General features: G+C 72.5%; 37 protein-coding genes and 1 pseudogene (1 of these 38 running past the window's edge). 24 read left to right on the top strand and 14 right to left on the bottom strand.

The annotated features are described in order from the left end of the window. The 9 genes from AB0937_RS26625 to AB0937_RS26585 form a co-directional block, all read left to right on the top strand. Positions 1 to 3,018, top strand: partial view of an FtsK/SpoIIIE domain-containing protein gene (locus AB0937_RS26625; RefSeq protein WP_366714790.1) — the 3' portion only. It extends 996 nt beyond the left edge of the window; only the last 3,018 of its 4,014 coding nucleotides appear in the window; its start codon lies off the left edge, out of view; its stop codon occupies positions 3,016 to 3,018. Positions 3,019 to 3,193: 175 nt separating this feature from the next. Continuing rightward, entirely contained in the window at positions 3,194 to 4,606 is a 1,413-nt protein-coding gene (locus tag AB0937_RS26620) for an ABC transporter substrate-binding protein (protein ID WP_366714788.1), read from the top strand. A gap of 67 nt (positions 4,607 to 4,673) precedes the next feature. Continuing rightward, positions 4,674 to 5,957: a sugar ABC transporter permease gene (locus AB0937_RS26615; protein WP_366714948.1), complete on the top strand. Its 1,284-nt coding sequence runs from the start codon at positions 4,674 to 4,676 to the stop codon at positions 5,955 to 5,957. After that, entirely contained in the window at positions 5,954 to 6,814 is an 861-nt protein-coding gene (locus tag AB0937_RS26610) for a carbohydrate ABC transporter permease (protein ID WP_366714786.1), read from the top strand. Before AB0937_RS26615 ends, AB0937_RS26610 begins: the two co-directional genes overlap by 4 nt. Positions 6,815 to 6,956: 142 nt before the next feature. After that, a complete protein-coding gene (locus AB0937_RS26605) occupies positions 6,957 to 9,218 on the top strand; it encodes a bifunctional glycosyltransferase family 2 protein/CDP-glycerol:glycerophosphate glycerophosphotransferase (protein ID WP_366714784.1) in 2,262 nt (753 codons plus the stop codon). 180 nt (positions 9,219 to 9,398) lie between these two features. Continuing rightward, positions 9,399 to 11,597, top strand: a complete 2,199-nt coding sequence (locus AB0937_RS26600) for a CDP-glycerol glycerophosphotransferase family protein (protein WP_366714782.1) — start codon at positions 9,399 to 9,401, stop codon at positions 11,595 to 11,597. 8 nt (positions 11,598 to 11,605) lie between these two features. Beyond that, positions 11,606 to 13,846, top strand: coding sequence for a CDP-glycerol glycerophosphotransferase family protein (locus AB0937_RS26595; RefSeq protein ID WP_366714780.1), 2,241 nt, complete (start codon positions 11,606 to 11,608; stop codon positions 13,844 to 13,846). Further along, a complete protein-coding gene (locus tag AB0937_RS26590; RefSeq protein ID WP_366714778.1) occupies positions 13,843 to 15,648 on the top strand; it encodes a hypothetical protein in 1,806 nt (601 codons plus the stop codon). Before AB0937_RS26595 ends, AB0937_RS26590 begins: the two co-directional genes overlap by 4 nt. A 103-nt stretch (positions 15,649 to 15,751) precedes the next feature. Then, entirely contained in the window at positions 15,752 to 17,332 is a 1,581-nt protein-coding gene (locus AB0937_RS26585; protein ID WP_366714776.1) for a hypothetical protein, read from the top strand. Here the strand turns inward: AB0937_RS26585 and AB0937_RS26580 are convergent. Continuing rightward, positions 17,322 to 17,735 (bottom strand): organic hydroperoxide resistance protein, encoded by a 414-nt coding sequence (locus AB0937_RS26580; protein WP_366714775.1) that lies wholly within the window; start codon positions 17,733 to 17,735, stop codon positions 17,322 to 17,324. The two genes, AB0937_RS26585 and AB0937_RS26580, sit on opposite strands and share 11 nt — an antisense overlap. A 122-nt stretch (positions 17,736 to 17,857) precedes the next feature. Here AB0937_RS26580 and AB0937_RS26575 point away from each other — a divergent pair, with 122 nt between their 5' ends. Continuing rightward, positions 17,858 to 18,379 carry a MarR family transcriptional regulator gene (locus AB0937_RS26575; protein WP_366714773.1) on the top strand — a complete coding sequence of 174 codons (522 nt, stop codon included), beginning with the start codon at positions 17,858 to 17,860 and terminating at the stop codon, positions 18,377 to 18,379. A gap of 902 nt (positions 18,380 to 19,281) precedes the next feature. Here AB0937_RS26575 and AB0937_RS26570 read toward each other — a convergent pair. Then, positions 19,282 to 19,665 (bottom strand): annotated as a pseudogene (locus AB0937_RS26570) (glycosyltransferase family 39 protein); the annotation flags it as partial. Between the two features lie 314 nt (positions 19,666 to 19,979). Between AB0937_RS26570 and AB0937_RS26565 the strand changes: the two are divergent. Both AB0937_RS26565 and galE read left to right on the top strand, forming a co-directional pair. Next, a complete protein-coding gene (locus AB0937_RS26565; protein WP_366714771.1) occupies positions 19,980 to 21,650 on the top strand; it encodes a glycosyltransferase family 2 protein in 1,671 nt (556 codons plus the stop codon). Between the two features lie 86 nt (positions 21,651 to 21,736). After that, positions 21,737 to 22,717, top strand: a complete 981-nt coding sequence (gene galE / locus AB0937_RS26560; RefSeq protein ID WP_366714770.1) for a UDP-glucose 4-epimerase GalE — start codon at positions 21,737 to 21,739, stop codon at positions 22,715 to 22,717. Between the two features lie 25 nt (positions 22,718 to 22,742). Here galE and AB0937_RS26555 read toward each other — a convergent pair whose 3' ends face one another. Continuing rightward, positions 22,743 to 23,369: a TetR/AcrR family transcriptional regulator gene (locus tag AB0937_RS26555; RefSeq protein WP_366714768.1), complete on the bottom strand. Its 627-nt coding sequence runs from the start codon at positions 23,367 to 23,369 to the stop codon at positions 22,743 to 22,745. 181 nt (positions 23,370 to 23,550) lie between these two features. On the opposite strand from AB0937_RS26555, the gene AB0937_RS26550 reads away from it, so the two are divergent. The 4 genes from AB0937_RS26550 (at position 23,551) to AB0937_RS26535 (ending at position 29,206) form a co-directional block, all read left to right on the top strand. Beyond that, a complete protein-coding gene (locus AB0937_RS26550) occupies positions 23,551 to 24,465 on the top strand; it encodes an ABC transporter permease (protein WP_366714766.1) in 915 nt (304 codons plus the stop codon). Further along, a complete protein-coding gene (locus AB0937_RS26545) occupies positions 24,458 to 25,288 on the top strand; it encodes an ABC transporter ATP-binding protein (protein WP_366714764.1) in 831 nt (276 codons plus the stop codon). Before AB0937_RS26550 ends, AB0937_RS26545 begins: the two co-directional genes overlap by 8 nt. A 79-nt stretch (positions 25,289 to 25,367) precedes the next feature. After that, entirely contained in the window at positions 25,368 to 27,563 is a 2,196-nt protein-coding gene (locus AB0937_RS26540; RefSeq protein WP_366714762.1) for a CDP-glycerol glycerophosphotransferase family protein, read from the top strand. Beyond that, positions 27,560 to 29,206 (top strand): glycosyltransferase family 2 protein, encoded by a 1,647-nt coding sequence (locus AB0937_RS26535; RefSeq protein ID WP_366714760.1) that lies wholly within the window; start codon positions 27,560 to 27,562, stop codon positions 29,204 to 29,206. Before AB0937_RS26540 ends, AB0937_RS26535 begins: the two co-directional genes overlap by 4 nt. Before the next feature lie 304 nt (positions 29,207 to 29,510). Here AB0937_RS26535 and AB0937_RS26530 read toward each other — a convergent pair whose 3' ends face one another. From AB0937_RS26530 to AB0937_RS26520, 3 genes are all read right to left on the bottom strand, one after another. Further along, positions 29,511 to 34,463 (bottom strand): NAD-glutamate dehydrogenase, encoded by a 4,953-nt coding sequence (locus AB0937_RS26530; protein WP_366714758.1) that lies wholly within the window; start codon positions 34,461 to 34,463, stop codon positions 29,511 to 29,513. Between the two features lie 456 nt (positions 34,464 to 34,919). Beyond that, positions 34,920 to 35,585, bottom strand: a complete 666-nt coding sequence (locus AB0937_RS26525) for an HAD family hydrolase (RefSeq protein WP_366714756.1) — start codon at positions 35,583 to 35,585, stop codon at positions 34,920 to 34,922. 68 nt (positions 35,586 to 35,653) lie between these two features. Beyond that, a complete protein-coding gene (locus tag AB0937_RS26520; protein ID WP_366714754.1) occupies positions 35,654 to 36,169 on the bottom strand; it encodes a hypothetical protein in 516 nt (171 codons plus the stop codon). Between the two features lie 569 nt (positions 36,170 to 36,738). On the opposite strand from AB0937_RS26520, the gene AB0937_RS26515 reads away from it, so the two are divergent. Continuing rightward, positions 36,739 to 37,404 (top strand): Rv3235 family protein, encoded by a 666-nt coding sequence (locus AB0937_RS26515; protein WP_366714945.1) that lies wholly within the window; start codon positions 36,739 to 36,741, stop codon positions 37,402 to 37,404. A gap of 115 nt (positions 37,405 to 37,519) precedes the next feature. On the opposite strand, the gene secA is transcribed toward AB0937_RS26515, so the two are convergent. Further along, entirely contained in the window at positions 37,520 to 40,366 is a 2,847-nt protein-coding gene (gene secA / locus AB0937_RS26510) for a preprotein translocase subunit SecA (RefSeq protein WP_366714752.1), read from the bottom strand. A 280-nt stretch (positions 40,367 to 40,646) separates the two neighbouring features. On the opposite strand from secA, the gene AB0937_RS26505 reads away from it, so the two are divergent. Further along, positions 40,647 to 41,213: a GNAT family N-acetyltransferase gene (locus AB0937_RS26505; protein ID WP_366714750.1), complete on the top strand. Its 567-nt coding sequence runs from the start codon at positions 40,647 to 40,649 to the stop codon at positions 41,211 to 41,213. A gap of 68 nt (positions 41,214 to 41,281) precedes the next feature. After that, a complete protein-coding gene (locus AB0937_RS26500; RefSeq protein WP_366714748.1) occupies positions 41,282 to 42,454 on the top strand; it encodes a crosslink repair DNA glycosylase YcaQ family protein in 1,173 nt (390 codons plus the stop codon). Between the two features lie 8 nt (positions 42,455 to 42,462). On the opposite strand, the gene AB0937_RS26495 is transcribed toward AB0937_RS26500, so the two are convergent. The 7 genes from AB0937_RS26495 to mtnA form a co-directional block, all read right to left on the bottom strand. Further along, entirely contained in the window at positions 42,463 to 43,209 is a 747-nt protein-coding gene (locus AB0937_RS26495) for a response regulator transcription factor (protein ID WP_053669789.1), read from the bottom strand. A 207-nt stretch (positions 43,210 to 43,416) separates the two neighbouring features. Further along, positions 43,417 to 44,112 carry a ribosome-associated translation inhibitor RaiA gene (gene raiA / locus AB0937_RS26490; protein WP_366714745.1) on the bottom strand — a complete coding sequence of 232 codons (696 nt, stop codon included), beginning with the start codon at positions 44,110 to 44,112 and terminating at the stop codon, positions 43,417 to 43,419. Positions 44,113 to 44,423: 311 nt separating this feature from the next. Next, positions 44,424 to 45,347, bottom strand: coding sequence for a ComF family protein (locus AB0937_RS26485; protein ID WP_366714743.1), 924 nt, complete (start codon positions 45,345 to 45,347; stop codon positions 44,424 to 44,426). Between the two features lie 395 nt (positions 45,348 to 45,742). Further along, positions 45,743 to 47,572 carry an LpqB family beta-propeller domain-containing protein gene (locus tag AB0937_RS26480; RefSeq protein ID WP_366714741.1) on the bottom strand — a complete coding sequence of 610 codons (1,830 nt, stop codon included), beginning with the start codon at positions 47,570 to 47,572 and terminating at the stop codon, positions 45,743 to 45,745. Beyond that, on the bottom strand, positions 47,562 to 49,751 hold the full coding sequence (gene mtrB, locus AB0937_RS26475) for an MtrAB system histidine kinase MtrB (protein WP_366714738.1): 2,190 nt from the start codon (positions 49,749 to 49,751) through the stop codon (positions 47,562 to 47,564). The genes AB0937_RS26480 and mtrB overlap by 11 nt, the downstream gene beginning before the upstream one ends. Position 49,752: 1 nt before the next feature. After that, entirely contained in the window at positions 49,753 to 50,442 is a 690-nt protein-coding gene (gene mtrA / locus AB0937_RS26470; protein ID WP_009188938.1) for a two-component system response regulator MtrA, read from the bottom strand. A gap of 210 nt (positions 50,443 to 50,652) precedes the next feature. Next, positions 50,653 to 51,801 carry an S-methyl-5-thioribose-1-phosphate isomerase gene (mtnA, locus tag AB0937_RS26465; protein WP_366714735.1) on the bottom strand — a complete coding sequence of 383 codons (1,149 nt, stop codon included), beginning with the start codon at positions 51,799 to 51,801 and terminating at the stop codon, positions 50,653 to 50,655. 140 nt (positions 51,802 to 51,941) lie between these two features. On the opposite strand from mtnA, the gene AB0937_RS26460 reads away from it, so the two are divergent. From AB0937_RS26460 to AB0937_RS26440, 5 genes are read left to right on the top strand one after another with little or no spacing between them, the layout of a single operon-like run. Next, a complete protein-coding gene (locus AB0937_RS26460) occupies positions 51,942 to 53,264 on the top strand; it encodes a glycerophosphoryl diester phosphodiesterase membrane domain-containing protein (protein ID WP_366714733.1) in 1,323 nt (440 codons plus the stop codon). Positions 53,265 to 53,268: 4 nt separating this feature from the next. Then, positions 53,269 to 54,036 (top strand): DUF4129 domain-containing protein, encoded by a 768-nt coding sequence (locus AB0937_RS26455; protein ID WP_366714731.1) that lies wholly within the window; start codon positions 53,269 to 53,271, stop codon positions 54,034 to 54,036. Continuing rightward, positions 54,033 to 55,229: a DUF4350 domain-containing protein gene (locus tag AB0937_RS26450; RefSeq protein WP_366714729.1), complete on the top strand. Its 1,197-nt coding sequence runs from the start codon at positions 54,033 to 54,035 to the stop codon at positions 55,227 to 55,229. Before AB0937_RS26455 ends, AB0937_RS26450 begins: the two co-directional genes overlap by 4 nt. Next, a complete protein-coding gene (locus AB0937_RS26445) occupies positions 55,229 to 56,218 on the top strand; it encodes a MoxR family ATPase (protein ID WP_234850865.1) in 990 nt (329 codons plus the stop codon). The genes AB0937_RS26450 and AB0937_RS26445 overlap by 1 nt, the downstream gene beginning before the upstream one ends. Then, a complete protein-coding gene (locus AB0937_RS26440) occupies positions 56,218 to 57,528 on the top strand; it encodes a DUF58 domain-containing protein (RefSeq protein WP_366714727.1) in 1,311 nt (436 codons plus the stop codon). The genes AB0937_RS26445 and AB0937_RS26440 overlap by 1 nt, the downstream gene beginning before the upstream one ends. Positions 57,529 to 57,671 lie beyond the last annotated feature (143 nt).

The following is a 57,671-nucleotide window of genomic DNA, read 5'->3' as shown; positions in this document are numbered from 1 at the left end:
GGGTCGCAGGAGCGGGGCCAGGCCGGCGAAGCGCTCGCCGCGAGCAGCGGAGGCGCGGCCCCCTCGGGAGACCGCCGGAGCGACATGCCGTCCCCGGGAGCCGGGGGCGAACACCCCTCGGCGGGGAGCCGGAAACAGGTGCGCTCCCCCGGTGATGCGGGCACGGCCCGTGCGGGAGACCGCCGGAGCGAGGTGCCGTCCCCCGGTCCCGGAGGCGCGGCCCACGCAGGGGACGGGTGGAGTGATGTGCCGACCGGCGGCACCGGAGGTGAGACGCGTCGCCAGACGGTCGCCGGGGCCGCGCAGAGGTCCGCGGAGGCGCACGGAGCGCGCACCGGTTCACCGGAGGACCCCCTCCGGACCGCCCGGCGGCACGACGCCGCTCCGGCCGACCCCGCACGGCAGCGCGATGCGGGCCGGCCGGCGGGCGGCGCCGGGGACACGCACGCGGGTCGTTCCGCGGCCGGGGCGTCCGGCGAAGCGGTCCCGGACCGCATCGCACCGGCGTACGGCGCCGGCGCCACGGACGGAGGCGATCACCGCCCCTGGAACCCGGACACCGGCACCGACGACGCGGCCCTCGCCGACCAGCGTGCCGGTCGCGGCCGCAAGGGCACTCCCCTGCGCGGCACCGACATGCCTCCGCAGACCCGCAGGCGTGGCGGGCTCGGTGCGTGGGCCCGGCGGCTCACCGGAGGGCGTGGCGAGCAGGCGACGGAACCACGCGAGGCGTACGAGGACGAATCGGCCGCCGTGGCGGCCGCAGAGCACCACCCGGTCGTCGTGCCGGCCGTGCCGGAGACCTGGCCGGACCCGGCCACGCTGCTGCTCACCGCACTGGGGCCCGGCCCCCGGCTGTGGGAGCGCGGCCCCGGCCACCCGGAGGCTCTCGCCATACGCCTCGGTACGGCCGACCGGGCGGCGCCGGACGGCTCGGGTCTGCTGCCGGCCGTCCCCGTGACGGCCGGGCTGCGCGAGGTCGGCGCCCTGGGACTGGCCGGGCCGCGGGCGCGGCTGACCGGGCTGGCCCGGGGCGTCCTGGCCCAGCTCGCCGCGCTGCACTCCCCCGACCTGCTGGAGATCGTCCTGATCGCCGCGGACCGCTCCCGTCCCCTGGAGGAGCGCACCGCCGAGTGGTCCTGGCTGGGCTGGCTGCCGCACGTGCGCCCGGGGCACGGCCAGGACTGCCGGCTGCTCCTGGCGCACGACCGGGAGCAGGCCGCCGCCCGCGTCGACGAGCTGACCCGCCGTCTGGAGGACCAGCTGGCGGACGCGGGGCTCGGCGGTCCGCCGCCGAGTGCCTCGGTGAGCGGCGGCTCACAGCCGACCGGCGCCGTGCCCCGGAGCCGGACCGTCCCGGGCCCCCGCCGACCCTCCTGGGCCCTGGCCGACGACGCCGGCACCGACACGGCCGGCGGTTTCCCGGGTCCGTACACCGTCGTGGTCGTCGACGGCGATCCCGGCGGTGCCGACCTGCGCGGGGCCCTCGGGCGGCTGGCGCTGGAGGGTCCCCGCGCCGGGATCCACGTGGTCTGCCTGGCCGAGACGTCCGCCGCCTCCCCGGCCTCGCCGGTGACGGACACGTACGAGGCGGCCTGCTCGGTGGCGCCGACCTTCCGGCAGTGCGGCGCGGTCGCGCTGCTCAGCGGGGACGTGGCGACGGCCCTGCGGCTGATGCGGGTGGCCCGGGCCGGCGGTGACGGCTCGTCGGCCGGGCCCGTCGGGCACGGCACCGTCGCCACCGTCGACGCCGTCTCCACGGCCTGGGCGGAGCGGTTCGCCCGGGCGCTGGCGCCGCTGCGGACGGACGGCCCGGCGAGCGAGCGCCAGCCGCGGGTCTCCGCGCCGCTGCCGCAGGCGGCCCGCCTGCTGGACGAACTGGGGCTGGCCCGCGCCACCCCGGCGTCGCTGATGGCGCGCTGGGCGGACGCGGCCGACGACGCCGAGGCGCTGGGCGGACGCGTGCGCGCGGTGCTGGGCGCCGGGCCGCGCGGCCCGGTCGGCGTGGACCTCGCGGCCCAGGGGCCGCACCTGCTGATCGAGGGCCCGCCGGGCAGCGGCCGTACGGAGCTGCTGCGGTCGGTCGTCGCATCCCTGGCCGCCGCCGAGCGGCCGGATCGCCTCGGCATCGTGCTGGTCGACGGCCGGGGCGGCCCGGGCGCGGGCGGCGGCCAGGGCGAGGGACTGCGGGTGTGTACGGACGTCCCGCACGTCACCACCCTTCTCATGGCGCACGACCCGGTCCGGATGCGGGAGTTCGCGCAGTCCCTGAGCGCCGAGCTGAAGCGGCGCGCCGAGTTGCTCGGGCGGTCCGGCTTCGCCGAGTGGCACACCGGCCGCGAGCTGTCGGGCCGTATGGTCGCGCAGCGCACGGCGACGGCCCGGGGCGGCGCCCGGACCGAGGCGACGTCCGCCGCGGGGTCCGGCGACCTCGAATCCCCGTCGAGTTCCACCATGCGGCTGCGGCCGGGAGCGGCCCGGCGGCAGACGGAGGCGGCCGCACCGCCGCTGCCCCGGCTCGTCGTGGTCGTGGACGACCTGGACGCGCTGGTCTCCCCCGCGCTCGGCTCGACCGGGCGGCCCGCGGCCGGGTCGGTGATGCGCGCCCTGGAGGCCGTGGCCCGTGAGGGTGAGCGGCTCGGCGTGCATCTGGTCGCGGCCACCGGCCCGTGCGCCCGTACGGCGGAGACCGAACCGGCGCGCCGGGCCACGCTGCGTGTGGCGCTGGACGCCCCGGCCCCGGGTCCGGAGGAGCCCGCGCCCGGCCGGGGGCGGCTGACCGGGGCTGACGGGCGGGTCACCCCGTTCCAGGGCGGCCGGGTCACCGGCCGGATACCCCGGACGGCGACGCTGCGTCCCACGGTCGTACCCCTGGAATGGCACCGCATGGGTGACCCTCCGGCCCGGCGCCCGGTGCGGGAACTCGGAAACGGCCCGACCGACCTGGCACTGTTGGCCAGTGCGCTGGAAAGGGCGGCACGGGAGGTCGTGGCTGCGAAGGTGCCGTCGCTCCTGTGAGCGGGGAGGGCCTTCGGCCTCCGCCGCGTCGTGGGGCCGCGTCCCTGGTCACGAGGGAGTCACGATCCCCCGCTTGACAGCCGACGCCATCTTGCCGCCCCCATACACCCGGGCGTAGACCAGATCGCACGGGAGCGCGCTCGACGTTCGACGAGGAACGAAGAACGGGGCAGTCATGCGCATGACGAGCAGCACCATCCGGACACGCTGGTCGCCCGAGCGGGACACGGCGACCCCCCAGGGCCGCAGAGCCGTCAAGGCCGCGGCCGCCGTAGCGGCGGGAGCCCTCGCGCTCTCGCTCTCCGCCTGTGGAAGCAGCGACAACGACAGCGGTGGAAGCACGGGCGACACCACGGCATCAGCAAACAACGTCACCCTTCCGAAGCTGGACGGGACGAGCCTCGAGGTCGCAGCCGTGTGGAGCGGCACCGAACAGGCCAACTTCAAGAAGGTCCTGCAGGAGTTCGAGAAGCGCACGGGCGCCGAGGTCACGTTCGTGCCCGCACAGGACCCGATCATCAACTTCATCGGTTCGAAGGTGGCCGGCGGGCAGCCGCCGGACATCGTGATGCTGCCGCAGCCCGGCGCCATCAAGCAGGCCGTCGACAAGGGCTGGGCCAAACCGCTGGGCTCCGACACCGTCAAGGAGCTCGGCGAGAACTACTCGCAGGGCTGGCAGGACATCGGCAAGGTGAACGGCAAGCCGTACGGCGTCTACTACAAGGCCGCCAACAAGTCGCTGATCTGGTACAACAACCAGGTCTTCGAGAACGCGGGGGCCAGTGAGCCCGAGACCTGGCCGGATCTGCTCAACACCGCGCAGACGGTCTTCGACTCCGGCGTCACCCCGTTCTCCATCGGCGCGGCCGAGGGCTGGACGCTGACCGACTGGTTCGAGAACGTCTACCTCTCCCAGGCCGGCCCGGAGAAGTACGACCAGCTGGCCAAGCACGAGATCAAGTGGACGGACCCGTCCGTGAAGGACGCGCTGACCACCCTCGCGCAGGTCTGGGGCAAGCCCGACTGGATCGCCGGCGGGGCGAGCGGGGCCTTGCAGACCGACTTCCCGGCCTCCGTCACGCAGGTCTTCACCGGCGGGGACCAGCCCAAGGCGGCCATGGTCGCGGCGGGTGACTTCGCGCAGGTCAACATCCCGTCGAGCATGAAGATCGGGACGGACGCGAAGGTGTTCCCGTTCCCGGCCGTGGGTGACCAGGGTCCGGTTGTCTCGGGCGGTGACGCGGCCGTGATCCTGGAGGACTCGAAGGGGTCGCAGGCCCTGGCCACCTGGCTCGCCTCCCCGGACGCGGCGTCGATCCAGGCCAAGCTGGGCGGCTACCTCTCGCCCAACAAGAACGTGCCGAACTCCGACTATCCGAACGCGGTGCAGCAGAAGATCGCCAAGGCGCTCATCGACGCCGGTGACGACTTCCGCTTCGACATGTCCGACCAGGCCCCGCAGGCCTTCGGCGGTACGCCCGGCAAGGGCGAGTGGAAGATCCTCCAGGACTTCCTGAAGAACCCGAAGGACGTCGCGGGGACGCAGGCGAAGCTGGAGGCCGAAGCGGCCGCGGCCTACGGGAACTGACGTCGTGTCGTCGGTCCCGGCGGCAGGGAGCACCAAGCCCCCTGCCGCTCCCAAGTCGCGCAAGAGTGTGACCGGCACCCGCAGGACCGTCGCGGCGCTGTTCCTGCTGCCCGCGTTCGTCCTGCTCGGCGCGCTCGTGGTGTACCCGATCGGGTACTCGGTCGTGCGCAGCTTCTACGACCAGTCCGGTGACGGCTTCGCCGGAATAGACAACTACAAGGCCCTCTTCACCGACGAGGGCATCCGCACCGCGCTGAAGAACAACATCATCTGGGTGGTGTTCGCGCCGACGGTCGCGACGGCGCTCGGCCTGATCTTCGCGGTGCTGACCGAACGGGTGCGCTGGGGTACGGCGTTCAAGCTGGTCGTCTTCATGCCGATGGCGATCTCGATGCTGGCGGCGGGCATCATCTTCCGCCTGGTGTACGACCAGGACCCGGACAAGGGCGTCGCGAACGCGGTGTGGGTGGGCGTGCACGACACGTTCGCCCAGGCGTCGGCGTTCCCGAAGGCCCACCCGGGCCGCGACTCGCCGCTGAAGCCGGCCGGCGGGGGCGCGTTCATCACCACGTCGCCCGTCCGCACGGGCGAGGCGGTCTCGCTGCCCCTGGTGGGTGTGGCGCCGGATCAGATGCCCGACGGAGCGAAGGCCGCGGCGGCGCCGGAGCCCGAGCCGGACAAGGTCACGGGCACGACCTGGCAGGACTTCACGCGGGGCAAGGGCGTGGGCAAACTCAACGGTGTCGACCCGGGCGAACTCGGCTACGCCGGGATGAGGATCGAGGCCGTGAAGGACGGCAGGGTCGTCGCGTCGACGACGGCTGCGGGCGACGGCACCTTCACCCTGCCCGCCTCGGCCGACGGGGCCCAGCTCCGGCTCCCGGCGAGCAACTTCAAGGAGCCGTACAACGGCCTGGACTGGCTCGGCCCGTCCCTGGTCACCCCGGCCATCATCGGCTCGTACATCTGGATGTGGGCGGGCTTCGCGATGGTGCTGATCGCGGCCGGGCTGGCGAGCGTGCCCCGGGAGCTGCTGGAGGCGGCCCGGGTCGACGGCGCGAGCGAGTGGCAGGTGTTCAGACGGGTCACGGTGCCGCTGCTGGCGCCGGTCCTCGCGGTCGTCGCCGTCACCCTGATGATCAACGTGCTGAAGATCTTCGACCTGGTCTTCATCATCGCCCCCGGCTCCTCCCAGGACGACGCGAACGTCCTCGCCCTGGAGCTGTACCGCAAGGGGTTCTCCGAGGACCAGCCGGGCATCGCCAGCGCCATCTCGGTGTTCCTGCTGCTGCTCGTGATCCCGGTGATGTGGTTCAACGTACGCAGGCTCAGGCGGGAGGTGCGGCGATGAAGGCCAAGCAGTCGCTGGGTTCGCGGCTCGCCGAGGGGGTCGGCGGCGGGCTGCTGCGAGTGTTCCTCATCGTCGTCGCGCTGTTCTGGCTGGTACCGACCATCGGGCTGCTGCTGTCCAGTCTCCGCGCGCCGGAGGACATCGCGGCGAGCGGCTGGTGGAACGTGTTCACCGAGCCCTCCCAGATCACCTTCGACAGCTACCGGAAGCTGCTGGAGAACGAAGACATCACCAGCAGCCTGCTGAACACGGTGTGGATCACCGTCCCGGCGACCCTGCTGGTGGTGATCATCGGCTCGCTGGCCGGCTACGCCTTCGCCTGGATGGAGTTCCCGGGCCGGGACTGGTGGTTCCTGGGCGTGGTCGGCCTGTTGGTCGTGCCCGTGCAGGTGGCGCTGATCCCGATCGCCGAACTCTTCGGCAAGATCGGCGTCTTCGGCTCGGTGCTCGGCGTGGTGCTCTTCCACGTCGGTTTCGGACTGCCGTTCGCGGTGTTCCTGCTGCGGAACTTCTTCGCGGAGATCCCGCGCGAGCTGCTGGAGGCGGCACGCCTGGACGGGGCGGGTGAACTGCGCCTGTTCTTCCGTGTCGTGATGCCGCTCGGCGCCCCGGCGATCGCGGCGCTCGGCATCTTCCAGTTCCTGTGGGTGTGGAACGACCTGCTGGTCGCGCTGATCTTCTCGGACTCCGGGAGCCAGCCCATCACGGTCGCACTGCAGACGCAGGTACGGCAGTTCGGCAACAACATCGACGTGCTGGCACCCGGTGCGTTCATCTCGATGGTGGTCCCGCTGGCCGTCTTCTTCGCGTTCCAGCGGCAGTTCGTGTCCGGCGTGATGGCCGGCGCGGTCAAATAGCTTTCAGAGCAAGGCAGTTGGAGGGGTGGGCCGGGGGCGGTCCGCCCCTTCCGCGTTCCCCCGTATGCCGTAGCCGCCGTAACCAAGTCGGCCCATCGGCCGTTCCCGGGCCGAACGCCCGCGCCGACCGATGGATGGCCTCTTGCCCAGGTTCAGTGTCATTGTCCCCGCGTACCAGGTTCAGGCGTACCTGCACGAGTGCCTCGAATCGGTGCTCTCCCAGTCCTGTCGCGATCTGGAGCTGATCGTCGTCGACGACTGCTCGCCGGACGGGTGCGGTGCGATCATCGACGAGTTCGCCGCCCGTGACACGCGCGTCCGCCACGTCCACCTGCCGGAGAACGTCGGTCTGGGCCGCGCGAGAAACGCCGGCGTGGCGCACGCGAGCGGCGACTACCTGCTGTTCCTCGACGGCGACGACACTCTCACGTCCGACGCGCTGCGCTCGATCGCCGACCGGCTGAAGGAGACGGGCGAGCCGGACGTGCTGGTCTTCGACTACGCGCGCACCTTCTGGACCGGGGAGGCGATCCGCAACCAGGCGGCCCTGCAGCTCACCGAGCAGGGCCCGGCGCCGTTCCGCCTGGAGGACCGGCCGGCGCTGCTGCGGCTGCTGATGGTCGCCTGGAACAAGGCCTACCGGCGGGAGTTCGTCGAGGAGGGGGGCTTCGTCTTCCCGCCCGGCGTCTACGAGGACACGCCGTGGACGTACCCGGTGCTGATGACCGCCGAGTCGATCGCGACCCTCGACCGGGTCTGCGTGCACTACCGGCAGCGGCGGCAGGGCAGCATTCTGCGCACCACCAGCGAGCGGCACTTCGACGTCTTCGAGCAGTACGACCGGGTGTTCGCGTTCGTCGACGAGCGTCCCGAACTGGCCCGGTGGCGGCCGGTGTTGTTCCGCCGCATGGTGCACCACCTGGCCATCGTGTACTCCCGGCCGGACCGGCTGCCCCGGGGCTCGCGCGCCGACTTCATGCGCCGGGCCCGCGCCCACTACCGGCGCTACCGCACCCCCGGCGTCCCCGCCTCCCTGCGCTGCCGGATCCACCACGTCCTGATCCGCTTCGGCCTGCACCGCACCTACCGCACCCTCCAGCTGGCGTCGGCGGTGCACCGCGCCGCCGCCCGGGGCGCCGGGAAGCTGCTGCGGGGCCTGCGGTCGGCCGCCCTCAGGACCCACTACCGCGTCCAGCGCTGCCTGCCGCTGCGCGCCGACCGCGCCGCCTTCGCCGCCTACGACGGCCGCGGCCACGGCTGCAACCCCGGCGCGCTGGAGGCGGCCTTCCGTGACCTCGCGCCGCACATCCGCACGGCGTGGATCGCCCGCCGCGAGCACCACCACACGATCCCGCCCGGCCCGCGCCGCGTCGTCCCCGGGACGGCCGCCTACTGGACGGCGCTCGCCCGCTCCCGCTACCTGGTCACCAACACCGGCTTCGACGACCGGCTGGCCAAGCGCCGGGGCCAGGTCCTGATCCAGACCGGGCACGGCACTCCGCTCGGGCACATCGGCCTCGACCTCCAGGAGCGCCCCGCGGCGGCCCGCGGCCGGGACTTCGCACGGCTGCTGAAGGACGTCGACCGCTGGGACTACGTGCTGTCCGCCAACCGCCACACCACCCTGACCCACGAGCGCGTCCACCCCGGCCGCTACACCACGCTGGAGTACGGCTACCCCCGCAACGACGTCTTCCGGACCGCGACCCCGGCGGACGTGGCCCGGCTGCGCGCCTCGCTCGGCATCCCCCGGGGCGCGGTGGCGATCCTGTACGCGCCGACCCACCGCGACTACCGCCGCTCCCAGCGCCACGCCCTCGACCTCCAGCGGATCGTGCGCCGCCTCGGCCCGCGCTTCGTCGTCCTGGCCCGCGCCCACCACTCCTACGACGCCCCGCTGACCACCACCTGCGGCCGGGTCGTCGACGTCTCCGGCCACCCGAGCGTGGAGTCGCTCTGCCTGGCGTCGGACGCCCTGGTCACGGACTACTCGTCGCTGATGTTCGACTACGCCAACCTGGACCGGCCGATCGTGGTCCACGCCGACGACTGGGAGGCGTACGACGCGGCCCGGGGCACCTACTTCGATCTGCTCGCCTTCCCGCCGGGCGCGGTCGCCCGCGGCGAGGACGAGCTGATCGACATCTTCGCCACCGGCCACTGGCGCGGCTCCCGCTCGGCCCAGCTGCGGGCGGCGTTCCGCGAGCGGTTCTGCACCTACGACGACGGCCGGGCCGCCGAGCGGGTGGTGCGCAGGGTCGTCCTCGGGGAGTCGGAGCTGCCGCCGGTCGTGCCGCTCGGCGAGCGCCGCCCGGTGCCGTCGGCGGCGGCCTCGCTGACGCGTGAGCCGCTCACCACGGTGCCGTTGCCGGCCGGTCCGCCCGTCGTCACCGACCGCCTCTGACCGCGGTTCGCACCCCGGGGAGTCCGCATGCCCTCCAGCCCGTCGCGGCCGACGCCCAGCAGACCGCCCTCGTGGCGTCCGTCCGGGCGTCCGGGACGCCCGCGCGCCGGATGAGACGGCCCGCCTCCACCACCTCGTGAAGACCGCCCCGGGCAGACCGCCCTCGACAGAAAGAGCAGAATGCCCCGCTTCAGCATCGTCGTCCCGTCCCATGGCGTCGCGGGCCGGCTGTCCCTGGCGCTGGACTCGGTCCTCGCCCAGTCGTTCGGCGACTTCGAGCTGATCCCGGTGTGCGACGCGCCCGACGCGCCGGCGGCGGACGTCGTCGCCGGGTACGCCGAGCGGGACTCCCGGGTGACGCCGGTGCACTCGCCGCCGTCGGACGGTCTGGCCGGGGCCCGCAACACCGCGCTGAAGGCGGCGGTCGGCGGCTACGTGCTGTTCCTCGACGGCGACGACGTCCTGGTCCCGGGGGCGCTGGCGGCGCTGGACGCCCGGCTGGGCGAGACGGGAGACGTGGACGTGCTGTACTTCGAACACGAGCGCACTCCCTGGTGGGAGGGCGAGCCGACCAACCCGGCCGCTCCCCTGCTGGCCAGGACACCGGACGGGGCCTTCGCCCCGGGCCGGGCCCCGCGGCTGACGGGCGTGGCACTCCCCGCGTGGAGCGCGCTCTACCGGCGGGCCTTCCTCACCGGGCAGAACCTCGCCTTCCCCGGGGAGCACTACACGGACATCGGTTTCGGCGGGCTGGTCGCCCTGCGGGCGGAGCGGGTGGCGGCGCTGCGCACGGTCGTCGTCCGGCATCTGCTGCGCCGGCAGGGCAACCGGCTGGGACTGCCCGGCGAGCACCACACCGAGTTGCTCGACCAGTGCGAACTGGTGCTGGCGCGGGCCGCGGAGCAGAACCTGGCGGCGGACCGGCTGAAGCCGCTGTTCGAGCAGCTCTTCGCCGCCGTGCTGAAGACGGCCGCCCACCCCCGGCGGCTGACGTCCGGGCGCCGGGCGTTCTTCCGGCGGGCGAGCGTGCTCTACCGGCGGCACCGCCCCGCCGGGTACCGGGCGCCCGGTGGCAGCCTCGGCGTCCAGCACCGGCTGCTCGCCTCCGGGTCGTACCCGGCGTTCCGTGCCCTGCGCGCCGCCAACCGGACGGCGTCGCGGGCCGCCGCGCTGCTCCCCCGCCCGCGCGGACTGCGCACCCGGCTGCGGTACGCGGTGGGCCTGCGCCTGCCGCTCGACGAGAACCTCGTCGTGTACTGCGCCTACTGGGGTCGCGGCTACGCCTGCAACCCGGCCGCGATCCACGCCAAGGCCCGCGAGCTGGCGCCGCACCTGCGCGCGGTGTTCCTGGTGGAGCCGGACGCGGTGGGCAGCGTGCCGCCGGACGTGGAACACGCGGTGCTCGGGAGCCGGAAGTACTGGGAGGTGCTGGCCCGTGCCAAGTACCTGGTCAACAACGCCAACTTCGCCGACGCCGTGGTCAAGCGGCCCGGCAGCGTGCACCTGCAGACCCAGCACGGCACGCCGCTGAAGACGATGGGCGCCGACCAGGCGACCTACCCCGTGGTGGCCGCGGCGACCGGCAGCTTCGCCAGGCTGCTGGCCCGGGTGGACCGCTGGGACTACAACCTCACCTCCAACCGGCACTCCACCGAGATGTGGGAGCGGGCGTTCCCCAGCGCGCACGAGACCCTCGAGTACGGCTATCCGCGCAACGACGTCTACTGCACGGCGTCCGCCGAGGACGTGGCCCGCGTCCGCAAGGAACTGGGCGTCCCCGACGGCAAGAAGGCCCTGCTCTACGCGCCCACGCACCGCGACTACGCCACCGGCTTCGAGACGGGTCTGGACCTGGCGGAGTTCTGCGAGGCGATCGGCGACGACTACGTGGTGCTGCTGCGCGCCCACTACTTCTACGACCAGGGGGCGAGCAGGGGCGGCGGGCGGATCATCGACGTCACGGGGCACCGCTCGTCGGAGGACGTGTGCCTGGCCGCGGACGCGCTGATCACGGACTACTCGTCGATCATGTTCGACTACGCCAATCTGGACCGGCCGATCGTCGTGTACGCCGACGACTGGGACGTCTACCGGGAGACCCGGGGCGTCTACTTCGACCTGATGGAGCTCCCGCCCGGCCGGGTCGCCCGGACGCCCGAGGAGCTGGCGGCCGTCTTCCGCGACGGTTCCTGGGCGGACGGGTCCGCCGCGTCCCTGCGGGCCGCGTTCCGGGAGCGCTTCTGCCAGTTCGACGACGGGCGGGCCGCCGAGCGCGTCGTGCGCCGGGTGCTGCTGGGGGAGCCGCCCGAGTCGATCCCGCACGTGGTGCCGCTCGCGGAGCGCGTCCCGGCCCCCGCCGCCACCCTCACAAGGAGCTGACCGAAGAAGTGCCCCGCTTCAGCATCATCGTCCCCGTCTACAAGGTGCAGGGCTTCCTGCGCGAGTGTCTCGACTCGGTGCTCGGCCAGTCCCACGGCGACTTCGAGGTGATCGCCGTCGACGACCGCTCGCCCGACGGCAGCGGGGCGATCCTCGACGAGTACGCCGCCCGCGACGACCGGGTGCGGGTGCTGCACCTGTCCGAGAACGTGGGCCTCGGCCGGGCCCGCAACGCGGGCCTCGCGCAGGCGGCCGGCGACTACGTGCTGTTCCTGGACAGCGACGACCACTACACGCCGGGCCTGCTGGCCGCCGTCGCCGCCCGGCTGGCGCTGACCGGCGACCCGGACATCCTGGTCTTCGACCACGTGCGTACCCACTGGTGGGGCCGGGGCGGGCGCAGCGAGGCGGCGGACCTGCTGGCCGCGGCGGGCCTGGAGACGTTCGGCATCCGGGAGAGCCCGCAGTACCTGAACCTGTTCCTGGTCGCCTGGAACAAGGCCTACCGGCGGTCGTTCGTCCAGGAGCACGGCCTGCGGTACGCGGCGGGGCTGTACGAGGACGCGCCGGTCACCTACCGGTCGATGGTGCTGGCCGAGCGCATCGCCTGCCTGGACCGGATCGGTGTGGAGTACCGGCAGCGCCGGCAGGGCGCGATCACCAGGACGCCCGGGCGGCGGCACTTCGACATCTTCCCGCAGTACGAGGGCCTGTTCGCGTTCCTGGAGCAGCGTCCCGACCTCGGCTGGGCGCGGCCGCTGCTGCTGGAACGGGCGCTGGACCACATGCTGTTCGTGCTGGCCCGCGAGGAGCGGGTGCGGCCCGCCGACCGGGGCGACTTCTACCGGGAGATCCGCTCCTTCCACCGCCGTCACCTCCCCGAGGGCGGCTTTCCGCTGCCGGGCGGCTGGCGCGGCGTCGAGATGCGGCTGCTGGCCTCGTCGCCCTACGCGTCGTACGCGGCGGCGCGCGGGCTGCGGGACCTGCGGGCCGCCGCACTGGGCAGGCGGCGGAGGGTGGTCGGGAAGGCGTCGGAGACGGCCCGGCGCGCCTGGTACGCGACCCAGTCGAAGCGCCCCCTCGATCCGCACCTGGCCGTCTACTCGGCGACCCACCACCGGGGCGTGAGCGGTGATCCGGCCGCGATCCACGCGAAGGCGTGCGAGATCGCCCCGCACATCCGGGGCGTGTGGGTGGTGCGGGAGGACGCGGTGGACGCGCTGCCGCCCGGCATCGACCATGTGACGCCGGGCTCGCGGCGCTACCACGAGGTCATGGCCCGGGCCACGTACTGGGTGAACAACGTCAACTGGCCCGGCACCCTGGCCAAGCGCCCCGGCAGCGTGCACATCCACACCCACCAGGGCACCCCGCTCAAGTACATGGGCGCCGACCTGCTGGCCAAGCCGGGGGCCCGGCACGGGTTCGACGTGCCGCAGATGCTGCGCCGCGCCGACCGCTGGGACTACAGCCTGGTCGCGGGGCGGCACGCGGAGCGGGCGTGGGAGCGGGCCTATCCGTGCCGCTTCACCTCGCTGCGGACCGGCAGCCCGCGCAACGACGTGCTGGTCGGCGCCGGTCCGGAGCGGGGCCGCGAGGTGCGCGAGCGGCTCGGCGTCCCGGCCGGTGACACGGTCGTGCTGTACGCGCCGACCCGCCGCGACTACCGGCGGGGCGGCCATGTCGACCGGTTCGACCTCGCCCGCTTCGCCGAGGACCTGGGCCCCGGGCACACGCTGGTCGTCCGGCTGCACCCGTCGCTCGCGGCGGGCGTCGCACGCGGCCTCGGCCTGTCCGACCTGCACCGGCGGGGCGTGCTGGTGGACGCGACGGACGAACCGCACGTCGAGGACGTGATGCTCGCCTCCGACGTGCTGGTCACCGACTACTCGGCCCTGATGTTCGACTACGCCCTGCTGGACCGGCCGATCGTGGTCCACGCCGACGACTGGGGCGCGTTCGCGGCCAGCCGGGGCGCCTACTTCGACATCACGGCCGACGCGCCGGGCCATGTGTCGCGCTCGTACCGGGAGCTGGCCTGGCTGTTCGCGTCCGGCACCTGGCAGGACGCGGAGGCGGCGCGGCTGCGCTCCGGTTTCCGTGAGCGGTACTGCGAGTTCGAGGACGGGCGGGCCGCCGAGCGGGTCGTCCGGCTGCTGATGCTCGGCGAGCGGGGCGGGGCGCTGCTGCCGGCGGCCCGCCGGACCGAGGGTGTCCGCATCCGACCCGAGGCGCTGATCGAGAGATGAGAACTCCCGCGACCCCCGAGGCCGTTTCCTCCCTGCCCGGTCAGCGGGCCACCTCGGCCCGGCCGGGCGCCGGCGCCGAGCGGCTGCTGCCGGTGCGGTGGTGGCACGCCGCCCTGGTCGCCGTGCCCACCGCGGCCCTGTTCGTCCTGGGCTACCGGCGCCGCTGGATCTGCGACGACGGGCTCATCTACCTGCGTCCGGTCCGGCAGATCCTGGCGGGCAACGGGCCGGTGTTCAACGTCGGGGAGCGGGCGGAGAGTTCGACGGGCACCCTCTGGCAGTGGCTGCTCGCGCTGACCACCTGGGTCACCGGCGAGGACCCGGCGTTCCTCGCGGTCGGACTGGGGCTGCTGCTGAGCACCGCCGGGTTCGCGTTCGCCCTGCTCGCCACGTGCCGACTGCACCGGGGCGCCGGGCTGCTGCTCCCGGCGGGGGTGTTCGTGCTGCTGGCGGTGCCGCCGTTCTGGTCGTACATGACGTCGGGTCTGGAGAGCGGCCTCGGCGTCTTCTGGACCGGCCTGTCGTGGTGGCTGCTGGTGCGGACGAGGCGTGGCCAGGAGGGCCGTGAGACGTACGCTGCGGCCTTCGTGTTCGGGCTGGGTGCGCTGGTGAGGCCCGATCTGGCGGTGGTCACGGTGTGCTTCCTGGCAGCGCAGTGGTGGGTGCTGCGTCCCTCCCGGCGGGGCGCGGCGGCGACGCTGGCCTCGGCGGGCGCGGTGCCGCTGGCGTACGAGGTCTTCCGGGCGGGTTACTACGGGATCCTGGTGCCGCTGCCCGCCATCGCCAAGGAGGCGAGCGCCAGCGACTGGAGCCGGGGCGCCGGGTACGTGCAGGAGACGCTCGGGCCGTACTGGCTGTGGCCCGTCGTGCCGGTGCTCGGGACGCTCGCCGTCCTGCTGGTGCGGCGCGCCCGCCGGGAGCAGCGCGGCCGTGTCCCGGGGCGGGCCTCGCTCGCGGTCCTGCCGGCGCCGCTCGCCGCGGGTGTGCTGCTGGCCGGGTACGTGGTGCGCGTGGGCGGCGACTACATGCACGCCCGCATGATCCTGCCGGCCCTGCTCCTGCTGCTCCTGCCGGTGCTGGTCGTGCCCGCGACCAAGGTCACCGGTGTCGCGGGCACGCTGCTGGTGGTGTGGCTGTGCGCGGCGGTCAGCCCACTGCGGGCGCCGTTCGACGTGCGCAGCACACCCGGGTCGTTCAACGTGCGCAGTTCCGACGTGGAGAGCCTCGGCGACCACAACCCGGTGCGCACCGCCACCTGGGTGTCCGGCTGGCCCGCCCTGCCCGAGGGGCGCGCCATGCTGGCCCGGGCACAGCGTGCGGACGGGCCGACGCTGCTCTACTTCGACGCCGGGCGGCGGCTGCACGCCACGCCGATGCGCCCGGACGCCCCGTACCGGGTGGTGATCGTGGGCCGTCATCTCGGAGTGACGGGAGCGGCAGCGCCGCTGGACGCCTACGTCAACGACGCCTGGGGTCTGGCCAGTCCGGTCGGCGCGCATCTGGCGCTGGAGCGGTGGAGCTGGCCCGGGCACGAGAAGTTCCTGCGCAACTACTGGATCTTCGCCGAGTGGGCGGCGGAGCACCCGCCGCAGCGCGACCTGCTGCGGGCCGGGGCCTCGCGGGAGGCGGTCGCGGCGGCCCGGGCGGCGCTGGGCTGCGGCGAACTGGCCGAGCTGCGGGAGTCGGTGCGCGCGCCGCTCACCGCCGGGCGGTTCTGGCGGAACCTCACCGGGTCGGTCGAGCGGACGCGGTTCCGGTTCGCGCGCTGGCCGGTGGCGGCGCAGCGGGCGCTGTGCGAGTGACGGCCGGCAGGTGGGGGCGTTCACCCGATGAAGTGATCCGGGGTCAGGGCATGCGGAGGGGCGGGAACATTCGGCGCATGCCCCAGACCCCTTCCGCCCTCCGGTGAGCGCCCCGGCTCTCGCCCGGCGGGCTGTGCGCGGCGCGACGGCGCTGCGCGGCGGCCGTGCCGGACGGCTCACCCCGTACCAGTTCTACGGCGCCCTGTTCTGGCTGGTGATGACGCTGGCCTACTGGCGGGTCCCGCTGTGCTGCGACGCCGGGCAGCACGCGGCGGTCGTGGAGCGACTCAAGGCCGACTTGCTCCACCCGGCCCACACCATGGCCGACCTGCCGGGTGAGGGCAGCCCCTACTACGGCCCGTACGCCGTCGCCCAGGGCCTGCTGGCGCGGCTGACGGGGCTGTCCGGCTGGGAGGTCGTGAAGCTCGCCGGACCGGTGCACCTGGTGGTGCTGCTGACGGGCCTCGGCCGGTTCGTCAGGTCCCTCACCCCGCGCCCCTGGGCGCCGGTGTGGGCGCTGCTGTTCATGACACTGCTGTGGGGCAGCACGCGGATCCTGTGGAGCGGCTACCTCGGGCTGATGCCGATGACGACGAACCTGGGCTACCCGTCCGCGCTCGCCATCGGCCTGACGTTCTGGGCGTGGGCCTGGACGGGCCGGCGCGCGGGGGACGACGCCCCCGCTGTGCGCTTCGTCGGTCCGAGCGGGCTCGGCGGCTGGTGGGGGTACGCCGGGATCGGCGTGCTGTACGCGCTGGTCCTGCTCACCCATCCCGTCACGGCGGCCTCGGCGCTGACCGGGGCGGTGGCGCTCGTGGCGGCCCGGCAGCGCGGGTGGCGCCGCCCGGTCGTGGCGCGCTGGGCGCTGGCGGGGTCGGCCTGCGCGGCCGTCGCCGTGGCGTGGCCGTACTACGACGTGCTGACGCTGGTGGGCGACACCGGCATGGACGCGATGCACCGTCAGCTGTACGAGAGGATGCTCGCCAACTCCTGGCTCGCGCTCGTCGGCCTGCCCGCGCTGTGGGTGCGGGCCCGCAGGTCGGTGCGTGATCCGCTGGTGTGGATGTTCCTGCTGGAGTGCCTGCTGGTGGCGTACGGCTGGGCGAGCGGGCACTACACGTATGCCCGGGCCCTGTGGGCCGTGCTGGTGCCGCTGCAGTTCGCCCTGGCGGTGGAGCTGGCGGCGCCCCGGCCCTGGCGGCGGGCCCGGCGGGTGCTGGGCGGGGCGGCGGCGGCCGGGGTGTGCGTCGGGTTCGTCACCGTGCACGCCGGGGCGGTGGTGCCGCGCTCGGTGGACCCGGTGGGGTTCGCGCAGCCGACGCGCTGGCCGTCGTACGACTGGGCGGCCCGGCACATCGGGCCCGGCGAGGTGGTGATCACCGACGGGTACCTCGCCTCCCACGCCATCGCCGGGTACGGGCCGAACCTCGCCGCGCCCATCTGGCCCGACCCCGCCCTGGACGAGCGGGAGCGCAAGCGCCGGGCGGCCGACGTCCGCGCGTATCTGGCCCCCGGTTCGACCCGCGCCGAGCGGTCCGCCCTCGTCCGCCGCTACCACGTGCGCTGGCTGCTGCTGACGCGCTGGCACCCGGTGCCCGAGGAGGCCGTGGTGGTGGCGTGGAGCAGACGGACGGGGGAGGTGCTGGCGCGGGTCGGGGGTGGCGGCCGGGTGGTCACTCGATGACGAGGTCGACCTCGATGTTGCCGCGGGTGGCGTTGGAGTACGGGCAGACCTGGTGGGCCTGCTCGACGAGCTTGCGGCCGGTCGCCTCGTCCACGCTGTCGGGCAGTTCCACGCGGAGGATGACGGCGAGGCCGAAGCCCTCGCCCTGCTTGCCTATGGAGACCTCGGCGGTCACGGCGGCGTCGCTGACGTCGACCTTGGCCCCGCGGCCGACGAGGCCGAGGGCGCTGCCGAAGCAGGCGGCGTAACCGGCGGCGAAGAGCTGCTCGGGGTTGGTGCCCTGGCCGTTGCCGCCCATCGCCTGGGGCACGCCCAGGGCGAGGTCCAGCACGCCGTCGGAGCTGACGGCGCGGCCGTCGCGGCCGTGGGTGGCGGTGGCGACAGCGGTGTAGAGCGCGTCCATGGAAAACCTTCCCTCTCACGTCAACGTTCGGCGGCCCGCTTCCGGGCCGCCCGACATCCAGAATTAGAGCACACAATTCAGTTGTGTGCAATTGAATGATGGGCGCGAGCTATCCTGGGAGCATGAACACGCCGGACGACGACTGGCTCCGCTTGGACCAGCAGATCTGCTTCTCCCTGCACGCGGCCTCCCGCGCCTTCAACGGCGTCTACCGCGGGATCCTCAAGGACCTCGGTCTCACCTACCCGCAGTACCTGGTGATGCTGGTGCTGTGGGAGCACGACGAGCTGCCCGTGAAGAAGCTCGGCGAGCACCTGCGTCTCGACTCCGGCACGTTGTCGCCACTGCTCAAGCGACTGGAGGCGGCCGGTCTGGTGCGCCGGGAGCGCAGTGCGCGCGACGAGCGGTCGGTGGAGGTGCGGCTGACCGAGGAGGGCGTCGCGCTGCGCGCGCGGGCGCTTCAGGTGCCGCGCCGGATCGCGTCCTCGACCGGCTTCGGCGCCGAGGAGATCCGCACCCTGCGCGCCCGCCTCGACGAGCTCACCACGGCACTGGACGCGGCCGCGGCTCTCGCGGAAGGGCAGGGCGGCCCGTCCGCCGCCGAGCAGCCGTCCGGCGCGTCTCCGGGCCGGCGCCGGGCGTAGAGGCGCAGGAGTACGTCGTCGCGGACTCGTTCCCGCTGGACGTACTCCGCGCGGACGGTGAACTCCTCGGCCAGGACGGCGAGCTTGGTCCGCTCCACCGGGTCGGACGGAGGCCGGCGCGGGTCCAGTGCGTGCGCCTCGGCGACGACCCAGACGCGGTCCACCGAGGCCAGTCGCCGCCGCAGCTCACCGGGGGTCGCCTCACGGCCCCACAGCGTCCCGGAGCGGGGCACGGAACCCCGCAGCGCGATGTCCCGAACCCGCTGGAACCCCTTCGGGTAGGCCAGCGCGGCGAGCCTGCCGACCGACGGCACGAACAGCACCGGGTCGCCGGGGCGCATCTGGCGGACGGCCAGCGCGGAGACCATGGCGAGGTTGTCCGGGCGGTGGGCGGCGGAGCGGTCCTGGCGGAGCACGGGCAGCTGGACCAGGAACGTGACGGTGAGCACGAGGACACCGGTGAGGCCCACCAGGACGCGCGGCTGCCGGCCGCGGACCCGCAGCCGCCGCCCGTCGAACCGCACCCGCCCCAGCACCGCGGCGATCCGTGCGGCCCCCGCCGCGACCAGCAGGGACGCGCCCGCCAGCGCGTAGAGCACGTAACGGTCGTGGTAGAGCGGCCGGACCTGCGACACCGTCATCAGGATCCCCGGCGGCACGAGCAGCAGCGGCCCGGCGACCGCGGCCGTGCGCCGCTCCCGCAGCCCCACGGCCACCAGCAGCAGCGCCCCCCAGAACACCGGCCCCGCCGGCCCGGGGGTGAAGTTCCGGGCGAGCCGCTCGACCCGGTCCCACCCGGGCGACACCAGCCACGCCACCTGCCCGGCCTGCCCCTGCGACACCCACACCAGCGGCAGCAGAAGCAGCACCACCGCCCCCGCCGCCCGCGCCCAGCCGGACCACACCCTCCTCGGCACCCGCAGCAGCGCCAGCGTCAGCGCGTGCGCGCCCAGCACCGGCAGCGCCAGCTCGTGCAGCGCGCAAGTCACGGCGACGACCGTCCCGTACGCCCACCAGATGCGGGCACCCGCCCCGCCGACGGCCCTCAGGAGCAGCAGGGTCGCCCCCGCCACACCCGCCGCGACCAGCGCGTACGACCGTCCCTCCTGAGCGTAGTGGCCGGTCATCGGGGTGATCGCATAGAGGACGCCGGCGCACAGGCCGGTCCGGGGCCCGGCCAGCCGGACACCCAGGGCCCCGACCAGACCGGCGGTCGCCGCCGCCGCGCACACCGACGGCAGGCGCAGCACGACCTCGTCCGGGTGGACGGCGAGGACGGCGTGCATGCACAGGTAGTACAGGCCGTGCACCGCGTCCACGTCGTGCAGCAGCCGCCAGATCTGCGGGAACGTGCGCTGCGCGACCTGGAAGGTGACGCTCTCGTCCCCCCACATCCCGCCGCGGTCCAGCCCCCACAGCCCGATGGCGAGCATCACCGCCATGGGGACCGCCACGGGCACCACCCCGGTGGCGAACCGGCCGCTCCCCCTCGACTGTCCGCTCTTCACGGCCTCGATTCTGTGCCGGATGGGATACTTAGCCCGGTTTTGATGGTGTGTTATCACTTTCATGTCATTCGCCCGGCTTACGATCCGCCGTGATGAATGCCGAGAGTGAGACCGGGAGCGAGACCGAGCGCGTCACCCGGGAGCCGCGTTCCCGGGTGGCCGTCGTGGTGATCGGTTACGACGACGCCGCGCACGTGAGGGACGCCGTGCGCTCGGCGCTCGCGCAGGGACCGGTCGTGCGCGAGGTGGTGGCCGTCGACGACTGCTCGAAGGACGGCAGCGCCGCCCTGCTGGAACGGCTGGCCGCCTCGGAGCCCCGTCTGAAGGTGATCCGCCGCCGGGTCAACAGCGGCGGCTGCGGCACCCCGCGCAACACCGGGCTCAGTGCGGTGACCTCGCCGTACGTGATGTTCCTGGACAGCGACGACGTCCTGCCGCCCGGCGCGGCCGAGGCGCTGGTCCGAGCGGCAAAGGACGCGCACGCGGAGGTCGCGGGCGGTCTGTGCGTACGCCGGGAGCTGCCGTCCGGGCGCGAAGTGGCCTGGCAGGAACGCCTCTACGGGCTGCACACCGTGGTTTCGCACCCCTCGGAGCGCCCCCGCCTGGTCCACGACACGCTCTGCGTCAACAAGCTCTACCGCACCGACTTCCTGCGCGCGCACGGCATCCGCTTCCCCGAGGGCCGCTTCCCCTACGAGGACGTCGTGTTCACCGCGCGGGTGCTGGCCGCGGCCCCGCGCATCGCCCTGGTCCCGGACCGGGTCTACCTCTGGCACGTGCGCCGTTCGGCCGGACGGCTGTCGATCTCCCTGGACCGGGCCGGCGTCGAGAACTGGCGGGCCCGCACGGAGGCGTGCCGGCAGGCGTACGAGGTGCTGCTGGGCGCCGGGCAGAAGGAACTCGCGCGGGCCGTGCGCGCCAAGTTCCTCGACCACGACCTGCGGATGTACGTGCGCGAACTGGGACTGCGCGACGCCGCCTACCGGCGGACATGGTGGGAGCTCACGCGGGCGTACCTCGCGGAGTACGACGCCGACGACTGGGCCCGCAACCCGGCCGCCCCCGGGCGGCTGGTCGGGCAGGTCGTCCTGGCCTCCCCGGAGCCGTGCGATCTTCCCCGGCTGCGGGAGCTCGCGGCCCGCCCGGCCCGGCTGTGCCCACCGTACGCACGCGCCGCCGACGGCACGCCCGTCTGGTCGGACGGCCTGCCGCAGGTCTCCCTGGAGCCCCTGCGGACCAGGCCGGTACGCGCGCTGCCCCTCGCCGTCGACGCGGAGCTGCGGCCGGGCGCGCGGGGCACCCGGCTGCGGCTGCGCCTGCACGAGCTGTACGGGCGGGTGGCGCAGGCGGGGCCGGAGGCGGTGGAGGTGGAGTGGCGGCACCGGGACGACGGGGACGTGGTGGTGCCCGGTGCGGCCGTGCCGCTCGTGCCGTGCGCCACGGGCTCCCACGACGCCGGGGCCGTCGGCACCTGGTCGGCGGAGACGGCCGTCGACCTCCCCGCCCTGGCCGCGTTCGGCACGGGCACCTGGGACCTGCGCCTCCGCCTCCGCTTCCAGGACGGCACGCGCCGCGACGTCACGGCGCGCGCCCGCCGGGGCGCCGGTCTGCTGCGCCGCAGCGCCGTCCCGAGCACCCGGCAGGGCGTGGTTCTCGTACAGCCGTACACCACTCACTCCGGCGCGCTGGCGCTGCGGGTGGCCCCCGGCGTACGCGGTGTGCTGTCGGTCGTACGCGCACGACTGCGCCGCCTGCTTCACTGAAGGCACGACGACAGCGACGACGACCGCGACGGATCAGCGCGCACAGCACCACCACCACGGGCCAACTGACGAGGGGACGGCCGCACATGACCTGGTTGATCACCGGCGGCGCCGGCTACATCGGCGCGCATGTCGTACGGGCGATGACCGCGGCGGGCGAGCGCGCGGTGGTGTACGACGACCTGTCCAGCGGCATCGCCGAGCGCGTGCCCGACGGGGTGCCGCTGGTGGTGGGCTCGACCCTGGACGCCGAGCTGCTCGCCCGCACCCTCGCGGACCACGCGGTCACCGGCGTCGTCCACCTCGCGGCGAAGAAGCAGGTGGGCGAGTCCGTCGAACGGCCGCTGCACTACTACCGGGAGAACGTCGAGGGCCTGCGGGTCCTGCTGGACGCCGTGACGGCGGCGAAGGTGCCGTCGTTCGTCTTCTCCTCCTCGGCGGCGGTGTACGGCATGCCGGACGTGGACCTGGTCACGGAGGAGACGCCGTGCGCGCCCATGTCGCCGTACGGCGAGACCAAGCTGGCCGGTGAGTGGCTGGTGCGCGCGACCGGCCGGGCGACCGGGCTGTCGACGGCGTCCCTGCGCTACTTCAACGTGGCGGGCGCGGCGGGCCCGGAGCTCGCGGACACCGGCGTCTTCAACCTCGTGCCGATGGTGTTCGAGAGACTCACGGAGGACGCGCCACCGCGCGTGTTCGGCGACGACTACCCGACTCCGGACGGCACCTGCGTACGCGACTACATCCACGTGGTGGACCTGGCCGAGGCGCATGTCGCGGCGGCCCGGGTGCTGCGCTCCTCTCCCGGCCGCGACCTGACGCTCAACATCGGCCGGGGGGAGGGCGTCTCCGTCCTGGAGATGATCGACCGCATCAACACGGTCACCCGCCACGACCGGCCGCCGGCGGTCGTCCCCCGCCGCCCCGGCGACCCGGCACGCGTCGTCGCCTCCGCCGACCGCGCGGCCACGGAGCTGGGCTGGAAGGCCCGCCTGGACGTGCAGGACATGATCACGTCCGCGTGGGAGGGATGGGTACGGCTGCACCCGGAGGCGGGTCGGGTCTGACCGGCCCGAGCCGCTCGCGAGCTCCTTACAACGCCTTCAGCCCCTCCGCAGTGGCCCGGGCCAGTGCGGCCAGGTACCCCTTCGGCAGTTTCGGGCTGCGGATCACCACCGAGCGCCAGTACAGCGGGCCCGAGATCAGGTCGAGGGCCAGGTCGTGGTCGATGCCCTCGCGGAGTTCGCCGCGGCGTGCCGCCGCCGTGACGATGCCGGTGGCGACCCCGTCCTGGCCCTCCCGCAGGGCCTTCTGCATGGCCTCGGCGATCTCCGGGTTGCGGGCGGCCTCCGCCTGGAGGTCTGGGATGATCTGCGAGGCGACCGGGTGGCGCAGGGCACGGGACGTCACCTCGTAGAGAAGCCGCAGGTCGCCCTCCAGGGAGCCGGTGTCCGGCGCCGGCAGGCCCTGCACGGCGAGCGCCGAGACGATGTCGAGCACCAGGTGCAGCTTCGAGCGCCAGCGGCGGTACACCGCCGTCTTCCCGACGCCCGCCCGGCGCGCGATCCCCTCGATGGACATCCGCGCGTAGCCGACGGCCGCGAGCTCCTCGAAGACGGCGGCCCGGATCGCTTCGGTCACGTCCTCCCGCAGTACGGCCGCCCCCGCGGGGGCCCGGCGGCGCGGGGGCTGCTGGGGCTCGTCGGGCTTCGTCGTCATGCCGACAGCATAGGGCGTCACGACGAAACGGTTGCGTTCCGACGTTGGACCGTCGTACGCTCCCGTTACGACGATACGGTCCCGTCCCGACGTAAGAGTTCATGAAGAGTCCGGTGAGAACCCTCCTTCCGGACTTCGTGGGCCCGGGTCCCACGCCCCCCCCCGAGCGAAAGCAGCGGATGTGAGTACGGTCCTCCACACACCGCCCCAGCCCCCGGCCCCGGCCGGCCACGACCTCGCGGCCCTCGCCGCCCGCCACGGCCTCTCGGTCAGCGGCGCGCGGCCCTCCCTGCCCGAGTACGTCCGCCGGCTGTGGGCCCGCCGCCACTTCATCACCGCGTTCGCCACCGCCAAGCTCACCGCCCAGTACAGCCAGGCGAAGCTCGGCCAGGTCTGGCAGGTGATGACCCCGCTGCTGAACGCGGCGGTGTACTACTTCATCTTCGGCGTGCTGCTCGGCACCAAGCACGGCGTGCCGGACTACATCCCGTTCCTGGTCACGGGCGTGTTCATCTGGACGTTCACGCAGAGCTCGATCATGGCGGGCACCCGCGCGATCTCCGGCAACCTCGGCCTGGTGCGGGCCCTGCACTTCCCGCGCGCCGCACTGCCGATCTCCTTCTGCCTGCAGCAGCTCCAGCAGCTGCTGTTCTCGATGGGCGCGCTGGTCGTGATCCTGCTCTGCTTCGGCGTGCCGCTCTCCGCCTCCTGGCTGCTGGCGCTCCCGGCCCTGGCGCTGCAGTTCACCTTCAACGCCGGCGTCTCTATGATCATGGCCAGGTGGGGCGCCAAGACGCCGGACATCGCCCAGCTGATGCCGTTCATCCTGCGCACCTGGATGTACGTCTCGGGCGTCATGTGGAGCCTCGACAAGCTGGCGCAGAACGACCACCTGCCGCATGCGGTCAAGGTGGCGCTGGCGGCCAACCCGGCCGCGATCTACATCGACCTGATGCGCTTCGCCCTGATCGACAGCTTCCACGCGAGCCAGCTGCCCGCCCACGTCTGGGCGATCGCCGCCGGCTGGGCGCTGCTCGCCGGCGTCGGCGGCTTCATCTACTTCTGGAAGGCTGAGGAGACCTACGGCCGTGGCTGAGCACCCGAGCGAGAAGATCCCCACCGTCGTGGCCGACGGCGTCGACATCGTCTACCGCGTGAACGGCACCGGCGCCGGACGCGGCTCCGCGACCGCCGCCCTCAACCGCATCGTGCGCCGCAAGCAGACCGAGAAGGCGTCGGGTGTGCGCCGGGTGCACGCCGTGCGGAACGTGTCCTTCGTCGCCTACCGGGGCGAGGCGATCGGCCTGATCGGCACCAACGGCTCCGGCAAGTCGACCCTGCTGAAGGCCGTCGCCGGCCTCCTGCCCGTGGAGAACGGCCGCATCTACACCGACGGCCAGCCGTCCCTGCTCGGTGTCAACGCCGCCCTGATGAACGACCTCACCGGCGAGCGAAACGTGCACCTCGGCGGTCTGGCCATGGGCATGTCCCGCGAGCAGGTCAGGGACCGCTACCAGGAGATCGTCGACTTCTCGGGCATCAACGACAAGGGCGACTTCATCACGCTGCCGATGCGCACGTACTCCTCCGGCATGGCCGCCCGGCTGCGGTTCTCCATCGCCGCCGCCAAGGACCACGACGTGCTGTTGATCGACGAGGCACTGGCCACCGGCGACCGCTCCTTCCAGAAGCGGTCGGAGCAGCGCATCCGCGAGCTGCGCAAGCACGCGGGCACGGTGTTCCTGGTCAGCCACAACAACAAGTCGATCCGCGACACCTGCGACCGGGTGCTGTGGCTGGAGCGCGGCGAGCTGCGCATGGACGGGCCGACGGACGACGTCCTCAAGGAGTACGAGGCGTTCACCGGGGAGAAGACACCGAAGCCGAAGCCCAAGCCGAAGGCCGCCGTTCCCTCGTGAGGCCCATTCAGTCGGCCTTTTTGCCCCATTGATGGCAGCATGACCGCATATGGTGCAGCTGCGAGAGGGGGCCTCAGGCATGGCCGAGCTGAGTGTGATCGTCCACGGGCCGAACGTCCAGGACCATCTGACGGAACTCCTCGACTCCCTCGCCGCCCACCCGCTCGCGGACGCCGAGGTGATCGTGGCCGCGGTGGGCGACTGGGCCCGCGAGACGGCCGAGCGGCACACCCCGGACGTCCAGGTCGTGCCGCTGCCGGACGGCACCGGTGACGCGGCGGCCAGGGCGGCGGGCGCGGCCCGCGCCTCCGGCCGCTGGCTGCACTTCGTCCACGCCAAGGACGGCCTGCCCGCCGGCGCCCCGCGCACGGTCGCGGAGCGGGTGGCAGAGCTCCCCGGCGAGGTCGACGTCCTCGTGCTCGACCACGTCCGCAGCACCTGGCACACCTCCGGGATGCCCTCCTCGGACGGCCCGCTCCTGGCCCGGGCGGGCCGCGCGGATGTCGTCCTCGACGACTGCGCGCCCCTGCTGCGGCTCACCCCGCTGCTCGGCACCAGGGTCCTGCGCGCCGACTTCTGGCGGGCGCACGAGTCGCGGATCAGCACCGACGACGAGCCCTACGCCGCCCTGGCCGCCCTGCTGCTCGCCGACCGCGTCGCCTGCCTGCCGCACGTCGCCTACGAGGACCGCCGGCTGCGCCCCGCGAGCCTGCCCCCGGTGACGCCCGAGCAGCGGTACGCCCTCGTCGAGCGCTACGAGTCGCTCCTCGACCTCACCCGTGACCGGCGCGCCGCGCACACCGTGCTCTACGACCTCATGGTCCGCGACTGCCTGCGCACCTTCGCGCGCGGCGGCATGCCGGAGGATGTCGCGCGGGAGTTCTTCCGCCGGGCGTCCCTGGCCGCCCTGCGCCGCCGCCCCGAGGGACACCGCCGCCCGGCGGGGCTCGAAGGCGTCCGCCGCTCCCTGCTCGAGGAGGGCGCCTACACGAAGTACCGGGCCTTCCAGGCCGTCAACCGCACCCGCCGCGGCGCCAGGTCGGCCGTACGGGCCCGCAAGCGCCAGGCCGGGGCCAAGCTCCGCGACCACCAGTACCGCAGGGCGCTCGGCCGCCCCGTCAACCCGCACCTCGCGGTGTTCGCGGCGTACTGGAACCGCGGTGTCGTCTGCAACCCCGCCGCCATCGCCGCCAAGCTCGCCGAACTCGCCCCGCAGATCCACACGGTGTGGGTGGTCACCGAGGAGAACGCGGCCCTCCTGCCGCCCGGCACCGACCACGTGGTGCCCGGCAGCCGCCGCTACTGGGAGGTGCTGGCGACCGCCAAGTACCTCGTCAACAACGTCAACTTCCCCAACGCCGTGGTCAAACGCCCCGACGCGATCCACGTCCAGACCCACCACGGCACGCCCCTGAAACGCATGGGCCTCGACCAGCTGGCGTTCCCGGCCGCCGCACAGGGCCTGGACTTCCGGGCGTTGCTGGAACGCATCGACAAGTGGGACTTCAGCGTCTCGGCCAACAGCCACACCACCCGCATGTGGGAGCGCGCCTACCCGTCGCGCTACGTCTCCCTGGACCACGGCTATCCGCGCAACGACGTCTACTACACGGCCGGCGCCGACGTCATCCGCGCGGTCCGCGACCGCCTCGGCATCGCCCCGGGCCGCCGTGCCGTCCTGTACGCGCCCACCCACCGCGACTACGAGGCCGGCTGGACCCCGCGCCTGGACCTCGCCGCCCTCGCCGACCGCCTGGGCGAGGACACGGTCCTGCTGGTGCGCGGCCACTACTTCTACGGCGGTGCCGCCTCCCCGCTGACCAACCTGCGCCGCACGGGCCGGATCATCGACGTCTCCTCCTACGAGCCCGTCGAGGAGCTGTGCCTGGCGGCGGACGCCCTGGTCACGGACTACTCCTCCATCATGTTCGACTACGCCAACCTCGACCGGCCGATCGTGATCCACGCCGACGACTGGGAGACGTACCGCACCACCCGCGGCGTCTACTTCGACCTCATGGCTCAGGCCCCGGGCCCGGTCGCCCGCACCCAGCAGGAGCTGACGGAGATCCTCACCACCGAGGCCTGGCGCGACGAGAGCGCGGCCAAGACCCGGGCCGCCTTCCGGCGCCGGTTCTGCGAGTACGACGACGGACGCGCCGCCGAACGCGTCGTCCGCCGGGTCTTCCTCGGCCAGGAGGAACGTGACCTGCCGCCCGTGGTGCCGATCGAGGAGCGCACCCCGGCCCCGACCCCGCAGGAGGCGACCGCATGAGCACCCCCGACGTCACCGTGACGGTCATCGTTTACAACGACGCCGAACGCCTCACCCGCGCGGTCGAGTCGGTCCGCCGCCAGACCCACGCCAACCTCGAGATCATCATCAGCGACGACCACTCCACGGACGAGACCCCGGCGGTGGCCCAGCGGCTCGCGGCCCAGGACCCCCGTGTCCGGCACCTCCGCCTGGAGCGGAACAGCGGCGGCTGCAGCGCCCCGCGCAACCGCGCCCTGCAGATCGCGCGGGCGCCGTTCCTGATGTTCCTCGACAGCGACGACGAACTCCCCGCCGACGCCGTGGAACTGCTGCTCGCCGCACACCGCGAACACGAGATCGACTTCGCGATGGGCGCGGTGCAGCGGATCCGGGTGGACAACGGCCGCCGCTCGACGTGGATGCCGCACCTCGTTGCAGAGCGCCGCACGCTCGACGGCATCGAGGCCGACCCACGCCTGTTCTTCGAGCACCTGTCCACCAGCAAGATGTACGCCCGCGCCTTCCTCGACCGGCACGAGCTGCGCTTTCCCGAGGGAATCCACTACGAGGACCAGCTGTTCACGGCACAGGCCTACTGCCTGGCCAAGAGCTTCACGATCGTCCCGGAACCGGTCTACCGCTGGTACGTGGCGCCCTTCGCGGCCTCCGAGGTGGCCTCGCTGTCGAACCAGCGGCACAAGCTCGCCAACGTGCGGGACCGGATCCACGTCCAGCACCTCATCGACGCGTTCCTGGCGGAGAGCGGGCACGAATCGCTGCGCGAGGACAAGGACCACAAGTTCCTCAAGCACGACTTCCGGATGTACGCCGGTGACCTGCCCTACCGGGACGACGCCTGGCTGACGTCCTTCGCGGACCTCGTCACCCCCTACCTCGACACACTCACGCCGGGAGCGTTCGCCCGCCTCCCGCGCATCGAACGCGTCGTCATCCAGCTGGTCCGGGACCGCCGTCTGGCGGAGGCGCGTCTGGCCGCCCGGGGTCTGGGCCACACGGTGGGCCCGAGGCGCGTGACGTCCGACGCGTCAGGCCGCACCTACTGGGGAGACCGGGTCCCCGAGTCGGAGTGGTCCCGCCGCGAACTGGACGTATCCGAGCTGGAGTTGGAGACCCGCCCCTTCCCGGACGCGCAGTTCCGTCACGAGATCCAGGAGATCACCCGGGGGCCGGGCGCCTCGATCGACCTCACGATCCGCACCTACGACCCGGCGCTGCGCCTCCCCGTCGGCCCTCGGCGCGCGACGCTCCTCATCTCACCCGGGGGCCGCCGCCTCCACGTCCACTTCCGCCTCTCCCCCGTCCGCCCCGGCCTCTTCGAGGGCCACGTCCACCTGGACCTCGCAGCGGCCGAACTCCCCCTCCACGGCTTCGCGGGAATCCGCCACCCGCTGCTCCGCCTCCACCACCAGGGCCTGTCCCACACGGGCCTGCTGCTGGCCCCCCTGACCTTCCCGGCCCTGACGACACGCATCCCGTCCCACCGCCTGACGGTAGAGCCGGAAGGCCACGGCCCGGGCCGCCTCCAGGTCGGCTGGCAGCCGACGGGAGTGACGGCCCGTCTGATCCGCCCGGCGGTACGCAGAGTGGCCGGCCCGAGGGTGAAGAGAGCCGCGCGACTGGTCGCGAGCGCACTCAAGTAGCCCCGCGTCCCCGCCGGAGGCACCCGGCTCCTCCCCGGGGCACCCTCTCCTCCCGGCGGTGGAGAACAGCACCGCCGCCCCTCCGCCGCCCGGCCCCTGAAACCGCCCGGCGGGCGGACGCCCCGGGGGGACCAGGTCCGGAAGCATCGTGGGGTCCCCTGCTCGCCGCGGTCACGTACTCCTACCACCGCCGTCGCTCGTCCCACGGCGGCACCGCGTAGCGCACACGTACCGCGTAGCGCACATGAGGAAGCGCCCCGGGCCGGAGCAGGCCCGGGGCGCCGTCACGCCGTCGTCGCCGCGTCTACGAATGCGTGCGCAGCAGCGTCCTCATCGTGCGCATCGCCACCGACAGGTTGGCGAGGTCGAACGCGTCGGACCCCTGGATCTCCTCCAGGGTGGTGCGGGCGCGGCCGAGGATCGCCGCGTTCTTCTGCTCCCACGCCTTGTAGCGCTGCTCGGGCGTCGAGGTGCCGTTGCCGACCGCCAGGACGTCGGCGGTCAGCGCCGCGTGCGCCGCGTACAGGTCCTCGCGGATCGCCGCGCGGGCCATGGACTGCCAGCGGTCGGCGCGGGGCAGCTCGATGATGCGGTCCATGAGCTGGGTGATGCGCAGCCGGTCGGCGAGGTCGTAGTAGACCTCGGCGACGTCCATGGGCTCCCGGCCCATCCGGTCGGCGATCGAGACGATGTCGAGCGTCGGGAAGGCCGAGGAGAAGCCCGCCACCCGGGTGGCGAGGTCCTCCGGGACGCCCGCGCCCGTCAGCTCGTCGTAGATCTTCTGGTACCACTCGAGGTCGGCACCGCGCAGCAGCTTCGGCAGCTGCCCCCAGACCTGTTCGACCCGGTCGGCGAAGAAGTCGACCGTCCCGGCGAGCTCCAGCGGCTGCGGCCGGTTGTTGAGCAGCCAGCGCGTGCCGCGCTCCACCAGGCGGCGCGCATGCAGCCGGATGCGGGTCTGCACCTCGGCCTCGACCTTGTTGTCGAGCGCCTCGACCCCGTCCCACACCGGGGACTGCCGGAAGATCGCCCGTGCCGCGGTCTGCGCCCGCACGATCTCCTCCAGCGACGCGCCGGTCTCCTCGCGCAGCCGGTGCAGATACGTCGTACCGCCCGTGTTCACCGTGTCGTTGACCAGCACGGTCGTGGTGATCTCACGGCGCAGCGGGTGGCAGACGAGGTGCTCGGGGTACTGCTCGCGCAGCTCCTTCGGGAAGTACGCGTGCAGCAGGGTGCTCAGGTACGGGTCGTCCGGCAGCGAGGTGTGCAGCAGCTCCTCGGCGACCGTGATCTTCGTGTACGCCAGCAGTACGGCCGTCTCCGGGCCGGTCAGGCCCTGGCCCTGGGCGAGCCGCTCGCGGATCTGCCGGTCGGTGGGCAGGAACTCCAGCGCCCGGTCGAGGTGTCCCTCCCTGACCAGGTGCTTCATGAAGCGCTGCTGGGCGTGGAGCATGGCGCTGGACTGGGCGAGGGCGTTGGCGATCGCCGTGTTCTGCGCGTAGTTGTTGCGCAGCACCAGGTGGCCGACCTCGTCGGTCATCTCGGCGAGCAGCTTGTTGCGCTGCTTGACGGTCATGTCGCCGTCCCTGACCAGGCCGTTGAGCAGGATCTTGATGTTCACCTCGTGGTCGGAGGTGTCCACGCCGGCGCTGTTGTCGATGGCGTCGGTGTTGATCCGGCCGCCCTGCAGTGCGAACTCGATCCGGCCGAGCTGGGTCAGTCCGAGGTTGCCGCCCTCGCCGACGACCTTGACGCGCAGGTCCTTTCCGTCGACGCGGATGGCGTCGTTGGCCTTGTCGCCGACGTCCGCGTTGGACTCGGCGGAGGACTTGACGTACGTGCCGATGCCGCCGTTCCACAGCAGGTCCACCGGCGCGTGGAGGATGGCCTTCATCAGGTCGGCCGGGGTCAGCTTGGTGACCTTGGCCTCGATGCCGAGGGCCTCACGGATGTGCGCGTTGACGGGGATCGCCTTCGCCGTGCGCGGGAAGATGCCGCCGCCGGCCGACAGCAGCTCGGTGTTGTAGTCCTCCCAGCTGGAGCGGGGCAGCTCGAACAGACGGCGGCGCTCGGCGTAGGAGGTGGCGGCGTCCGGGTCCGGGTCGATGAAGATGTGCCGGTGGTCGAAGGCCGCGACCAGGCGGATGTGCTCGGAGAGCAGCATGCCGTTGCCGAACACGTCACCGGACATGTCGCCGATGCCGACGACCGTGAAGTCCTCGGTCTGGGTGTCGACGCCCATGTCGCGGAAGTGCCGCTTGACGGACTCCCAGGCGCCGCGGGCGGTGATGCCCATGCCCTTGTGGTCGTAGCCGGCGGAGCCGCCGGAGGCGAAGGCGTCACCGAGCCAGAAGTTGTAGTTCTCGGCGACCCCGTTGGCGATGTCGGAGAAGGTCGCCGTGCCCTTGTCGGCGGCGACGACGAGGTAGGTGTCGTCCTCGTCGTGCCGGACGACGTCGGCCGGGGGCACGACCTCGCCCGCGACCATGTTGTCGGTGATGTCGAGCAGCGCCGAGATGAACGTCTTGTAGCTGGCGATGCCCTCGGCCATCCACGCGTCCCGGTCCACGGACGGATCCGGCAGCTGCTTGGCGACGAACCCGCCCTTGGCGCCGACCGGCACGATGACGGTGTTCTTCACCATCTGCGCCTTGACCAGGCCGAGGATCTCCGTGCGGAAGTCCTCACGCCGGTCGGACCAGCGCAGGCCACCGCGCGCGACCTTGCCGAAGCGCAGGTGCACGCCCTCGACGCGCGGCGAGTAGACCCAGATCTCGAACGCCGGGCGGGGCGCAGGCAGGTCGGGGATGGCCTGCGGGTCGAACTTCATGGAGACGTAGTCGTGCGGCTTGCCGCCCGCCGCCTCCTGGAAGAAGTTGGTCCGCAGCGTCGCCTTGATGACGGTCAGGAACGACCGGAGGATCCGGTCCTCGTCGAGCGAGGCCACCTGGTCGAGGGCCGCGTCGACCTCCTCCAGCAGCGCGTCCACGATCTCGTGGCCCGCCCGCTGCCGGTCCGGCGACATCCGCGCCTCGAACAGGGAGACGAGCAGGCGCGTGGTGTGGACGTTGTTGCGGAGGGTGTCCTCCATGTAGTCCTGGCTGAACGTCGACGCCGCCTGGCGCAGGTACTTCGCGTACGCCCGCAGCACCATCGCCTGGCGCCAGGTCAGCCCGGCGCTCAGCACGAGCGCGTTGAAGCCGTCGTTCTCCGCCTTGCCGGTCCAGGTGGCGGAGAAGGCGTCCTGGAAGCGTTCACGGGCGTCGTCGCCGAAGTAGTCCCCGCCGCCGTTGGCGCGGGGCATGCGCAGACCGAAGTCGTAGATCCAGGCCACGCTGCGGTCCGAGCAGCGCAGCTCGTACGGCCGCTCGTCGACGACCTCGACGCCGAGCCGGTTGAGGACCGGCAGGACGGCCGAGAGGGAGATGGCGTCGCCCGTGCGGTAGATCTTGAAGCGGCGTTCCTCGGGGGCGGCGCCCACGGGCTCGTACAGGCTGAGCGCGAAGTCCTTGTCCGCTTCGGCGTTCAGCTGCTCGAGGTGGACGAGGTCGGCGACCGCGGCGCGCGGGTTGTGGTCGGCCTTGTAGCCCTCGGGGAAGGCGTGCGCGTACCGGCGCATCGCCTCGGCCGCGTGCTCCTCGCCGAGCTCGGCGTTGAGGGCCTCGGCGAAGGCGTCCTCCCAGGAGCGGGCGGCCTCCACCAGCCGGGCCTCGATGCGCTCCTTGTCGGAGTCGGACAGCTCCGGCAGTTCGGTGCCCTGCGGGACCCGGACCACGAAGTGCAGCCGGGACAGGATCGACTCGGTGTTCCAGGCGGTGAAGTCGACGCTGATGCCGCCGAGCTCCTCCTTCAGGATCTCGATGATCCGCAGGCGGACGGCCGTGGTGTAGCGGTCGCGCGGGAGGTAGACGAGGGCGGAGTAGTAGCGCCCGTACTCGTCCTGGCGCAGGTAGAGCCGCAGACGGCGGCGCTCCTGGAGGTACAGCACGGAGGTGACGATGGCGCGCAGCTCGTCGGCCGGGGTCTGGAACAGCTCGTCGCGCGGGTACGTCTCCAGGATCTGCAGCAGGTCGCGCCCGTCGTGGCTGTGGGGCGAGAACCCGGCCTGCTCCAGGACCTCCTCGACCTTGCGCCGGATGACCGGGACGCGGCGCACGGACTCGGTGTAGGCGGCGGACGAGAACAGCCCGAGGAACCGTCGCTCGCCGATGACGTTGCCGTCCGCGTCGAACTTCTTGACGCCGATGTAGTCCAGGTACGACGGCCGGTGCACGGTCGCCCGGCTGTTCGCCTTGGTCAGCACGAGCAGCTTGTGCTCGCGCGCCTTGGCCCGGGCGTCGGCGGGCAGCCGCTCGAACGACGGGCTGACCGGGTGGCTCTCCTCGGCCGCGTGGTGCGGGTCCGAGCGCAGTATGCCGAGCCCGGTACCGGGGACGGCGGCCAGGGAGTCGTCGTCGCGCAGCTGGTACTCGCGGTAGCCGAGGAAGGTGAAGTGGTCGTCGGCCAGCCAGCGCAGCAGCTCACGGGCCTCCTCGACCTGGGGCCCGGGCAGGTCGCCGGGGATGGGCTCGTCCGGCAGCCCCTCCGCCAGCCGGGTCGCCGCGTCCCGCATCTTGCCCCAGTCCTCGACGGCCTCGCGGGCGTCGGACAGCACGCGCAGCAGGTCGGAGGTGATCTGCTTCAGATCGGCCCGGTCGGTCTCCCGGTCGATCTCGACGTGGATCCAGGACTCGACGTGCGCGTCGTGCGGAAGGTCTCCGGTCGCCCGGGTCGACAGCACCTCGATGAGCTTGCCGGTGACATCGCGCCGTACGACGAACTGCGGGTGGATGACGACGTGGATCCCGCGTCCCTGCCGGGTCAGCTCGTTGGTGACGGAGTCGACGAGGAAGGGCATGTCGTCGGTGACGACCTCGACCACGGAGTGGCTGCAGGTCCACCCGTTCTCTTCCACCGTGGGGGTGTGCACCCGGACGTTGGCGGTGCCCTGGGGGCGGTTCTCGGCCAGCCGGTAGTGCGATACGGCGGCTCCGAAGACGTCGACCGGGTCGCGGTCGGTCAGGTCCTCCGGGGCCGTGTGCAGGTAGTAACGCTGGAGGAACGTGAGGAGGGCCTCGCGGTCCGGTGCCTTCTGGGCGTCCGGGGTCTCCTCGCCCGTCGACCCGGTCGGTAGGTGCCCCCCGACCGGGCTGTTCTCAGCTACCCGGGCGGCCCTCTCGAGCAACTCGGCCTTGGCTTCGTCCAGCTTGGTCTGCATTGTCCTCTGGCTCCTGTCGCGCGCCGTTGCGTGACGTAGAAGGAAGTACGGCCTCTGCGCTCACGGCCTCACGTCCTGACACGGGGTATCCGGTCTGTTCCGACGCTATGCCGCGAGGCGAGATGAGCGGGGGTGTCTGAGCCATTCTTGAGCTGGGCCACCGGTGTGACGCTGCTCTCCGCGACGCCTGAATCCTGGTGCTGCTCGGCGTCCCGGGAGCCCTCGATGTCACGTCCCGCCCGCGAGGACCAGCGACTGCCGCCCGGTCACGGATGTCGTCCGTGCTCTCCGGGCGCAGGGCAGGGACGACGACGTCCCCGCGAACTATCGCGCTGATCACGCCACCAAGGCTATCGCTCCTCACAGGGGCTCCGTCATGAGCCGTATGTGTACAAAACCAGCCCTGGAAGTTTGACGTTCTGCACAGTGCCGCTGCGCGTTTCGGCCAGAACAGGGTCAGGCGGCGAGCCGCTCCGCCTCCGCGACCGCTTCCTCCAGCGTGTCCACGACCGGCACGCCGACGGCCTCCAGGCTCACCCTGCTGTGCGACCCGCCGGTGTACAGCACGGCCCGTGCACCGACGTGCAGCGCGGCCACCGCGTCGTCCGCGGCGTCCCCGATCACCACGGTCCGCTCCGGCGCCACCCCGCTCAGCGACGCCAGGTGCCGCACCATGTGCTCGGCCTTGCTGCCCCCGGACGGCCCGGTGCGCCCGTCCACCCGTATGAAGTGCGGCTCGATGCCGAACCCCCGCACCAGCGGAACCAGCTCCTCGTGCACGTACATGCTCAGGATCGACTGGCTGCGGCCCGCCGAGCGCCAGCCGGCCAGGAGCTCCACGGCCCCCGCCGTCAGCCCGCAGGACGTCCGGTGCTCGGCGTAGTAACGGTGGAAGACGTCGTCCATGGCCTCCCACTCGGCCTCGGTCGGCAGCCGTCCCATGAGCCGCTCATAGAACTTCGGCACCGGGACGCAGTACAGCTCCCGGTACTTCTCCAGCGTCAGCGGCTCCAGGCCCAGCTCGGCGAAGGCCGCGTTCGTCGCTCCGATGATCGCGTCGATGTCGTGGAACAGCGTCCCGTTCCAGTCCCAGACGATGTGCGCGCCCGTCTTCATCCCCATGCCCGAAAACGTACCCGCCCCCACTGACAATCAAGAGAACGGCGCCGCAACGCGCCCCCGCGGCAGGCTCAGTCCCCGTGCCCCACCAGGTTGGCGATCTCCTGCGTGGCGAACCACAGCAGCTCGTGGTCCTCCGCCCCGTCCACGACGAACTGCGCGTCGTCGTCCCCGCCGTCCGCCGCCGGCAGCGCCTCGGCGGCGGCCGTCACGTCGGCCTCCGCGTCCGCGGCGTCGACATGCACCGACGCCGCCTTGCCCAGGGGCACCGGACCCGCGACCCGCACCTCGCCCGGCCCGGCCGGATCGAGCGCCCGGCCGGGATCCGCGCTCGCTGCCCGGTCGGCGACGTCGAGGGCGATCACCACCCGGCGCCGCGGCGCACCGGGCTCGGCCGCCAGCAGGCGCAGCGAGGCGAGCGCGGCCCGGCCGAGCGCGGCGTACTCCAGTTCCTCGATGTCGTCGGAGACGTACCACTCGCGCAGCCCGGGCGTCACGGCGTAGGCGACGAACGGCCCGGTGCCCAGCTCACCCGTCTTGTACGCCTCGGCGAGACCGGGGAGGGTCAGGGGCACGTAGACACGCATGGCTGGCCGCTTTCGTGGTCGTGGACGGTGGGCTCGGCACGGCCCCGGAGGGTGTTCGGGAACGGCTCCGGAGGGTCTTCAGGATACGTGCGGGGCGTCCCCTTTCGAGTCCCGCCCCGTGCTCCCGGACCCGTCCACCCCCGTCCCGCGATTCACCCGGCACACCCGCGCAGCCACGGGCCCGCGCGCCCTTGGCATCACCCGGATAGGTGAACTTCCCCGCGCCCGCGACCCGACCCGTCCTTTCTTGCCGCCGCCCCCGCCGACCCCATACAAGATCACCGACCGAAGTTACTCCCCGGTATCCACCGGACCCACGAAACGGGGACCCCATGCACAAGGTCATGACCAGGACCCGCCCGAACACGACCTCCCGCACACCCGGCAGCACAGCACCCCGCCGGCCTCTGAGCGGTGAGCCCGGCGCTCCGGGCAGCACGGCGGGCGCGCCCCCCGCTCTTCCCGGCAGGGCCGGTTCCCGACCGCCCGTGACCGCGGCGCCTGGCGCCCCCGCCGGCACGACTCCTCGCACAGCCGCCGACGCACAACCCGAGGTCCCCGACAGCGCCATCCCACGCACCGCCGCCGGCAGCTCCTCCCGCACCGCCGTCCGGAGCACTGACACGGCGCCCCGTCGCGTCGCCGCCGCGCCCCCGCGTTCTCCCGGTAGCGGCCGTACACGGCCTCCGGCTGCGGGCGGGCGGCCGCCCGCCTCCGGCCGCGCCAGGGCGTCCCGTACCCGCCCGGCGGACACCCGTCCGCCGTCCCTCCCGGCGGCCCGCACAGCGCCGCGTCAGGCCACGCGGGCACCCGGCTCCCCGGCCCGCCCGGACGCCTCCACCGCAGCCACCCCCCGCGTCCCGGCCCAGGGCTCCCGCCCCTCGGTGATCCCCCAGCCCCTGCCCACCGACGTCTTCGCCGATCTCCTCGTGGCCGTCCTGAGCGGCCACCGCCCCGTCCACTCGATGCTCCGCCACACCCGCGGCCGCGCCTACGACGAGCTGGCCTGGCTGGCCGAACGCGGCCCCTTGCGCACCCGCGGGGCCCGCCCCGTCGTCCGCGACATCGGCTGGTGCGAACCCCGGCCGGGCGCCATCGAGGCCTTCGCCCGCATCGGCGCCGGCGACCGGCTGCGCGCCATGGCCTTCCGCCTGGAACTCGGCCAGGACCTCCGCTGGCGCTGCACGGCGGTGGAACTCGGCGGCCCCCGCCCGCCCCGCCAGGAGGCCGACTGAGGCCGGTCGAGACCGGGCCCGTCCGGAGCCCTGCTGAGGCCTGTCTGGGCCCCGCACATGACGAAGGGCCGGACACCCACAGGTGTCCGGCCCTCATACCGCTACGCGGCAACCGTCACTTCTTGCGGCGACCCCGGCCCCGCGCCTGCTTGCGCCGCTCCGCCCGCGTCAAGCCGTCGGCCTCGGAACGGACCGGCTCGCCGTCCTCGGTGAAGTCGCCCTCGACGGTGCCGCCCTCACCGTCGACCGTCGGCGCGGAGAAGTGGAGGTTGCGCCGCTGCGGGACGTCGAGCCCCTTGGCGCGGATCTCCGGACGGGAACCCGCCTGCGCCGGCACCGCGTCGTGCTTCTCCAGGTCCGCCACCGGCTTGGTGTCCTCGACCGGGACCTCCTCGACCTGCTGCTCGACCTGGACCTCCAGGTTGAACAGGTAGCCGACGGACTCCTCCTTGATGCCCTCCATCATCGCGGTGAACATGTCGAAGCCCTCACGCTGGTACTCGACCAGCGGGTCCTTCTGCGCCATGGCGCGCAGGCCGATGCCCTCCTGGAGGTAGTCCATCTCGTAGAGGTGCTCGCGCCACTTGCGGTCCAGGACCGACAGCACGACCCGGCGCTCCAGCTCACGCATGATCTCGGAGCCGAGCTGCGCCTCACGCGCCTGGTACTGCTCGTGGATGTCGTCCTTGATGGAGTCGCCGATGAACTCGGCGGTCAGACCGGCCCGGTCGCCGGCCGCCTCCTCCAGCTCCTCGATCGTGACGCTGCACGGGTAGAGCTGCTTGAAGGCGCCCCACAGCCGGTCGAGGTCCCAGTCCTCCGGGAAGCCCTCGGCGGTCTCGGCCTGGACGTACGCGTCGATGGTGTCGTCCATGAAGTGCTGCACCTGCTCGTGCAGGTCCTCGCCCTCCAGGACGCGACGGCGCTCGCCGTAGATGACCTCACGCTGGCGGTTGAGGACCTCGTCGTACTTGAGGACGTTCTTGCGCGTCTCGAAGTTCTGCTGCTCGACCTGCGACTGCGCGGAGGCGATCGCGCGGGTGACCATCTTGTTCTCGATCGGCACGTCGTCCGGGACGTTCGCCATGGACATCACGCGCTCGACCATCTGGGCCTTGAACAGCCGCATCAGGTCGTCTCCGAGGGAGAGGTAGAACCGGGACTCGCCCGGGTCGCCCTGACGGCCGGAACGACCACGCAGCTGGTTGTCGATGCGCCGCGACTCGTGCCGCTCGGTGCCCAGCACGTACAGCCCGCCGAGCTTCTCGACCTCGTCCTTCTCGTTCTGGACGGCCTTCTCGGCCCGCTTGAGCGCCTCGGGCAGGGCGTGGGCCCACTCCTCGATGTGCTCCTCGGGGTCCAGGCCACGCTGGCGCAGCTCCGCCTCGGCGAGGTCCTCGGGGTTGCCACCGAGCTTGATGTCCGTACCACGGCCGGCCATGTTGGTGGCCACCGTGACGGCGCCCTTGCGGCCGGCCTGGGCGACGATCGTCGCCTCCCGGTCGTGCTGCTTGGCGTTGAGCACCTCGTGCTGGATGCCGCGCTTGCTGAGCTGCTGCGAGAGGTACTCGGACTTCTCGACGGAGGTGGTGCCGACGAGGATCGGCTGCCCCTTGCGGTGCTTCTCCTCGATGTCGTCGACGACCGCCTCGAACTTGGCGACCTCGGTCCGGTAGATGAGGTCGGACTGGTCCTTGCGGACCATCGGCCGGTTGGTCGGGATCGGCACCACGCCGAGCTTGTAGATCTGGTGGAACTCGGCGGCCTCGGTCATGGCCGTACCGGTCATGCCGCACAGACCGGGCTGTTCCTTGCCGTTGTGGTCGTGGCGCTTGTAGAGGCGGAAGAAGTTCTGCAGCGTGATCGTGGCGAGCGTCTGATTCTCGTCCTTGATCGGCACCGCTTCCTTCGCCTCGATGGCCTGGTGCATGCCTTCGTTGTAACGGCGGCCCGCGAGGATACGTCCGGTGTGCTCGTCGACGATCATGACCTCGTCGTCGATGATGACGTAGTCCTTGTCCTTCTTGAAGAGCTCCTTGGCCTTGATGGCGTTGTTCAGGTAGCCCACCAGCGGCGTGTTCACCGACTCGTAGAGGTTGTCGATGCCCAGCCAGTCCTCGACCTTGGCGACACCGGACTCGTGGATGGCGACCGTGCGCTTCTTCTCGTCGACGTCGTAGTCGCCGGTCTCCTCGATGCCCTTGAGCGGCTGGCCGGCCTCGCCGCGCTTGAGGCGCTTCACCAGCTTGGCGAAGTCCCCGTACCACTTGGTGGCCTGGTCGGCCGGCCCGGAGATGATCAGCGGCGTACGGGCCTCGTCGATGAGGATGGAGTCGACCTCGTCGACGATGGCGAAGTTGTGGCCGCGCTGGACGAGCTCGTCCTGGGACCACGCCATGTTGTCGCGCAGGTAGTCGAAGCCGAACTCGTTGTTCGTGCCGTAGGTGATGTCGCAGGCGTACTGCTCGCGGCGCTGAGCCGGCGTCATGTTGGCGAGGATGCAGCCGACCTCGAGCCCCAGGAAGCGGTGGACGCGGCCCATCATCTCGGAGTCGCGCTCGGCCAGGTAGTCGTTGACCGTGATGATGTGGACGCCCTTGCCGGACAGCGCGTTCAGGTACGCCGGCAGCGTGCCGACGAGGGTCTTGCCCTCACCGGTCTTCATCTCGGCCACGTAGCCCATGTGCAGGGCCGCGCCACCCATCATCTGCACGTCGTAGTGACGCTGGCCGAGGACGCGCTTGGCGGCCTCGCGGACGGTGGCGAAGGCCTCGGGCAGCAGGTCGTCCAGGGTCTCGCCGTCGGCGTAGCGCTGCTTGTACTCATCGGTGAGGGCGCGCAGCTCGGCGTCGGAGAGGTCGACGAAGTCCTCTTCGATGGAGTTGACCTGGTCCGCGATGCGGTGCAGCTTGCGCAGGATCTTGCCTTCGCCTGCACGCATGATCTTCGAGAGGACGGACACGGGGGTTGGTCTCCTTGCCGGTCGGGCCTGGGACGGTCGGTTACCACTTGACTTACTGAGCAACGGCCATCGTATGCGAGGACCCCACCGCGCCGGGAGGGCCTGCCGCGACGGCGACCGTCCGCTGCTTCAAATCTGATTCACGTCTGCTTCAAAGGGGACAACGTGCGGCGCCCCCGGATAGTGCCGCACCTCCGGATCGAATTACACAAAGCGTGATCACCTCATCACTGAACGCAAACAGATGGCTCCGTGGCCCGCCGCCGAGCAGAATCGGCCGATGGACCCCGTCACCCTCACCACGGACCGCCTCGTGCTGCGCACGGTGGGCGCGCAGGACACCGACGCGGTGTACGACGCCTGCCAGGACCCCGACATCCAGCGCTGGACCACGATCCCCTCCCCCTACCTGCGCGAGCACGCCAGGAGCTTCACGGAACAACTCGTTCCCGACGGCTGGGCGGACGGCTCCATGTTCACCTTCGGCGTCTTCCCGCACTCCGGAGAGCTGGCAGGCATGCTCAGCATCACGATGCGCGCCCTGGGCATGGGCGAGATCGGCTTCTGGGCCGCGAAGCAGCACCGCGCCAACGGCTACGTCACCGAGGCCGCCCTCTCGGCCTGCCGGTGGGCCTTCACGCACGCCGCGATCGACCGCGTCGAATGGCGGGCGACCGTGGGCAACCGGGCGTCCCGCGCAGTGGCGGAGCGGGCGGGCTTCACGATCGAGGGCACGCTGCGCTCCGCGACCAACAACAAGGGAGTCCGCCAGGACACCTGGGTGGGTTCCCTGCTCCCCTCGGACCTGGGCCTGCCGTCGACGGCGCCGTACCTGCCGGCACGCTGACCGGCTCGGCCGCCCGGCAGACCCGCAGGTCACACCGCGTTGTCAGTCCCGCGCCCTACTCTGCGACCATGACCACCCCGCGCCCCACCGCAGAACTCTCCGCAGACGAGGCCCGCAGGATCGCGCTCCGCGCCCAGGGCTTCCTCGGCGCTCCCGACCGGCGCTCCGGCGTCCGCGGCATCCTCCGCCACCTGGGCGCGATACAGCTCGACACCATCTCGGTCCTGGCCCGCTCCCACGAACTCGTCCCGTACGCCCGCCTGGGCGCGGTGGGCCGCAGGACGGTGGAGGAGGCCTACTGGCGGGACACGCACTCCTTCGAGTACTGGTCCCACGCCGCGTGCATCCTGCCCATCGAGGAGTGGCCCCACTTCGCCTTCCGCCGCCGCGCCTACCGCAACCGCCCGCACTGGAACCACGAACTGCCCGACAGCGCCTACGACCAGGTCATCAAGCAGCTCCGCTCCGAGGGCCCCCTCACCGCCACGGAGTTGGGCGGCGCGAAGAAGACGAACGACTGGTGGGACTGGTCGGGCTCCAAGGTCGCCGTCGAACGCGCCCTGATGTACGGCGAGGTGGTCTGCGTGGAGCGCCGCGGCTGGAAGCGCGTCTACGACCTCGCCGAGCGCGCCGTCCCGCGGGAGCTGCTGCACGACGAGCTGGACGACACCGAGTGCCTGCGCCGCCTCGTGGGCCTGGCGGGCCGCTCCCTCGGGGTCGGTACGCGTGCGGACATCGCCGACTACCACCGCCTCAAGGGTGAGCAGGTCGACGCGGTGATCGCCGATTCGGGCCTGGTCCCGGTCCAGGTGGAGGGCTGGGGCAAGCCGGCCTGGGCCGACCCCGCGGCCCTTCGGACACCCCCGCGCGGCCGCCACCGCACCACGCTCCTGTCGCCCTTCGACTCACTGATCTGGGAGCGGTCGCGCACGGAGCGGATCTTCGGCTTCACGCACCGCCTGGAGGCCTACGTCCCCAAACAGAAGCGCGTGTACGGGTACTTCGCGATGCCGGTGCTGGCCGGCGGGCGTCTCGTCGGCCGTGTGGACCCGGCCCGTGAGGGCCGCACGCTGGTGGCCAGGCAGGTCACGCTCGACGGCCCGAAGGCGGTCCCGGCCATCGCCCAGGCCCTGGCCGAGGCGGCGACCTGGGTGGACTGCACGGACGTCCGCGTCGAACGGGTCGACTCGCCGGACCTGCGCGAGCCCCTCGCCCGGGAAATCGCCCGCCTGCTCGGCTGAGACCCCGCCTAGCGGATCTCGAGGATCTTCTCCCGCATCGCGTACACCACCGCTTCCATCCTGGAGTGCAGTTGCAGTTTCTCCAGGATGTTGCGGACGTGGTTCTTCACGGTGTTCTCGGAGATGAACAACTCCTTGGCGATGTCACGGTTGTTCATTCCCGTGGCGACGAGCTTGAGTACTTCCAGTTCACGGTCGGTCAGACGCGGCGCGGGCACCAGCCGCCGTTCGTCCGTGCGCTGGATCATCGACTTGAACTCCGTGAGGAGCTTCGACGCCATGGACGGACTGATCTGGGACTGTCCGTCGGCCACCGCGCGGATGGCGGTTGCGACCTCGTCCGTGGAGATCTCCTTGAGGAGATAGCCGGTCGCGCCCGCCTTGATGGCGTCGTAGAGATCGGCTTCCTCGTCGCTGATCGTCAGCATGATGATCTTGGCGCTGGGTGCCACCTCCTTGATGGAGGTGCACGCCTCGATCCCGCCCCGCTTGGGCATCCGCACGTCCATCAGGACGATGTCGGGCAGCAGGTCGGCGGCCTTCTCGACGGCCTCGGCGCCGTCGCCCGCCTCCCCGACCACCTGGATGTCCTCCTCGGCGGCGAGCACGATCTCCAGGCCGCGGCGGAACAAGGCGTGGTCGTCCACCACGAGGACTCTGATCGGTTCCTTGCGTGGAGTCCCCGAGTCCGGGCCCATGCCGACGACGCCGTCGTCGGCATCCTCGTCACGCATCGGTCCGAAGCTGTCCGCCATCGTTCCTCCCCCTGAAGGCTGCGGCCTGAGGTCCTGAGCCATCGCCAACCCAGAGCAACGACCCACCGGTTGGGCCGTGGCCACCATGATTTCATGCCCGGACGGCACCGGGGTGCCGGAGCGGGGCGCGAAGTGGTCGCACGGAGGTGCCCCTGGGGGCGCACACGCGCGCTCCAGGGGCACCTGTTCCGCTGTCACCCGGCATGGTCAGCCGCCGAGCGCACCGCCCGCGTCGGGGGAGTGCGACTGTGTGACCATCGTGTCCGTGCTGAGGTGGATCACGCCGTAGTCGTAGGCGTGCCGTCGGTAGACGACACTCGGTTCCTTGGTCTCGGAGTCGACGAACAGATAGAAGTCGTGCCCGACCAGCTCCATCTCGTAGAGAGCCTGGTCGAGGGTCATGGGGGCTGCGACGTGGGTCTTCTCGCGGACGACGATGGGACCGTCACCCTGCACTTCCAGCGAGCCGATCTTCTTCGTGGGTACCGCCTCCGGCTCCTCCTGGGAGGAGGGCACCAGCCCATTGCCGTTGAGCGTCGCCACGCCCGGAACGTGGTCGGCGACCTCTGCGGCCGGGATCCGGCGCGCACCACGGCGCGAGTACCGCTTGTCGTGCTGCCTGCGCAGCCGGGCTTCCAGCTTTTCCGCCGCCAGGTCGAGCGCCGCGTACGGATCGCTCGCTGCTGCCTCCGCCCGGATCACCGGGCCGCGGGAGCGGAGCGTGATCTCCACTCGGTCACAGCGGTCGGCCTGCCGGGGGTTGGGCTCCTTGGACACCTCGACGTCGAGGCTGATCACCTTGCCATCGAGCTTCTGGATCTTCTCCAGCTTCAGCTTCTCGGCCACGTGCTTCCGGAACCGCTCGGGCACCTCGGTCTTGCGGCCCTTGACGACGATGTCCACGCAGAACTCCGTTCCCGGATCGCTCCGCCTCGATGCGGAGCGCCTCCCTTTTGCACCAGGCTCCGGAGAGTCCCGGAACCTCGGACTCGCGGTGACTTCCACCTCCTCCCCCGAGAGCGAGATCTCCACTCCACCGTCGCGAGTGATGAAAAAACCCGCTGCACGGCATTCGGATTGAAGAGGTGTGGCCTGCGGCTTTCCCTCTCAACCGAACATATCTCGCCCGGCCGGATGTCGTCACCCTCTACTGCGGCGTACCTCCGTTCAGGTGAAAAGGCCCTCTCGTTACCTGCAACGACACAAGATCTCAATCAGTTCCGGTTTATTTCGAAAGAGTCCGGTGAGGCCGCGACCACCGCCGCACACACCACGTCGACGACTCCGTCGATGTCGACCACACCCGCATTCACCTGCCGGGCGGGCCGTCGGTCCGTCCTCTCCCGCCTTGATCCGACGTTCTGTTCCTCTCTGCTTTCCCATGTCTCTCCCCCGTACACGGCCGAAGTCCATGCATCGTTCCGAATCGGCCCCGTCTCCCCCGCGGACAGCCGCGGCCCGTTCGAGGTCGCCCGCACGGCTCGCGCGGCCTCCGCCAGGGACGCCCCCGTGGTCATCACGTCGTCGACGAGGACGACCGGCCCACCGCGGAGCAGCCGGGCCCCTCCGGGCGCCACCGCCAGCGCGCCCGCGAGATTGGCCAGTCGCTGCCGGGAGTTGAGCCCCGTTTGATCGGCCACGGCCCGTCGCTGCCGCAGCACGCCGGCCACCCGGGCCGCGAGCCCCCGCCGCCGCAGCTCGCGCGCCGCCGCCAGCGCGATCCGCCGCGCCGGATCATGCCCCCTGGCCCGCACCGCCCGCCGCCCGGACGGCACCGGCACGAGCAGCACGGGGACCCTGCCGCCCCGGGCCCACACCGCCCCGGACCCCGCCGAAGCCGAGGCGTCCCGGAGGCCCGCGTGCACGGCTCCCGCCAGTGCCGCCCCGAGCGGTCCCGCGAGCGCCAGGGCACCGCGCTCCTTGTGGGCCAGCAGCGTCGCCCGCACCTCGTCCGCGTACCGCGCAGCCGCGTGCACCCGAGGGAGCCCGGGCGGCTCCGGCACCGGCCGCACCCGATGCACCGCTCCCCCGCCCAGCACCGCACGGCACCGCGCGCACAGCACCGTACGAGGCGCCCCGCAGCCTCCGCACTCGCCCGGCAGCACCAGGTCGCTGAGGTCCTGCCACCACCCCCGCATGTCCACCACTGTGCCGCCCCGGCCCGGGTCCGGCCACCCCTGTGGACAACCGCCTGTGGACAACCAACCGCCCCGCCACCAGCGCATCCCCCACACGAGCGGCGCCCTCAGGAATCACAAGCGACCCGGCGGGGAACGGGGCCCTCAGCGGCACCATGGTCCGGCCACGAACGGCGCCCTCAGCAGCACTTTGGTCCGGCCACGAACGGCGCCCTCAGCAGCACGAGCGGCCCCGGCCACGAACGGGCGCCCTCAGCCAGCTCGGACGGCCCCCTCCGAAGGCCTCACCAAACCCGGCCACGCCAACGGCCACCCCTGACGAGGCCCGACCTCGCAGGAGCGGCCGCCCGCACCCAGCACACCCCGGCCGCACCTGCCGCCGGGGCGACGGCGCCTCACCCCGGATAGACCGGCGCAGTCCCCTCCGTCACCTTCTGCCACTGCTCGCCCGACGGCAGGCGGACGATGCCGTCCACCGAGTACGCCACCAGCGGCAGCTGGTCGTCCTCGGCGGCGGTGACCTCCTTGACCCCCGTCAGTGCCGCGGGGGCCGGCACGTCCGGCGTGGAGCCGTCGACCTGGACGTACCGCATCTGCTCCACCCCGCCGTGCTCGCGCCCGACCACCACGAGCCGGCTGTCCCCGGCCCACGACATGGTGGTGACCTCCTCCAACTCCGGCGTCGCGGAGCGCAGTTCGACGACCCTGACGGTCGGCTCCTCACCCGGCTTCTCGTCCCGCTCGATCAGCCCGACGAGCAGGGTCTTCTTGCCGCCCTTCTCCACGACCAGCGCGATCCGCACCCCGTCGGCGGCCACCCTTACGGACTGGATCCGTCCGTCCAGGTGCGGCATGCGCACCTGGACCGGGTCGCCCTTGCCCTCCTGGAAGAGGAGCAGCCGCGGGTCGTCGGGATCGCGGTCGGCCACCCACAGGCCGTCGTCCGCGTCCCAGCTGGGCGTCGTCAGCCGGTCCTTCTCGGCCCGGCCCTGGCTGCGCAGCACCGGGTCGCCCAGCGAACCGCCCGAGACCAGTGAGCCCACGTACAGCGACTTGCCGTCGAGGCTGACGCCCGCCGCGGTGTGCTCGTCGCGCGAGACCGCCGCCGACCGCAGCGCCGTTTCGCCGTCGCCGAGCGCCCCGGGCGCCGGGTCCGGCTTGGTTCCGCTGCTGCCCGCGGGGATCCGGACGAGCCGGTGCTCGCCGTCCACGAAGTACAGGTAGTCGGGGTGGCGCGCCGAGCTCCTGGTCGCCGCCGTGTCGGCCCCCGCCTGCGTGAGCGAACACAGCTCCGCCCCGCCGGCCCGCAGCTCGACCTCGTCCACGGCCGGGCTGAGGTTCCGCAGCGTGAACAGGATCTGGGCGGCCATCTCCCGGCACCGGTTCATGCCGATGCCGGCGGCCTTGTCGTTGAGCGGAACCGTCAGCCGGTTCCGGTCGTCCGGCGTCAACGCGCCGGCGTCCTTCGCCAGCGCCGCACCGGTGGGGAAGCTCGACCTGACCACCGGTCCGAGCCACCGCGTGGGCCCCTTGAGCAGGGAGCTCACCATCTGCGTCATGGGCTCCACGCGCCGGCGCACGTACACGGGGTCCGCGACCGCGGTGGGCTGGGCCTTCGACCCGGCCGCGGCGGTGTTCGAAGCGAAGTAGTACTTGCTGACGGACATGTAGTTGCGCTGGAAGTCCGACTCGCCCATGACGACGCCCTGCGGCAACGCGTCGATCCGCCACTGCCGCTTGGCGTCCTGGGTCAGGTGCACGCTCCTGCCGTACGCCCCGGTCGCCGGCGCGTACGCCTGCTGGGCGTCGACGGTGGCGACCTTGGTGCCGGTCAGCATGTACGAGATCTCGCCGGTGTCCTCGCCTCCGCCGCCCGCCTCGGGCTTGGCGCCCGGCCCGTCGGTCAGCACCGTGGCGGACACCTCGGGCCGCCACGTCTTCGCTGCCTCGCCGGTGAGGTACTGACGCGCGGTCTTGTAGTGCGGATCGTCGCTGGTGAGCGCCTCGAGAAAGCCCTGCACGATCTCCGAGGGCGGCGCGTCCTCCCCCGGCGGCACGGCGAACACCCGCACCTGGGTCTCCTGGCGCGGTGTGGACTCCACGCCGCGCAGATCCCCGCTGTCCGGCATCGAGGCACACCCCGCCAGCACCAGGACGCCAACGGCGCCGTACGCCATCACGCGCGCGGGCCTGCGCCGGCCGCGCCCCTCGCGGTCAGCGCCCACGAGATGCCTCCCCTTGCCTGTCCACGTTCCCCGGCCCGTTCCCACGGCTGCCAGGGCCCGCGGAATCGTCGTCCCCGTCCCGCGGCCCGTTCACCACCGGATCCCGCCCGGTCCGGCCACCGGCACCCTCGTCGCGCCGGGCCCCCTCACGGCCGTCGGCCGCCTCGCCGGGGCCCGGCTCCTTCGCCCCGGCCGATTCGTCGGCCCGCCGCGTGCCCGAGGCGGGCCTGGGCACCACCCGCGAACCGTTGCCGGGCAGCGCCGTCGGGTCCGCCGTCGGAGCGACACGCGGCGGTATCGGGTCCCGCTTCGCCCCCTGCGGCACCGGCCCGCTCGCCGGCTGCGCCGGTACGGTCGCCCGCTTCTCGTCGTCCCCGCCGCACGGCAGACCGGCGTCGTCGAGACCCCGGTTGCGTCGTGAGTCCTTGGGCTCCAGCGGTATCGGGGACCCGCGCAGCGGCTCGTCGGCGGTCCTGGGCAGCGTCAGCCGGAACTGGGAGCCGCCGCCCGGCTCGCCCCACGCCTGCAGCCAGCCGCCGTGCAGCCGCGCGTCCTCCAGGGCGATGGACAGCCCCAGGCCCGTACCCCCGGTGGTACGCGCGCGTGCCGGGTCCGCCCGCCAGAAGCGGCTGAACACGCGGGTCGCCTCGCCCGGCTTGAGCCCGACGCCGTAGTCCCGCACCGCCACGGCGACCGCACCGCCCGCGGCGGCCAGCTTGACGACGACGTCCTTGCCCTCGCCGTGCTCGACGGCGTTGACGACGAGGTTGCGCAGCACCCGCTCCACGCGCCGGGCATCGGCCTCGGCGACGACGGGCTGCTGGTCGCCGAGCACCCGGATCCGGGTGCCCTTGCGCTCCGCGAGCGGCTCGGCCCCGCTGACCACCCGCCGTACGACGTTCCTGAGGTCGATCGGCTCCGCCTCCAGCGCCGCGGCGCCCGCGTCGAACCGGCTGATCTCCAACAGGTCCGCGAGCAGCGACTCGAACCGGTCCAGCTGGTCGGCGAGCAGCTCCGCCGACCGCGCGGTCACCGGGTCGAAGTCCTCCCGCGCCTCGTGGATGACGTCCGCGGCCATCCGTACGGTCGTCAGCGGCGTACGCAACTCGTGCGACACGTCGGAGACGAACCGGCGCTGCATCCGCGACAGGTCCTCCAGCTGGCTGATCTTCAACTGGAGGTTCTGTGCCATCTTGTTGAAGGCCTCACCGAGCCGTGCGATGTCGTCCTCGCCGGTGACCTTCATACGTTCCTGGAGCCGCCCGGCCGACAGCCGCTCGGCGATTCCCGCCGCCATCCGCACCGGCGTGACGACCTGCCGCACGACGAGCCACGCGATGGCCCCGAGCAGCACGACGACGAACAGCCCGGCCGTCGCCAGCGTGCCCTTGACCAGGCTCAGCGACTTCTCCTCCTGGGTGAGCGGGAAGAGGTAGTACAGCTGGTACGGGTTGCCGTTGGGGTCGTTGACCTGCTTGCCGATGACGAGGCCCGGCTGGGAGTCCTGGGTGGCGTTGTTGTAGACGATGCGCGTGTAGCTCTGCGCGGCCGTCGTGCTGCTGCCGATCCGCTCACGCAGGTCGGCGGGCACGCTCTTGCTCCAGTTCACCTCACCCGAGGCGCGCGGCCCGCGCCCGCCGGTGCCGTCCGTGTCCGAGGCCGGGAGCGTGACCACGTCGAAAGCGCCCTGGCCGCCGCTGGACAGGGACGAGACAAGGTCGCTCATCCACTGGATGACGTTCTGCGCGGGCCGGCCGTCCGCCGTGGCGACATCGTCGCCCGTGCCGCTCGCCGCCTCGTCGGCACGCTGCTTGGCCACCGCGAAACCGCCCGTGGCCTGGCTCTGCGAGGCCTTCACCTTGGCGTCCAGCAGGCCGTTGCGCACCTGCCCGATGACGACGAAGCCCAGCAGCAGCACCACGCCCAGCGACATCAGCAGTGTCGTTGCGACGACCTTGAGCTGAATGTTGCGCCGCCACAGCCGCATGACGGGCAGCAGCGGCCGGCGCACCCACCGCATGAACAGGCGGATGACCGGGCTGCCCTGCACTCCGCCCTGGAGCAGCAGCCCGCTCTCCAGGAACCGCCCCCAGCGGGAGCCGGACCTCTTCCGCCCGACAGGCCGCTCCGGGCGGCCCCCGGACCGGCCGGGCGCCGAAGCGGCACTGTCGCCGGACATGTCAGCTCGGCCCTGCCTTGTATCCGACACCGCGGACGGTCACCACGATCTCCGGCTTCTCCGGGTCCTTCTCGACCTTGGAGCGCAGCCGCTGCACATGGACGTTGACCAGCCGCGTGTCCGCCGCGTGCCGGTAGCCCCAGACCTGCTCCAGCAGCACCTCACGCGTGAACACCTGCCACGGCTTGCGCGCGAGCGCGACCAGCAGGTCGAACTCCAGCGGCGTCAGCGCGATCGACTGCCCGTCCCGCTTCACGGAGTGCCCCGCCACGTCGATGACCAGGTCACCGATGGCGAGCTGCTCCGGAGCGGGCTCCTCCGACCTCCGGAGCCGCGCCCGGATCCGGGCCACCAGCTCCTTCGGCTTGAACGGCTTCACGATGTAGTCGTCGGCACCCGACTCCAGGCCCACGACCACGTCGACGGTGTCGCTCTTGGCCGTCAGCATCACGATCGGCACACCGGACTCCGCCCTGATCAGACGGCACACCTCGATGCCGTCCCGGCCGGGCAGCATCAGATCGAGCAGCACCAGATCGGGCTTGGCCTCACGGAACGCGGCCAGCGCCTTGTCACCGTCAGCCACGAACGACGGCTCGAAACCCTCACCACGCAGCACAATGCCGAGCATCTCGGCCAGTGCGGTGTCGTCGTCGACGACAAGGACTCGTCCCTTCATAAACGACATCATCCCATTCTCATAACAGCGGCGAAGGCAGTGGTGAGGTAGGTCACCGGCCAGTGACCATAGTCGCAGCAAGCGCTACTGTCTGCCCTCGCCCGCCAGCAGATGATCCACCCCGGGGCGACGCGCGCCCGATTTCGGGCCCGGAACCGGGTGAGGAGGGTGCCGGAGCCGCCTACGACCCGGCCACCCTCCGTGACCCCCGCACCGCCCGGCTCAGCCCGCCGCCACTCCGCGGGACCGCGCACACACCTGCGCGAGCGCCTCGGCCGTGACGGGCGACACGACGCCCTCCTCCGTGACGATCGCCGTCACCAGCTCGGGCGGAGTCACGTCGAACGCCGGGTTGTACGCCTGCGTCCCCAGCGGCGCCACCGGAATCCCCCCGCCCGCCTCCGCACCGAGCACCGGCACCTGCGGCGCCGTCACCTCGGTCACCTCGTGCCCGGGCCGCTGCTCGACCTCGACGGACGCCCCGTCCGGCGTGTCCAGGTCCACCGTCGTCACCGGCGCCACCACGATGAACGGCACATGGTGGTACCGCGCCAGCACCGCCAGCGGATAACTCCCCACCTTGTTGGCCACCGAGCCGTCCGCCGTGATGCGGTCCGCCCCGATCAGCACCGCGTCCACCTCCCCCGCGGCGAACAGCGACCCCGCCGCGTTGTCGGTGAGCAGCGTGTACGCCATCCCGCTGCGGGCCGCCTCGTACGCCGTCAGGCGAGCGCCCTGCAGCAACGGGCGCGTCTCGTCCACCCACAGCCGCCGCAGCCGCCCCGTCCGGTGCGCCGCGAGCGCCACCGCGAAGGCCGTCCCCTCCCCGCCCGACACCAGCGAACCGGTGTTGCAGTGGGTGAGGATCCGGTGCCCGCCGCCGGGCAGCAGCTCGTCGATCAGCGCCAGCCCGTGCTCGGCCATCCGGCCACTGGCCTCGGCGTCCTCCCGGTGCAGCTGCCGCGCCGCCGCCAGCGCCGCCGCGGCCGCCTGCCGCATGTCACCGCCCTTGGCGAGCGCCGCCTCGTGCGCCGACTGCGCCCGGCGCACCCCCACGGCCAGGTTCACCGCGGTCGGCCGCGCACCCGCCAGAGCGGCCGCCGCCTCGTCCACGTCGAAACCCCGCACGGCGGCGAGCGCGACGCCGTACGCCCCCGCGATACCGAGCAGCGGCGCCCCGCGCACCGCCAGCGAGCCGATCGCCTCCACGAGCGTGGACGCATCCGTACAGACCAGTTCGACCTCCTCGGCCGGCAGCCTCGTCTGGTCCAGCAGGACCAGAACGGGACCTTCCGGTGGCTCTTCCCAGCGGATCGCCGGGATCTCGGTCGGCCGCTTGTCATCGCCGCTGTGCGCGTACTGATCAGCCATGCCGTCAGTCTGCCCTTAATCGAGCGGACAATTGAAGGTACGCAGCCCATACCGCGGCCGGTCACTCCAAGACCACCCCATGGCACGATGGCTGCCAACCTGCCGCCGCGACCGCGGACGGGCACCGTGAAGGAGCGACGATGAACGACACTCCGGGCTGGGCCTCGCCCGGATCCGCCCCGTCCGACGGACAGAAGCCGGACCAGTCCGGCCCTGCCGAGCCCACCGACCGCCCCGCCCCCGCACAGCCCGCGGCCCAGCCGGCCCAGGCCCCGCAGAGCCAGGGCCCGCAGTGGTCCAAGGAACAGCCGCCCCCGGCCCAGTGGTCCGCCCCCGGCCAGGCACCCCCGCCCCCGCCCCCCGGCCCGGGCTGGGGCCACCGGCCCCCCGGCGGATACGGCCCCGCGGGCCCCGGAGGCTACGGCGCCCCGGCAGGCCACGGCTGGGGAAGCGGCTGGGGCGGCCCCCCGCCCGCCGCCAAACCCGGCGTCATCCCGCTCCGCCCGCTCGGCGTGGGCGAGATCCTCGACGGCGCGGTCTCCACCATGCGCACCTACTGGCGCACGGTCCTGGGCATCTCGCTGACCGTCGCCGTCCTCACCGAGGTCATCGTCGTCCTGTTCCAGGGCCTCGTCCTGGACGACACCAGCACCGACGCCCTCAACGACCCCAGCGCCAGCCTCAGCGAGCTGAGCCGCGCCATGGGCGACGCCCTGCTCAACTCCACCGTCGTCTTCGTGATCTCCCTGGTCGGCACCGTCATCGCGACCGCGCTGCTCACCACCGTCACCAGCCGCGCCGTGCTCGGCAAGTCCGTGACCATCGGCGAGGCCTGGCGGGACGCCCGGCCCCACGTCCTCAAACTGTTCGGCCTGATCTGCCTGTTGCTGCTCATCACCGCCGGCATCGTCACCGTCGGCACCCTGCCCGGCATCCTCGTCGGCATCGCCGTGAACGGCGGGGCGGGCGTCGGCCTCACCGTCCTGGGCGTCATCGGCGCCGGCATCGTCGCCCTGTGGCTGATGATCCGCTTCTCCCTCGCCTCGCCCGCCCTCATGCTGGAGAAGCAGGGCATCAAGAAGGCCCTCGGCCGCTCCGCGAAGCTCGTCCAGGGCACCTGGTGGCGGATCTTCGGCATCCAGCTGCTCGCCACGCTCATCGCGAACGTCGTCGCCTCGATCATCGTCATCCCCTTCACCCTCCTCGCCGCGGCCCTCAGCGGCGACGGCCTCACCGGCTGGCTCAACACCGGTGTCGGCAGCCTGGGCTGGACGTTCCTCATCGTCAGCGGCATCGGGTCGGTGATCGGCTCCATGATCACGTTCCCGATCACGGCGGGCGTCACCGTGCTCCTCTACATCGACCAGCGCATCCGCCGCGAGGCCCTCGACCTCGAACTGGCCCGCGCCGCCGGCGTCCAGGGCTACGGCTCCACCGCCCCCGGCGCCACCCCGGGGAGCTGATGCGGTGAGCCGGGCGGGGGAACTTCTCACCACGGCGCTGCCACGCGCCGGCATACGGACGCTGCTGAGCGCCCACGACAGCACACTGCTGTCGTCGGCCCGCTCCGCGGACGAGCCGCCCCTCACCACACCGCGCGGCCCCGCGCGCGAGGCGGCTCGGCGCGAGCTGTCCAAGCGGATGTACCACGAGAACGACCCCAGCCTCTTCCAGCGCGCCCTCGACGCCTTCTGGGAGTGGCTCGGCAAACTCCTCAACGCCGCCTCGGACGCCACCCCCGGCGGCGCACTCGGCCTGATCGTCATCGTCGTGGCCGTCGTCGCCGTCCTGGCCGCCCTGTGGTGGCGCCTGGGCACCCCACGCCGCCAACCCACCTCGTCGGCAGCCCTGTTCGACGACCGCCCCCGCAGCGCCGCCGACCACCGCGCCGCCGCCGAGGCACACGCCGCCCAGGGCCACTGGAGCCAAGCCGTCCAGGAACGCATGCGGGCCGTCGTCCGCGCCCTCGAGGAACGCGCCCTCCTCGACATCCGCCCCGGCCGCACCGCCGACGAGGCCGCAGCCGAAGCCGGCCGCGCCCTGCCCGCCCACACGGACCGACTGCGCACCGCCGCCCGCGACTTCGACGACGTCACATACGGCGGCCGTTCCGCGACCGAAGAGTCGTACCACCGCATCGCCGAACTCGACCGCGACCTGGAAAGCACCAAACCCCAACTCGCGACGAGCAGCGCCGCCACGGCCCCCCACACCCGCCAGGGAGCCGCCGAATGACCACCGAGGCCACCCTCACGTCCACCTCGGCCTCGCCCACCGCCCGCCAGGTGTGGACCCGCGCGCGCGGCATCGCCCTCGCCCTCGTGGTGCTCCTCGCGGGAGCGGTCGCCATCGCCGTCATCCGGTCCGACGCCCGCCACGGCGAACTCGACCCCCGCTCCGCCGACCCCGGCGGCAGCCGCGCCATCGCCGAACTCCTCGCCGACCGAGGCGTGGACACCCGCGTGGTCACCACCCTCGACGAAGCGGCAACCGCGGCCGGCCCTGACACGACCCTCCTGGTCGCCGTCCCCGACCTTTTGACGCCCGGTCAACAGACCCGTCTGCACGCCGCGTTCGCCGAGTCCCACGGCCGCACCGTCCTGGTCGCCTCCGGCAGCGCCTCCATCGAACGGCTCGCCCCCGGCGTCACCGCCGACCCCGCCACCAGCCTCGACTCGACACTCGCCCCGGACTGCGCCCTGCCCGCCGCCCGGCGCGCCGGCACCGCCGACACGGGCGGCGTCCGCTACAGCACCACCCACCTCGGGGCCGACACGTGCTACCCCAGCGAACGCCTGGCCACCCTGCTGCGCATCCCCGACAAGAGGGGGAACGGCGACACCATCGCCCTCGGCGCGCCCGACATCCTCCAGAACGACCGCCTCGACGAGCAGGGCAACGCCTCCCTCGCCCTCCAACTCCTCGGCTCCCGCCCCCATCTGGTCTGGTACCTCCCCTCACTCTCGGACACGTCGGCCACCGGCCCCGACGACGAACGCAGCTTCTTCGACCTGCTCCCCTCGGGCTGGCTCTGGGGCACCCTGCAGCTCTTCATCGCCGCAGCCCTGGCCGCCCTCTGGCGGGCACGCCGACTCGGCCCCCTCGTGCCCGAAAGACTCCCCGTCGCGATCCGCGCCTCCGAAACCGCCGAAGGCCGCGCCCGCCTCTACCGCAAGACCGACGCGCGCGACCGCGCGGCCACCGCTCTCCGCTCCACGACCCGCACCCGCCTCGCCCCCCTCACAGGCGTCCCCGTCGCCCAGGCGCACACGCCCGAGGCCCTGCTCCCCGCCCTGTCCGCCCACCTCCACGGCGACGGCCAGGACCTGCATGCTCTCCTCTTCGGACCACCGCCCAGCGACGACGCAGCACTCATCGCACTCGCCGACCGACTCGACGCCCTCGAAAGAGAGGTACGCCGTCCATGATGGACCCGACCACTGACAACGCCGGGCAGACCGGGGACCCGGGCACCGCCCGAGACGCCCTGGAGGCCCTGCGCGCCGAGATCGCCAAGGCCGTGGTCGGCCAGGACCCCGCCGTCACCGGTCTTGTCGTCGCCCTGCTCTGCCGCGGCCACGTCCTCCTCGAAGGCGTCCCCGGCGTCGCCAAGACCCTCCTGGTCCGCGCCCTCGCCTCCGCCCTCGAACTCGACACCAAGCGCGTCCAGTTCACCCCCGACCTCATGCCGAGCGACGTGACCGGCTCCCTGGTCTACGACACCCGCAGCGCCGAGTTCTCCTTCCAGCCCGGCCCCGTCTTCACCAACCTCCTCCTCGCCGACGAGATCAACCGCACGCCCCCCAAGACCCAGTCGTCCCTCCTCGAAGCCATGGAGGAACGCCAGGTCACCGTGGACGGCACCCCCCGCCCCCTCCCCGACCCGTTCCTGGTCGCAGCGACCCAGAACCCGGTCGAGTACGAGGGCACCTACCCCCTCCCTGAAGCCCAGCTGGACCGCTTCCTCCTCAAACTCACCATCCCCCTCCCCTCCCGCCAGGACGAGATCGACGTCCTCACCCGCCACGCGGAGGGCTTCAACCCACGCGACCTCCACGCCGCCGGCGTACGCCCCGTGGCCGGTCCCGCCGACCTGGAGGCAGCCCGCGCGGCGGTCGCCAAGACGACCGTCTCCCCCGAGATCACCGCCTACGTCGTCGACATCTGCCGCGCCACCCGCGAGTCGCCGTCCCTCACCCTCGGCGTCTCTCCACGAGGCGCCACGGCCCTCCTCGCCACCGCCCGCGCCTGGGCCTGGCTGACCGGCCGCGACTACGTCATCCCCGACGACGTGAAGGCCCTGGCCCTCCCTACCCTCCGCCACCGCGTACAACTGCGCCCGGAGGCCGAGATGGAAGGCGTGACAGCCGACTCCGTCATCAACGCGATCCTCGCCCACGTCCCCGTCCCCCGCTGATGGCACTCACCGGACGCGCCGCCCTCCTCGCGGCACTGGGCTCCCTCCCCGTCGGAATCTGGGAGCCCAGCTGGACGGGCATCCTGGCGGTCAACGCACCCCTTGCCGTGGCCTGCGCATGCGACTTCGCGCTGGCCGCCCCCGTACGCCGGCTGGGACTGACCCGCTCCGGCGACACCTCCGTGCGCCTCGGCGACACGGTGGACGTGACCCTCACCGTCACCAACCCGTCCCGCCGTCCCCTCCGCACCCGGCTGCGCGACGCCTGGCCTCCCAGCAGCTGGCAGCCCGGCACGGAGACAGCGGGCTCCCGCCACCGTCTCACGGTCCCCCCGGGCGAACGCCGCCGCGTGACCACCCGTCTGCGTCCCACCCGCCGGGGCGACCGCCAGGCCGACCGCGTCACCATCCGCTCGTACGGCCCCCTCGGCCTCTTCTCCCGCCAGGGAACCCACAAGGCCCCTTGGACCGTGCGCGTCCTGCCTCCGTTCACCAGCCGCAAGCACCTGCCCTCGAAACTGGCCCGCCTGCGCGAACTGGACGGCCGCACCAGCGTCCTCACCCGCGGCGAGGGCACGGAGTTCGACAGCCTGCGCGAGTACGTCCCCGGCGACGACACCCGCTCCATCGACTGGCGCGCCACCGCCCGCCAGACCACGGTCGCGGTTCGCACCTGGCGCCCCGAGCGAGACCGCCACATCCTTCTGGTCCTCGACACCGGCCGCACCTCGGCCGGCCGCGTGGGCGACGAGCCCCGCCTCGACGCCTCCATGGACGCGGCCCTCCTCCTCGCGGCCCTCGCCTCCCGTGCCGGCGACCGCGTGGATCTCCTCGCCTACGACCGGCAGGTCCGGGCTCTGGTCCAGGGCCGCGCTGCGGGCGACGTCCTTCCCGCTCTGGTCAACGCGATGGCAACGCTCGAGCCGGAGCTCGTCGAGACGAATGCCCGGGGTCTGACGGCCACCGCCCTGCGTACGTCTCCCCGCCGCTCGCTGATCGTCCTGCTCACGACTCTGGACGCGGCACCCATCGAAGAGGGTCTGCTTCCGGTCCTCTCTCAGCTCACGCAACGCCACACGGTCCTGTTGGCTTCGGTGGCGGACCCGCACATCGGTGAAATGGCCAAAGCCCGCGGAAACGTCGATGCGGTCTATGAGGCCGCCGCAGCCGCCCAGGCCCAGTCGGAACGTCACCGCATCGCAGAGCAACTCCGCCGCCACGGCGTCACGGTCGTCGACGCCACACCGGTCGATCTGGCGCCGGCCTTGGCGGACGCTTACTTGGCTTTGAAAGCAGCCGGACGCCTGTAGCAATCTAGGAGCCCTCTGAGAGGGGGGCTCTACAAGGTGGCCCTAAAAGCAGAAAACCCCGCATCCGAAGATGCGGGGTTTTCCCAAAAATTGTTCGGCGGCGTCCTACTCTCCCACAGGGTCCCCCCTGCAGTACCATCGGC

The organism is Streptomyces sp. NPDC047880 (genome assembly GCF_040706515.1).
Classification (GTDB): Bacteria; Actinomycetota; Actinomycetes; order Streptomycetales; family Streptomycetaceae; genus Streptomyces.
Note: the sequence above shows the minus strand (reverse complement) of the source record. Positions and strands in the feature narration are given on the sequence as shown.

What these genes read in the sequence shown, in the direction of transcription:
- AB0937_RS26620 (WP_366714788.1), top strand. Translation starts at nt 3,194, where the DNA reads ATGCGCATGACGAGCAGCACCATCCGGACACGCTGGTCGCCCGAGCGG.
- AB0937_RS26530 (WP_366714758.1), bottom strand. Translation starts at nt 34,463, where the DNA reads ATGCAGACCAAGCTGGACGAAGCCAAGGCCGAGTTGCTCGAGAGGGCC.
- AB0937_RS26440 (WP_366714727.1), top strand. Translation starts at nt 56,218, where the DNA reads ATGGCACTCACCGGACGCGCCGCCCTCCTCGCGGCACTGGGCTCCCTC.
- AB0937_RS26460 (WP_366714733.1), top strand. Translation starts at nt 51,942, where the DNA reads ATGAACGACACTCCGGGCTGGGCCTCGCCCGGATCCGCCCCGTCCGAC.
- AB0937_RS26495 (WP_053669789.1), bottom strand. Translation starts at nt 43,209, where the DNA reads ATGGCGGACAGCTTCGGACCGATGCGTGACGAGGATGCCGACGACGGC.
- mtrA (WP_009188938.1), bottom strand. Translation starts at nt 50,442, where the DNA reads ATGATGTCGTTTATGAAGGGACGAGTCCTTGTCGTCGACGACGACACC.
- AB0937_RS26590 (WP_366714778.1), top strand. Translation starts at nt 13,843, where the DNA reads ATGAGAACTCCCGCGACCCCCGAGGCCGTTTCCTCCCTGCCCGGTCAG.
- AB0937_RS26485 (WP_366714743.1), bottom strand. Translation starts at nt 45,347, where the DNA reads ATGCGGGGGTGGTGGCAGGACCTCAGCGACCTGGTGCTGCCGGGCGAG.
- AB0937_RS26555 (WP_366714768.1), bottom strand. Translation starts at nt 23,369, where the DNA reads ATGACGACGAAGCCCGACGAGCCCCAGCAGCCCCCGCGCCGCCGGGCC.
- AB0937_RS26450 (WP_366714729.1), top strand. Translation starts at nt 54,033, where the DNA reads ATGACCACCGAGGCCACCCTCACGTCCACCTCGGCCTCGCCCACCGCC.
- AB0937_RS26600 (WP_366714782.1), top strand. Translation starts at nt 9,399, where the DNA reads ATGCCCCGCTTCAGCATCGTCGTCCCGTCCCATGGCGTCGCGGGCCGG.
- mtnA (WP_366714735.1), bottom strand. Translation starts at nt 51,801, where the DNA reads ATGGCTGATCAGTACGCGCACAGCGGCGATGACAAGCGGCCGACCGAG.
- AB0937_RS26575 (WP_366714773.1), top strand. Translation starts at nt 17,858, where the DNA reads ATGAACACGCCGGACGACGACTGGCTCCGCTTGGACCAGCAGATCTGC.
- AB0937_RS26525 (WP_366714756.1), bottom strand. Translation starts at nt 35,585, where the DNA reads ATGGGGATGAAGACGGGCGCGCACATCGTCTGGGACTGGAACGGGACG.
- AB0937_RS26500 (WP_366714748.1), top strand. Translation starts at nt 41,282, where the DNA reads ATGACCACCCCGCGCCCCACCGCAGAACTCTCCGCAGACGAGGCCCGC.
- AB0937_RS26535 (WP_366714760.1), top strand. Translation starts at nt 27,560, where the DNA reads ATGAGCACCCCCGACGTCACCGTGACGGTCATCGTTTACAACGACGCC.
- AB0937_RS26610 (WP_366714786.1), top strand. Translation starts at nt 5,954, where the DNA reads ATGAAGGCCAAGCAGTCGCTGGGTTCGCGGCTCGCCGAGGGGGTCGGC.
- galE (WP_366714770.1), top strand. Translation starts at nt 21,737, where the DNA reads ATGACCTGGTTGATCACCGGCGGCGCCGGCTACATCGGCGCGCATGTC.
- mtrB (WP_366714738.1), bottom strand. Translation starts at nt 49,751, where the DNA reads ATGTCCGGCGACAGTGCCGCTTCGGCGCCCGGCCGGTCCGGGGGCCGC.
- AB0937_RS26540 (WP_366714762.1), top strand. Translation starts at nt 25,368, where the DNA reads ATGGCCGAGCTGAGTGTGATCGTCCACGGGCCGAACGTCCAGGACCAT.
- AB0937_RS26520 (WP_366714754.1), bottom strand. Translation starts at nt 36,169, where the DNA reads ATGCGTGTCTACGTGCCCCTGACCCTCCCCGGTCTCGCCGAGGCGTAC.
- AB0937_RS26445 (WP_234850865.1), top strand. Translation starts at nt 55,229, where the DNA reads ATGGACCCGACCACTGACAACGCCGGGCAGACCGGGGACCCGGGCACC.
- AB0937_RS26505 (WP_366714750.1), top strand. Translation starts at nt 40,647, where the DNA reads ATGGACCCCGTCACCCTCACCACGGACCGCCTCGTGCTGCGCACGGTG.
- AB0937_RS26580 (WP_366714775.1), bottom strand. Translation starts at nt 17,735, where the DNA reads ATGGACGCGCTCTACACCGCTGTCGCCACCGCCACCCACGGCCGCGAC.
- AB0937_RS26565 (WP_366714771.1), top strand. Translation starts at nt 19,980, where the DNA reads ATGAATGCCGAGAGTGAGACCGGGAGCGAGACCGAGCGCGTCACCCGG.